The sequence below is a fragment of the Frankia sp. AgB32 genome (genome assembly GCF_023243045.1).
Lineage (GTDB): Bacteria > Actinomycetota > Actinomycetes > Frankiales > Frankiaceae > Frankia.
In genome coordinates this window covers 55,427-96,007 of sequence record NZ_JALKFX010000010.1, presented here as the reverse complement: position 1 = coordinate 96,007, position 40,581 = coordinate 55,427, and the positions used below count along the sequence as shown (strand labels likewise).

30 protein-coding genes (1 of these 30 running past the window's edge) are annotated in these 40,581 nt (G+C 72.5%); 13 read left to right on the top strand and 17 right to left on the bottom strand.

The annotated features are described in order from the left end of the window. Window positions 1-83: 83 nt before the first annotated feature. The 4 genes from MXD60_RS05280 to MXD60_RS28580 all read right to left on the bottom strand — a co-directional run bounded on the left by MXD60_RS05280 (window position 84) and on the right by MXD60_RS28580 (window position 4,424). A complete protein-coding gene (locus MXD60_RS05280; RefSeq protein ID WP_248817823.1) occupies window positions 84-911 on the bottom strand; it encodes a ribonuclease BN in 828 nt (275 codons plus the stop codon). Between the two features lie 46 nt (window positions 912-957). Beyond that, window positions 958-2,364, bottom strand: a complete 1,407-nt coding sequence (locus MXD60_RS05275) for an MFS transporter (protein ID WP_248817822.1) — start codon at window positions 2,362-2,364, stop codon at window positions 958-960. A 1-nt stretch (window position 2,365) separates the two neighbouring features. Beyond that, complete coding sequence (locus MXD60_RS05270; RefSeq protein ID WP_248817821.1) at window positions 2,366-4,225, bottom strand: glycoside hydrolase family 15 protein; 1,860 nt, start codon at window positions 4,223-4,225, stop codon at window positions 2,366-2,368. Window positions 4,226-4,298: 73 nt separating this feature from the next. Then, window positions 4,299-4,424 (bottom strand): hypothetical protein, encoded by a 126-nt coding sequence (locus MXD60_RS28580; protein WP_283097841.1) that lies wholly within the window; start codon window positions 4,422-4,424, stop codon window positions 4,299-4,301. Window position 4,425: 1 nt separating this feature from the next. On the opposite strand from MXD60_RS28580, the gene MXD60_RS28575 reads away from it, so the two are divergent. The 7 genes from MXD60_RS28575 (at window position 4,426) to MXD60_RS05235 (ending at window position 9,273) form a co-directional block, all read left to right on the top strand. Continuing rightward, window positions 4,426-4,689, top strand: coding sequence for an aldo/keto reductase (locus tag MXD60_RS28575; RefSeq protein WP_308222376.1), 264 nt, complete (start codon window positions 4,426-4,428; stop codon window positions 4,687-4,689). Between the two features lie 319 nt (window positions 4,690-5,008). Next, entirely contained in the window at window positions 5,009-5,710 is a 702-nt protein-coding gene (locus MXD60_RS05260) for a hypothetical protein (protein ID WP_248817820.1), read from the top strand. Beyond that, window positions 5,707-6,291, top strand: a complete 585-nt coding sequence (locus MXD60_RS05255) for an NUDIX domain-containing protein (RefSeq protein ID WP_248817819.1) — start codon at window positions 5,707-5,709, stop codon at window positions 6,289-6,291. The genes MXD60_RS05260 and MXD60_RS05255 overlap by 4 nt, the downstream gene beginning before the upstream one ends. A gap of 4 nt (window positions 6,292-6,295) precedes the next feature. After that, window positions 6,296-7,462, top strand: a complete 1,167-nt coding sequence (locus MXD60_RS05250) for a macro domain-containing protein (RefSeq protein WP_248817818.1) — start codon at window positions 6,296-6,298, stop codon at window positions 7,460-7,462. Between the two features lie 4 nt (window positions 7,463-7,466). Next, entirely contained in the window at window positions 7,467-8,162 is a 696-nt protein-coding gene (locus tag MXD60_RS05245) for a hypothetical protein (protein WP_248817817.1), read from the top strand. Next, window positions 8,155-8,868 (top strand): class I SAM-dependent methyltransferase, encoded by a 714-nt coding sequence (locus tag MXD60_RS05240; protein WP_248817816.1) that lies wholly within the window; start codon window positions 8,155-8,157, stop codon window positions 8,866-8,868. Before MXD60_RS05245 ends, MXD60_RS05240 begins: the two co-directional genes overlap by 8 nt. Before the next feature lie 195 nt (window positions 8,869-9,063). After that, on the top strand, window positions 9,064-9,273 hold the full coding sequence (locus MXD60_RS05235) for a hypothetical protein (protein WP_248817815.1): 210 nt from the start codon (window positions 9,064-9,066) through the stop codon (window positions 9,271-9,273). A 370-nt stretch (window positions 9,274-9,643) separates the two neighbouring features. Here the strand turns inward: MXD60_RS05235 and MXD60_RS05230 are convergent, their stop codons facing one another. From MXD60_RS05230 to MXD60_RS05200, 7 genes are all read right to left on the bottom strand, one after another. Then, on the bottom strand, window positions 9,644-10,828 hold the full coding sequence (locus tag MXD60_RS05230; RefSeq protein ID WP_248817814.1) for an ArsB/NhaD family transporter: 1,185 nt from the start codon (window positions 10,826-10,828) through the stop codon (window positions 9,644-9,646). Between the two features lie 18 nt (window positions 10,829-10,846). Then, on the bottom strand, window positions 10,847-16,708 hold the full coding sequence (locus MXD60_RS05225; protein ID WP_248817813.1) for a WD40 domain-containing protein: 5,862 nt from the start codon (window positions 16,706-16,708) through the stop codon (window positions 10,847-10,849). 158 nt (window positions 16,709-16,866) lie between these two features. Continuing rightward, entirely contained in the window at window positions 16,867-17,718 is an 852-nt protein-coding gene (locus tag MXD60_RS05220) for a fumarylacetoacetate hydrolase family protein (protein WP_248817812.1), read from the bottom strand. Window positions 17,719-17,731: 13 nt separating this feature from the next. Further along, window positions 17,732-17,992, bottom strand: a complete 261-nt coding sequence (locus MXD60_RS05215) for an isocitrate lyase/phosphoenolpyruvate mutase family protein (RefSeq protein WP_248817811.1) — start codon at window positions 17,990-17,992, stop codon at window positions 17,732-17,734. Window positions 17,993-18,036: 44 nt separating this feature from the next. Further along, a complete protein-coding gene (gene amaB / locus MXD60_RS05210; RefSeq protein ID WP_248817810.1) occupies window positions 18,037-19,614 on the bottom strand; it encodes an L-piperidine-6-carboxylate dehydrogenase in 1,578 nt (525 codons plus the stop codon). Beyond that, a complete protein-coding gene (gene hglS, locus MXD60_RS05205) occupies window positions 19,611-21,161 on the bottom strand; it encodes a 2-oxoadipate dioxygenase/decarboxylase (RefSeq protein WP_248817809.1) in 1,551 nt (516 codons plus the stop codon). The genes amaB and hglS overlap by 4 nt, the downstream gene beginning before the upstream one ends. Before the next feature lie 129 nt (window positions 21,162-21,290). Then, the gene (locus MXD60_RS05200) at window positions 21,291-21,653 is read right to left on the bottom strand and encodes a PPOX class F420-dependent oxidoreductase (RefSeq protein WP_283097835.1); all 363 of its coding nucleotides are present in this window, start codon (window positions 21,651-21,653) and stop codon (window positions 21,291-21,293) included. A 148-nt stretch (window positions 21,654-21,801) separates the two neighbouring features. Between MXD60_RS05200 and MXD60_RS05195 the strand changes: the two genes are divergently transcribed. The 3 genes from MXD60_RS05195 (at window position 21,802) to MXD60_RS29280 (ending at window position 26,538) form a co-directional block, all read left to right on the top strand. Further along, a complete protein-coding gene (locus tag MXD60_RS05195) occupies window positions 21,802-24,930 on the top strand; it encodes a DEAD/DEAH box helicase (protein WP_248817808.1) in 3,129 nt (1,042 codons plus the stop codon). Beyond that, window positions 24,923-25,846, top strand: a complete 924-nt coding sequence (locus MXD60_RS05190) for an SWIM zinc finger family protein (protein ID WP_248817807.1) — start codon at window positions 24,923-24,925, stop codon at window positions 25,844-25,846. Before MXD60_RS05195 ends, MXD60_RS05190 begins: the two co-directional genes overlap by 8 nt. Window positions 25,847-26,049: 203 nt before the next feature. Next, complete coding sequence (locus MXD60_RS29280) at window positions 26,050-26,538, top strand: Rieske (2Fe-2S) protein (RefSeq protein ID WP_248817806.1); 489 nt, start codon at window positions 26,050-26,052, stop codon at window positions 26,536-26,538. A gap of 135 nt (window positions 26,539-26,673) precedes the next feature. On the opposite strand, the gene MXD60_RS05180 is transcribed toward MXD60_RS29280, so the two are convergent. After that, window positions 26,674-30,981, bottom strand: coding sequence for a molybdopterin-dependent oxidoreductase (locus MXD60_RS05180; RefSeq protein WP_308222375.1), 4,308 nt, complete (start codon window positions 30,979-30,981; stop codon window positions 26,674-26,676). 408 nt (window positions 30,982-31,389) lie between these two features. On the opposite strand from MXD60_RS05180, the gene MXD60_RS05175 reads away from it, so the two are divergent. Further along, on the top strand, window positions 31,390-32,841 hold the full coding sequence (locus MXD60_RS05175) for an MFS transporter (RefSeq protein WP_248817805.1): 1,452 nt from the start codon (window positions 31,390-31,392) through the stop codon (window positions 32,839-32,841). On the opposite strand, the gene MXD60_RS05170 is transcribed toward MXD60_RS05175, so the two are convergent. After that, window positions 32,760-33,401: a hypothetical protein gene (locus MXD60_RS05170; protein WP_248817804.1), complete on the bottom strand. Its 642-nt coding sequence runs from the start codon at window positions 33,399-33,401 to the stop codon at window positions 32,760-32,762. The two genes, MXD60_RS05175 and MXD60_RS05170, sit on opposite strands and share 82 nt — an antisense overlap. Window positions 33,402-33,562: 161 nt before the next feature. Between MXD60_RS05170 and MXD60_RS05165 the strand changes: the two genes are divergently transcribed. Continuing rightward, window positions 33,563-33,961, top strand: a complete 399-nt coding sequence (locus tag MXD60_RS05165) for a hypothetical protein (protein WP_248817803.1) — start codon at window positions 33,563-33,565, stop codon at window positions 33,959-33,961. A 414-nt stretch (window positions 33,962-34,375) separates the two neighbouring features. On the opposite strand, the gene MXD60_RS05160 is transcribed toward MXD60_RS05165, so the two are convergent. From MXD60_RS05160 to MXD60_RS05145, 4 genes are all read right to left on the bottom strand, one after another. After that, a complete protein-coding gene (locus tag MXD60_RS05160) occupies window positions 34,376-35,557 on the bottom strand; it encodes a uroporphyrinogen-III synthase (protein ID WP_248817802.1) in 1,182 nt (393 codons plus the stop codon). Continuing rightward, on the bottom strand, window positions 35,554-35,874 hold the full coding sequence (gene nirD / locus MXD60_RS05155; protein WP_248817801.1) for a nitrite reductase small subunit NirD: 321 nt from the start codon (window positions 35,872-35,874) through the stop codon (window positions 35,554-35,556). The genes MXD60_RS05160 and nirD overlap by 4 nt, the downstream gene beginning before the upstream one ends. 35 nt (window positions 35,875-35,909) lie before the next feature. Then, window positions 35,910-38,525 (bottom strand): nitrite reductase large subunit NirB, encoded by a 2,616-nt coding sequence (nirB, locus tag MXD60_RS05150; protein WP_248817800.1) that lies wholly within the window; start codon window positions 38,523-38,525, stop codon window positions 35,910-35,912. Window positions 38,526-38,885: 360 nt separating this feature from the next. Continuing rightward, window positions 38,886-39,782, bottom strand: coding sequence for a class II glutamine amidotransferase (locus MXD60_RS05145; RefSeq protein ID WP_248817799.1), 897 nt, complete (start codon window positions 39,780-39,782; stop codon window positions 38,886-38,888). A gap of 233 nt (window positions 39,783-40,015) precedes the next feature. On the opposite strand from MXD60_RS05145, the gene MXD60_RS05140 reads away from it, so the two are divergent. After that, window positions 40,016-40,581, top strand: partial view of a histone deacetylase gene (locus tag MXD60_RS05140; RefSeq protein WP_248817798.1) — the 5' portion only. The gene runs 169 nt beyond the window's last position; 566 of the gene's 735 nt are visible here — the first part of the coding sequence; its start codon is at window positions 40,016-40,018; the stop codon falls past the right edge of the window.

Here is a 40,581-nt window from a genome sequence, read left to right as displayed (position 1 = left end):
TCGGATCTTGGTGCGCCGCGGAACACTCGGATCTTGGTGCGCCGCGGAACACTCGGATCTTGGTGCGCCGCGGAACAGGGATATCACGATGGCGCCCGCGTGGACGGGTGGCGCGCGCGGTACCAGACGCCGACGATGGCGCCGCCGGTGAGGACGACGCCGAGGCCGATGAGCCAGGACAGCAGGGTGAACACGACGCCGATCTCGCCGTAGTTGCGTTCGTTGTCGACGATCGACTGGGAGAACAGCAGCCGGCTGCACACGCCGAGGCCGGTCAGGCCGATCGTGGTGAACACCGCGCAGGGCAGCAGCTCCCGCCCGCGGACGCGGCCGCGCAGCAGGATCCAGGTTCCGGCCCAGAGGAACAGGGCGAGCGCGGCGGTGACGATCAGGGCAACGTAGATCTGGCCGGCGACGGTGCCGGTGAGGACCGCGCCGATGGCGGTGGTGCCGGCGAGGAAGACGATGAGGCCGGCGAGCCAGACGAGCTGCGCGGGCACCCCGCGCATTCCCGCGGACGGCAGCCGGTAGGCCCGCTGGTAGATCGCCTGCACCGAGCCGGCGAGGCTCAGCCCGCCGAGGCAGAGCCAGGTCGCGCCGACGACGGTCCAACCGGCCTGGGTGGCGCCGCCACCGCCGTGCGGGGTGAGCAGCCGCTGCACGGCCAGCGCCGCGTCGTGGTCGAGCCCCATCCGCCTGACGATGATCTCCGCGGCGCCGCCGGGGCGCAGCGGGGAGACCGCGGCCAGGGTGATGAGGAACGGAAAGAACATCATCAGGATGAGGGCGGCGAGGACCATCGCGCCGTTGATCAGGTCGCCGGCACGGAGCTGACGGGCGAGGTCCTCCGCCGAGGAGCCCTGCCACCTGCGCTGTGCTTTCGCCCGCAGGTCCTGCGTCCGGCCCCACACGCCTGCGGCGGCGCGGCGGGGCGCGGTCGGCGGGTGCCGCGTGCTGTCAGGGTGTCGTGGATGCATGTTCCGGCCGAGGTAGCAGGGCGGCGCAGGCGAGGCCGGCGACGGCGAGGACCACGAGGGTGACCAGGGCGGCGGCGTAGGCGTGCGTGGTCAGGCCGGCGACGAGGATGGTGCCGGCGATGGCGGTGCCGAGGGACGAGCCGAGGTTCGACACACTGCGGGAAAGCCCGGAGATCTCGCCCTGGCGCTGCTCGGGGAACGCCGACTGCACGACGGTCACCGACGGCGTCAGCATCATGCCGATGCCGATACCGCTGGTCAGCAGCCCGGGCGCGGACGCCCACGGGTTCGAGAACGTGCCGCCGAGGGCGATCAGGATGACCGTGCCGGCAGCGGTCAGCCCGAAACCGGTCATGATCAGCGTCCGCGGGGGGTGCCGCCGGGCGAACCGGGCGGCGGCCAGCGACGTGGCGAGCATGCCGACGGTGGCGGACGTGAAGATCAGCCCCGTCTCGATGGCGTCGTAGCCGCGGACGACCTGCAGGTACGCGGCGACGGTGAACGAGGTGCCCATGAGCACCAGCCACTGCAGGTTTTGGGTGATCATGCCCAGGTTCGCGACGCGGCTGTGGAACAGGCTGATGGACAGCAGCGGTTCCCGGCCGGCCGCCTCCTCAACCCGGGCCCGGTGCAGGAACCAGGCGAGGACGAGCACGCCGGCGACCAGCAGCGCGACGGTGAGTGTCAGGCTGTGGCTGGCGGCGAGCACACCCATGACGACCAGGGTGAGGCCGGCCGCGGACTGGACGGCGCCCACGACGTCGAAGGGGCGCTGCGGGTCCGCCGGCAGCGGGTCGGTCACGGACCGGCTGAGCACGAGGACGAGTGCGACGATCAGGGCCTGGAAGGCGAACGCCGCCCGCCAGCTCCACGCGGAGGTGATCAGGCCGCCGAGCAGCGGACCGGCGGCCGCGCCGACCCCGCCGGCAGCCATGATCATGCCGAAGGCGCGGGCGCGGGCGGCGGTCTCGGTGAACAGCAGGGTGGTGAGGATGTAGACGGACGGGATCAGCAGCGCGGTGCCGACGCCCTCCAGAATCGAGTTGCCGAGGATCAGCACGCCCAGGCTCGGCGCGACGGCGCTGATCACCGCGCCCGCCCCGAAAATCATGAGCCCGGTGCGCAGGCACCACTGGCGGCCGACGATGTCGGTCAGCCGGCCGCCGGGGATCATCAGCGCGGCCATGACCAGCAGGAACAGGGTGATGACGAGCTGCACGCCCTGCACGGTCGTGTTCAGGTCGGCACTGATGTCGTTGATCATCACGTTCATGTTCGACCCGGCGAAGCTGCAGATGAACTGCGCCAGCGCGAGCGGTGCCAGCACGCGGCGGCCCGCGGCCACCGGCCGGGCGGCGACGCGCGGCGCCGCGGTCCGCTCGGCCATCTCAGGCGACCCGCTGCGGCGCCTCGGCGCGGTCGAGCTCCTCGTCGAGGGCGAGGGCGGCGTCGATGAGCGCGAGGTGGGTGAACGCCTGCGGGAAGTTCCCGAGCTGCTCGCCGGAGGGGCCGATCTCCTCGGCGAACAGCCCCACGTGGTTGGCGTAGGTGAGCATCTTGTCGAACGAGTATCGGGCCTGGTCGAGCCGGCCGGCGCGGGCCAGGGCCTGCACGTGCAGGAACGTGCACAGGTTGAAGGTGCCCTCGCTGCCGCGCAGGCCGTCGGGGGAGGCGGCCGGGTCGTAGCGGTAGACCAGGTTGTCGCTGACGAGTTCGTCGTTCATCGCGTCGAGGGTGCTCAGCCAGTCCGGGTCGGTCGGGGTGAGGAAACCGACGCGGGGCATGAGCAGCAGGGAGGCATCGAGGACGTCGGTGTCGTAGTGCTGGATGAACGCGTGGCGCTTCGCGCTCCACCCGCGGTCGAGGATCTGGCGGAACACGGCGTCGCGGGTCGTCTGCCAGCGGCCGAGGTCGGCGGGGCGGGAGTGCCTGCGCGCGAGCCGTTCCGCCCGGTCCAGCGCCACCCAGGTCATCAGTCGGCTGTAGGTGTAGTTCTGCCGGCCGCCGCGGGTCTCCCAGATGCCCTCGTCCGGGCGGTCCCAGTTCTCGGTGAGCCAGTCGATCACGCCGGCGAAGGCGGTCCAACCGCGCACGCCGCCGATGTCCGGGGACTCGGCGAGGGCGTAGGCGGCCTCACCGTAGATGTCGAGCTGGATCTGGTCGGCGGCGGCGTTGCCGGCGCGGACCGGGGCGGAGCGGCGGTAGCCCTCCAGATGGTCGAGGATCTCCTCGGACAGGTGCGGTTCCCCGTCGACGCGGTACATGATCTGCAACGGCTCGCCGGAGACGGTGCCGCCCGCGTCGAGGCGGGCGCGCAGCCAGCGCCGGAAGGCGTCCGCCTCGCGGGTGAAACCGAGGGCGGTCAGCGCGTGGACGGACAGGGAGCCGTCGCGGACCCAGGTGTAGCGGTAGTCCCAGTTGCGCTCGCCCCCGATCTGCTCGGGCAGGCCCATCGTGGCGGCGGCGATCGGCGCCCCGGTGGGAGCGTAGGTGAGCAGCTTCAGGGTGATCGCCGAGCGGGTGACCATGTCGTGCCACCGGCCCCGGTAGCGGGAGGCCCGCAGCCAGGTCAGCCAGAAGGCGCGGCAGGCGTCGAACGCAGCGCTGACCGACTCCGCCGTGACCGGCGGGCGGCCGGCGGCCTCACCGCGGCTTGCCCTGTCACCGGAGTCGGACGTGAGGACGACCGCGGCGACCTCGCCGGCGTCGAGGGTGAAGCGGGCCGAGACGTCGTCGCCGTCCGGATGCAACCTGATCGGGCCGGAGGTCTGCACGTGCAGGTCCGCGTCCGCGCTGTGGAACACCACCGAGCCGTCGTCGAGGTGGCGCAGGCTGTGGTCGGCGCGGCCGTAGTCGAACCGGGGCCGGCACAGCAGCTCGAACGGCAGCCGGCCGCGCACGACCCGGGCGATGCGGATCAACCGGTGGCGCGCGGACGGGGTCGGCGACGGGTCGGGCTCCATGAAGTCGACGACCTCGCCGACCCCGCCCGGCGCCATGAACCGGGTGATGAGCACGGCGGTGTCGGACAGGTAGAGCTGGCGGACGATCGCGCCGTCCGCCTCGCCCACGTCGGCGGCGAGGCGGCAGTGCCCGCCGCGGTCGCTGTCGAGCAGCGACGCGAACACGCTGGGGGAGTCGAACCGCGGGGTGCACCACCAGTCGATGGTTCCGCCGGCCGAGACCAGCGCCGCGGTCTGCAGGTCACCGACGAGACCGTGATCGGCGATCGGTGGGTATTCGGGCATCGCGACGCCTCCGCTTCATCCACGGATTTCCCGGACCGACCCATCGTCCATCTCTCTCCGGGTTGCCGCATCCTCACGATGAGTGACATCGAGCCCGGTCTGGGCGGCGCAGGGCGTCGAGGATCAGGTCGAGAAGCTGGTCGACCTTCTCCCGCGTGTCGATGGCCGTGGTCGAGAGGAACACGCCGAGGAGCATCATCGTGACGGCTTCGGGATCGACGTCCGAGCGCAGCGACCCGGCTGCCGTCCATGCTCCCACCTCGAAGGAGGGCCCATGGCATCCCCTGCCCCCCGCCCAGGTCGGCCTGGCCTGGCTGCTCCACCACGCGCCGAACGTGCTGCTCATCCCCGGCACCGCCGACCCGGAACACCTCATGGCGAACGTAGCTGCCGGATCTGTCTCCCTCGACAGCACCACACTCGCCGCCCTGGATGCCCGTCATTCCGCTGCGCATGGGTCGTGAGGAACCCGGAGAAGCCGTCCATCTACGGTGTTCGGTCAGAAATCAGGTTAATCACTATCGATTATGTGGACGATTCGCGGTAAGGTTCCCGCATGATCGCTGGGCCCCGCCGCAGGGCTCCAGGTGGCGTCTCGCTGCGGAGTGCCGCGGCGCCCGCTCGAACGCCCCGCGCCGCCTTCCGCAAATCAAATCATAAGCCGACCGGGGAGTTTTTCCTCCCAGCTTGTTTCCGCCAGTTGCCATGGCTCCCGTGACGGCTGTGATCGGCTGCCCCCGGCCCGGGTGGGATCGGGACCGTGATGATGCGCGTGACTGGGCCATGCAGGTGGGACGGCAGTGGGCTCGCTGGTTTCGGTGGCTCCGCCTTTCACCCGAGGGAACGGTCATCGAGATCGGGCCCGGATTCTCGGCGAAGATCGGGCTCGGACTCGCCGCGATAGGTTTCCGCGGGAACCTGCTCCTGGTGGAGCCCAACGCGTCGGCCCGGCGGTGGGCCCAGGCCGAATACTGCCGGCTGCTGCCGAACGCGCGGGTACTGACCTCGCCTGTCTCGCTGCCCGCCGCGCGGGGGCTGCCGGCGGAACCCGTGGATCTGCTCGCCGCAAACCACGTCCTCGACGACGTCATTCTCAACGCGTGCCTGCCGGTCGTCGATGCCGAGCGGGTCTTCGGCGCGATGCGGGCGGGGTCGGTCTGTTCCGACGGTGTTGTGCGAACCTGGCGTCACCTCGCGAGCAGTCCTGGCCAGGTCGACGAGGCGGTCGAAAGAATGGTGGCCGACTTCGCGCTTTACCTCGAGCGGTGCCGTCCGGCCCGGTTCGTGGTCAACGAGTACCCGAGCTGGCGGCACAGCAGCCGTGGCCTGCACCTCGTGCATGACGTCGGGCTGCGGGCGATCCGAGAGCTGGCGCTCCGCCTGGAGCCGGACTTCCGGTCCGTTGTGCGTACCTGCCCGGCCTTGTCGTCGATGTCGTGGCTGATCTCGTCCAGACAGGTTGCAACGGGAGGAGCGCAGGCGTGAGGTCCGTCGACATCATGGCGGTGAGGACCGTCTTCGACAGTTACTTTCGCGTGGTCGAGGCGAAGGTCCGCTACCAGCTCCCGAACGGGCAGATGTCCGGCCTGGTGCGGCGGCTGAGCCTGGAACGCGGCGATTCCGCCGCCGCGGTCATCGTCAACACCGTCGAGGGGACGGCGATCGTGGCCCGCCAGTTCCGTTTCCCCACGGCGCGAACCGGCCCGGGCTGGCTGCTGGAACTCGTCGCGGGCGTCATCGAGCAGGGCGAGACGCCGGAGGCGTGTATCCGTCGGGAGATCTTCGAGGAGCTGGGATACGAGGTCTCGCGGGTGGATCCCATCTCGGTCTTCTACACCTCGCCGGGTGGTTCGTCGGAGCGCGTTCACCTCTTCCATGCGGAGGTGATCGCCGAGCTGCGAACCGGCTGTGGCGGGGGACTTCCGGAGGAGGGCGAGGACATCGAGACGCTCGAGATTCCGCTGGCCCACCTCCCGAAGCTGCTGGACAGCGGAGAGATCGTGGACGCGAAGACGCTGATCGGTCTGCGTTGGCTCGCGGACAGGCTGGACCAACCCGGAGGGTAGCCAGATGAATGGCCGGGGAAAGTGCTTTGTCATCTCGCCGTACGGTCAGCGGACGGGGACAGACGGGGGAGTGATCGACTTCGACCGGCTGTATGAGGACGTCTTCGCCGCGGCGGTCGGAACCATGGGATTCAGCGCGGTGCGGTGCGACCGCATACCCCAGGCCGGCCTGATACACCGAGACATGCTTCGCCATATCGCCGTCGATGACCTCGCCGTGGTTGACATCACGACAGCCAACCCGAACGTCTTCTACGAGCTCGGCGTGCGGCACGCACTCAAACCCACCATGACGGTGATCACGAAGATGCGTGGCGCCGACGTGCCCTTCAACATCCGTGACCTGCGGATTATCGAATACCCGGGGCCCGACGGGTCGTTCGAGGAGACGAGGGCGGAGATCTGCCGGTTCATTGCCTTCGGCATACAGTCGAACGAACCCGACAGTCCGATATACAGCCTGGTCCAGGACGCGCAGCGGGACTGGCGGCGCGAGCGCATCACCATCCAGCGCAAGTACGCGTACCAACTTGTCGGCCAACCGGACCGGCGTATAAACCTGATCACCGGTGACATCCGGCACTGGCGTGGTATCGACGTCTGGGTGAACTCGGAGAACACCAACCTCCAGATGGCCCGGTTCTACGATCGGTCGCTCTCCGCCATGATCAGGTATGAGGGTGCCCGCAAGGATGACGACGGGCAGATCATCGAGGACACGGTGGCCAGCGAGCTCGCGGCGGTCCTCGGCACCCGGGCCAGTGTCAACGCCGGCACCGTGCACGCGACGGGCTCGGGTGAACTGGCCCGCGCCCGCGGCGTGAGAAAGATCTTCCATGCCGCCACCGTCCACGGCGCACCGGGCGGTGGGTACCAGGTCGTCAACGAGGTGGAGCGGTGCGTCACCGTCGCGCTCGAGCGGATGGACAGCCCGCGATGGCGCGGGGAGAACCTGCGCACGATCGTCTTTCCGATGATGGGTACCGGCGAGGGCGGCGGCGATGTGAACCTGCTGGCGCCCAGGCTGCTGAGCGCCGCCATCTCGTACTTCATCGCAAATCCCGACACTCTCGTGACGGACGTGTACTTCGCCGCGTGGAACCACCGTGATCTCGACGCCTGTCTGAGCACGCTGGCCCGGACGGCCGAGGTCGAACCGACGGGTAGTTGACGGGATGCGGAGCTTCCCGGCACCGACGCCCGCGTCGGCGCTGCGCGACGAGATCGTCCGGGCGCGGTCCTGGGTCCTCACGCCGCCCTGGCTGCGGCTCGCGCTGAGCAGGGCACGCGCGGGGCAGTCCCGTGTCGTCCTGCATCCGCTCGGCTTTCTGTGCATCCCGGTGCTGCGCACGGCCTGGGGCGGGGTGTGCGTCCACCTCTGGGCCGAGTGGTACGAGGCCGAGAGCCCGACGACCTCGCCCGTTCACTGCCACCGCTGGGACCTGCACAGCACGATCGTGGCTGGCTGGCTGTGCAACCACGTGCTGCGCGTCACCCCGTCAGCATCCGCCACGCACCGCCTTTTCGAAATCCACAGCAGTGCTGGCGAGGACCGGATCGACATGACTCCGACGCTGGTTTCCTGCAGCCGCGTGGCGACGACGACCTACTCCCGCGGACAGAGCTACGAGCTGCCGGCCGGCGAGTTCCACCTGACCGAGATCCGCGAGGCGAACGCGGCGACCATCGTTCTTGCGACCAGGCGCCCGGGCCAGCTGGACCTGTCGGTGGGACCGATCGACGGGCGCAGTCACCGGGTTCGCCGGCAGCTGTGCACGCCTGCTCAGGGGGCGCGCGCGGCTGGCGAGGTTGCCCGGCTGCTCGGCTGTGATCCGGCGGCCTCGACGCGGTCCGCGCGACAGCATGGATGAGATCGTCCGGGCCAACCTGTCCACCTTCGCGGCCGGGGTCGCGGACGGCTACCTGGCGCAGCCCTACCATGCCCGGCGGATCACGGAGGCCGCCGAGCTGTTGCTGCGGGAGGCCCGGCGGCTCAGCGCCGAGCCCAGGCTCGCGGATCTTGGTGCCGGTTCGGACGCGGTGAGCGCGATGCTGAGTCGCCGAGGTGCGCGCGTCACCATGGTTGACCTGGTGGCCGACCCGGCTCGGTCGGACCGCGCGTCGCTACCGTTGGTCAGGGCGGATCTGTCGCGGCCACTGCCGTTCCGCGACGCGGTACTGGATGGCCTGTTCGCCGGCGAGCTCATCGAGCATCTCTTCGATCCGCTCGGCTTCCTGCTCGAATGCCGACGGGCGCTGGTGCCGGGTGGGGTGCTGGTGGTGACCACGCCCAATCTCGCGACGTTGCAGGACCGGGTTCGTTTCCTGTTCGGCCGCAGTCCGCGGCAGGTCGATCCCGGTCACCCCTACCTGCGGCTGCACATCCGCCCGTTCACCTACTCGGCGTTGGTGCGAGCGTTCCGGGACTGCGGCATCACCCCGATCGAGTTCAGATCCAACTACTGCGTGCTCGGAGGTGCTCGTCGGGCCGTGCGCTCGAGGGCTCTCGCCCGGCTGTTCCCATCGCTCGGTGGCTCGCTCATCCTCGCCGGAACCACCAGCCCCGGACGCCTGTGAGCGGGACTCCGGCGAGTCGAGGGCCGCCGGCCGGGAGCCGGACAGCGCAGCCGCGCAGTACCGCACCGTGCAGGTCCCGTACGGGCTCATGCCATACACGGCGACGGTGGACAGCGCGCCGGAGTAGACCCCCGGATCCGGCAGGCCATCCAGCCCGACCCGGGTCGCGGGGTCCTGCGGCCAACACAGGGTCACGTGTGGACGGAAGCGGTCGCTCTCGCTGTCCGTCACCTCGTCATAGCCGTACCGCACGAGCTGGCGGCGCCCGGCTGGATCGGCCGGCACCCTGCCGGCAACGACGTCGGCGAGCCGATCACCTGCCGGCCCGACGTCGCGCAGGCGGCCCCGACGCAGGGGTTCGACCGCGGTGAGCACCTCCTGCTGCAGAGCAACCCACTCTGGTGACGGTAGGTAGTGCAGCTCGGCCGCGCCGAAGGGGTTGTGGCGGTACTCGTGGCCCACCGCGGCCAGTGCTGGCAGGGCTTGCGCGAGTGTCCGGACCGTGTCGACGACCTGTTGCGTCTCGTCCGCCCCGACGGTCAGCATGAACAGGGAGATGTGGGGCTCGCAGACGCCGCGGTCGGGGGCGGCGCCGGGAAACGGTTCGCCGAGCCGAAACCACGACGGGCGCCCGTCGGCCGCCATGCGGTCGGCCAGCAGACGGCTGGAGTGGACAGACTGCTCGCGCATGCCCGCGGGCAGCAGGAGCACGACATCGAGGGTGGTGGAGGGAGTCAGGCTCACCGGAGGTCCGTTTCGTCATCGCCAGGGGTGGTCAGCCTGCGACGGCGCTGGTGGCGAGCAGGGTTCCCAGTCCCGCGAGCAGCGCCGGAAGGCCGATCCGCAGGCCGAATCGGGTGTACTGGGCAGGAGAGATGTGGACGTCGAGGCGGGCCGCGGTGCTCTGCCAGAGCAGACCTGCCAGCGAACCGTGCAGCACCAGCGCCGGGCCGAAGTTGACGCCGAACAGCAGCGCCCACAACTGCCCGTGGGCCGGGTCGGCCAGCGGCAGGCCGATGAGCAGCGCCGGCAGGTTGTTGATGGTGACCGCACCGACGATGGCCGCGCCCGCCACCCGAAGCTCCGCGATCGGCCCGCTGCCGTGGAAGACGGTGCCCAGGCCCAGATGCGGCGCCGCGGCACTCGCGATCACCCCGAGGCTGACGGCGAGTGCCGCGGCGCCGAAGGGAATCTCGGAGATCGAGATCGTCCGCCCGGACCTCCACGTGAGCACGAGCAGCGGCACGTCCGCCACCAGGGCCACCAGCCAGGCCGGGACTGCGAGCGCGTCGCCCAGGGTGAAGCCGAGGATCACGAACAGCACGATCGGTGTGCCGATCCGCAGCGCTCTCGGGTCCACGGCATCGCGGATGCGCTCCGGCGCGGCCTGCTCACTGCCGGCGCGGCGGTAGCCGAACCAGCCGACGGTGACGGCCACCAGAGACGCTGGTCCGAGCCGGACGAGGAAGTCCGCGACCCCCAGGTGGTAGCGGCTCGCGGCGATCAGGTTGGTGAGGTTGGAGATCGGTAACGCCGACGACGCGAGGCTGGCCAGCATCACCGGCTGCAGGGCCAGCATCACCGGGTTCAGGCCGTGGCGGCGGGCGAGGTGGATGTAGAGCGGCGTGAGCAGGACAACCGATGCATCGAGGTTGAGGAAGGTGGTCACCGCGGCCGCGAGGATCCACAGCCCGAGCAGGGGATTGCGGCCCGTGTCGACCAGGGCCGCGACCGAGGAGAAGAACCCCACCCGGTCGAGCATCACCGCCAGCGGCACCGCCAGCAGCAGGAACGCCAGCGGGGTCACCAGCGGGCGCACGCTGTCCACGGCCTCGGCCGGCGTCAGCACACCGACCAGCAGCAACAGCACGGCGCCCGCGACCGGCGGGACCCAGGCGGACATCCGCGGGGGCGGCCGCAGGACGCCGAGCACCGCCAGGGCCAGCACCGAGATGGTCACTAAGGTCACCAGGACGGGTCAGAAACGCGCATCGTCAGGCAGGCGCCGGACCGCGTCGAGATGGTCGTCGAGTTCTCCCAGCTCGAAGCGGCAGGAACCGATGACATGCCACACCTGCCCGGCGATGTCTCCCTCGACCTTGTAGCCGCCGTCCGGAGCGAGTGCCGCCCACCCCGCGTCATGGCCGACGAGTGTGACCGCGACCGTCGCCTCGTCGGGGTGGGAGACGTCCCAGAGTCGAACCGTGCCATCTTCCCCGCAGCTCGCCAGCCTGGTGCCGTCCGGGCTGAAGTCCAGGCCGAGAACGCGGCGGGAATGCCCGGAGAGCGTCCGGCGGAGCCGTCCGGTGGTCGGTTCCCACAACCGGACGACAAGGTCGTCGCCGGCGGTCGCGAGCACCTGACCGTCAGGGCTGACGGCCGCGGCCCAGAGTTTTCCCTCGTGCTCCGTCAACGCCGTGATCAGCTCCCCGCTTCGGACGTCCCACACCCGGGCGGTGCCGTCATTGCTGGCACTGGCCAGCCAGCGCCCGTCGGGACTGAACACCACCGAGTACACCCTGTCCTGGTGACCGGCCAGCACGCGAGCACTGTGGCCTGTCTCGGCGGGCCACAGCCGGACCAGCCGGTCGTCGCAGCCGGTGGCAAGGATGGTGCCGTCCGGGCTGAAGGCCACCGAGCGCACGCGGCCGCGGTGCTCGGCGAGCACCAGGGCCCGTCGACCGGTGGCGCGGTACCACAGCCGCACCGAGTCGTCGTCGTTCGCGGTCGCCAGGACCTCACCGGTCGGGTCGAAGGTGGCCGCCCACACGTGCTCGGTCTCGACGCGGAGCTGGCGCTCATGGCTGGGCGGCCCACTGCTGTCGGCCGATCGCCCGAGAGTCCACAGATGGACCGTTCCGGCGCTGCCGGGGGCGGCGATCCGTTCGCCGGTGGGGGCGAACGCGACCGACAGCAGACGGTCGGCGACCCCGCCGAGCGTCCCCCCGTACAGGCCGGTCCTCGGGTCCCACAACTGCACCTGGCCGTCGGTTCCGCTGGTCGCCAGCAGGTTGCCGTGCGGCGCGAAGCGCACCCCGGTCAGCTTCCGGCCGAGCCCGGTCACGGTGTGCTGGCAGCCCCCCGTGACCGGATTCCACAGCCGCACGCTGCCGTCGTTGCTGCCGGTGGCGATCTGGGCTCCGTCCCGGCGGAACGCGGTGGGCCAGATCGAGCTGCGGTGGCCGACGAGCTCGTGGCGCAGTTCCCCGTCGGGCAGGTGCACCAGCCGGAGCACACTGTCGGTGCCGCAGGTGGCCAGCGTCGACCCGTCCGGGCTGAACCGGACCTGGTAGACGGCGCCCCGGTGCCGGATGACCAGCCGTCCCGGCGAGGCGTCGGTGGGCCGCGCCCCGTCGCCGCGTACCCCGTCCAGGTCCCACATGCGCACGGCGCCGGCCGTGTCGCCGCTGGCCACCTGGCTGCCGTCCGGGCTGAAGGCGAGCGCGTACTGCGGACTGTCGCCGGTCCCGAGTTCGGCGACCGGCTCGCCGTTGGTGGCGTCCCAGAGCCGGACCCGGCCGTCATGACCGGTCGTCGCGAGCAGGACGCCGTCGGGGTCGATCGTCAGCCGGTACACGGGTTGCGCACCGGAGATGGAGTACCGCAGCTCGCCGGAACGGGTGTCCCACCGGCGGACCGTGCCCAGATCGTCGCCGGTGAACAGGGCCGTGCTGTCGGGGTGGAACACCGCGGTCCAGACCCTCGGCGCGTGCCCTGGCAGCGACGACACTGGCAGGCCAGTGGCGGTATGCCACAGCCGGACGGTTCCCGCCGAGTCCCCGACCGCCACGAGCGTGCCGTCCGGGCTTGGCTCGACCGGCCACACCCAGCCCCGGTGGCCCCGCAGCACGTGCTGGCACGTTCCCGTGCGGGGGTCCCACAGCCGCACCGTCTGATCGGCTGCCCCGCTGACCAGCATGGTGCCGACCGACCGCAGGACGTAGGTGCGGTCCCGGTGCCCGTGCAACGTCCGGATCGGCCGGCCGGTGGCGCCGTCCCAGGTGACGATGGCGCCGTCATCGCTCGCCACGGCCAGGATCCCGCTCGCGCCCAGGTAGGCCACCGGATCGGGGATGCGGCCCACCTCGAATCCGAACGACACCCCGACGTCGGTGGGGGCCAGTCCGACGCTCACCTCCTGCCCGGGCGCGACCGCCGCGCCGCGGGCGCGCGCGTCGGCGAGCTGCCCGGGCTCGCCGACCGCCGAGATGATCGCGGCCTGCTCGACCTGGGCGCCGTCGAGAACGGCTCCGGTCAGGTTCACGCCGAGCAGCCGGGCCCTGGTGAGGTCCGCGCCGGTGAGGTCGGCGCCGGAGAGATCGGCCAGGTCGAGGCGGGCGGCGGCGAGCCGGGTACCGTGCAGGACGGCGCCGCTGAGGTTCGTGCCGACCAGGCGGGCGTCGGTCAGGTCCGCGCCGCTGAGGTTCACCCCGCGCATGTTCCGGGACGAGAGATCTTCTCCGCGCAGGGAGACGCCCCGCAGGTCGCTGCTCACCGCGTTGTCCAGGCGGGCGGTCAGCCGCAGCGCGTTCGCTCTCGCCACCTCGCCGTTGTCCGAACCGTCGAGCACGCCCGACGCCCACTCCCGACGGGTCCGCGCGGGCGTGAGGTCCCCCAGGAAGTCGACGATGAGCTGCGACAGCGGCCGGCGGGCCAGCAGCTCCGGCGTCCGGCGGTCCTCGAACGCGCGCGCGATGTCCGCGGCGACCAGCCATTCGGCGACCGAGCTGTGGATGAATCCGAACAGGCCCTCGTCGGTTCGCGTGAGCAGACTGCCCGCGCCCATCGCGTGGGTGGACTGGGGGTTCGACAGCCGGACCTCGGTGAGCCCGCTGAGCGTGTCGGCGATCTCGCTGATCTCGGCGAGCCGCAGGAACGGTTCGCCCGACTCCCACAACCGCAGCGCGAGCAGGGTCACTGCCTGCCACAGGTCGTTGAACGACAGCACCATGGGCGCGCCGGGAACGCCTCGGGTGCGGTCCACCTCCCCCTGAAGCCAGTCGGTCAGGATCTGACGGTAGAGACCGGCGGCCGACATCAGGCCACGGCTGCTGGCCGCAGCGGTCAGGCGCCGGGGGTCCAGGTCGGCGATGAAGCTGAGCATGCGTGGGTTGCTGGCCAGCCCGCGCAGGTCCTGCACCTTCTCGATGAGCGCGAGGCGCTCGTCGGCGGCCGGGGCGTCTCCGTAGCGGTTGACGAGGTAGGCCCGCACCTGGGACGGCGCGAAGTCCTCAATGGTGAGGACCCGTCGCTGGGGAAGCAGCCCCAACCGGTCCCCCAGCGCGGTGAGCACCTGCGCGTTGGTCTGGAAGTGCTGGGTCCGGCTGGCAACGATGATCTTCGCGTCGCCCTGGGCGGCCTGGAGGAGATTGTCGAGATGATCTGCCGCGCGGTCGTAGGTCACCCGCGCGACCAGCTCGTCGAAGCCGTCGAACAGCAGGACGATGCGACCCTGGCGCAGCATGTACCGAAACGCCTTGAGATCAATATGGTCGTGGCCGTGGTTCGCGAGGTGGGCGGCGACCAGTCCGTCGACGGTGTGCGCCTTGTCCAGGTTGCGCAGCTCGACGAACAGGGGCGTCAGCTCCGGACGGCGCTGCGGGAGCCGGCGGGCCACCTCCCGCAGCGCGAAGGTCTTGCCCCGGCCGAAGTCACCCAGCAGCAGCACGAAGCGGCCGCCGTCGCCCTCGCACAGCTGCATCAGCTCGGCGACGAGGTCGTCCCGGACCGATCGGTCCGTCCCGACGAGGTCGCGGAAGCGCTGCGGTACGTAGAGGCTGCTGGGATAGCGGGGGTCCGCCCGCAACCGGGCGGTCTGGTCCGCGACGAAGCCGCTCAGTTCCAGCAGGCCCTGGAACTCGGTGAAGGTGCGCAGGCGCACCCGGCGGCGGTCGGCCTCCTCGCGCAGCGCCGCTGACGGCGGCACCTCTGTGACCAGCTCCGAGGTGAGGTCTGGTTCGGAGGCATGCAGATGCTGGACGAACGCGTCGAGATCGGGCCTGGTCAGCGGACCGAGATGGGCCCCCACCCGCAACTGGCGGGCATAGCCGTGCTCCGAGTAGGTGACCAGCAGGTGCGGCAACGGCTGACCGATCCGCCGCACGGCCGATCCGGGGAACCGGATGGCGCAGACGTCGGCGATCCGGGACAGGTACGTCGTGAGCGGATCAGACGGGGGATCCGCTGGCATCGCCGCGTCGCCGGAGCCACCGGCCGCCGGGGTGCCGCCGATGGTCGGGCCCGGCGCGGCCGCACCGTCGGACCTGACCGTGTTCCTGAACGTCGCGTCGCTCGCGTTCCAGGTGCGGGGCAGCCGCCGCCTGGAGACAGCCTCGTCCGTGCTGGTCCACACCATCGCGCCGCCCGCGTCCAGGGTGAGCATCTGCATGGCCAGCCCGCGGGGCACCGCCAGCACGAGGGGCTCGCCGGCGGGGACCTCGGGTGAGCTCCGCTCCTCGGCCTGGTCGCTCCCGGTGAGCAGGAGGTTCAGCCGCCCGGCGACCATGCTGTCGAAGGTCCCCGTGTCCGCCAGCGCGCCGGTCTGCGCGGGCGGGTGGCTGCCCGGCGCCGCGGTGGCGCGCGCGGGTTGCCCGGCGGTCGAGGCCGGCGGATGGTGGATGACACCGATCCGCAGCCAGCCGGACTCCATCTCCGGCCGCAGGCTGTGCGCGAACGAGGTGGCCTGCGCCCCGCCGAGGAATCCGTGGCGGTCCTCCGGCAGGTGGCTCAGCGCGATCGTCGAGTTGAGCCCGGCGACCATGACCTGCAGATCGGGCATCCGGTACATCGACCATGGCTGGTCCTCGCGGAACGTCGGGCCGGCCGAGCCCGCGTAGAAGTCCTCGAAGAATCGGGCGAAGTGCCGCCATTTCTGCCAGTAGGGCGGTTCCGGATCGACGTCATCCGCCACGCAGTTCTCGAAGTAGGCGCGGCAGGCGGCCTGGTTGACATCACCCGGGCCGGGCACCACGACGACCCGGTGCGGCTCGAGACCGAGCAGTACCCGCAGGCCGGCGAGGAACTCCAGGCCGGCGTCGAACTCCCGGGGATGCCCGGACGCGGTGAGTTCTCCGGACAGCACGAGTATCTCCGGCCGGGGTGCGCCGGAGTCCTGGAGCCGGGTCACCTGGCTCCAGACTTTTTCCTGCCATGCGCTCGCGGAAACGCGCAGCTCGTTGTCGCGCTGGGAGAACCTGGGCGCCGCCAGCTGCAGGACGGTGAGATCCGTTCGCGGGCCGGTCGGCGAGGTGCTCGGCGGGAACAGGGGGGCGACCTGCGGGCGCCGGCGGTTCCGGCGTGAGGCGAGCGGCGTCTGCGACGGGGCCGCCGCGGTGATCGTTCCCGGCAGCGGCCCGTCCGGTGGGAAGCCTGGTTGCAGCGCGGGCTTTCCTCGGCCCCGTAAGGCTTCGCCGACCTGCGCGAGCAGCTTCTCCCGGGCCAGCCGGGGGTTCGCCACGTTCACCAGGTCGACGAAGGTGATCAGCGCCAGCATGCCGGCGAGCGGGTAGTCCTCGATACGCACCGTGACGAGCTTGCGGCTCGACTCGTCGGGATCGGCGCGCAGGGCGATCTGCCATTCCAGCCGGCCCCAGCGGGACTTCTCGTAGTTGCTGGAGAGCACGGCGATGACCAGGGTGGCCTCTCGGACGCCGAGGTCAATGTAGTCGAGGAAGTTGCTGCCGGGCACAAAATCCCAGGCCTGGATCATTGTCTGGTAGCCGGCGCTCTCCAGCTCCCAGGCGATCCAGGTCGCCCACCGTTCGTCTGCCGGGGTGTAACTAATAAAAATGTCTAGCGGGCGAGCAAACTGTGCCGCTGGCAACCCCGAGGTCGACTCCACCACGAAATCAGTATGGCCCAGCCAGGTCGCCCGAGATAGCAGACACGGTGCGTTGAGCTATGCCGGTCTGGTCGGCGCAACGGCGTCGTCGATGGCCCGTGGCTGGCCGGGAATGTGATATCGACATTGCTTTGGCGCTGGTAGCTGCGCCGGGTGGCTCAGGGCCGGACGGAGGACTCGACGATCGGGTTGCGCAGGTAACCCACCTTGTCGATGCTGACGGTGACGACGTCGCCGGGGGTCAGATAGCGGGGCGGGGTGCGGGTGTAGCCGACGCCGGCGGGGGTGCCGGTGATCAGGACGTCGCCGGGGTGCAGGGTCAGGGTGCGGCTGACGAAGGACAGGATCTGGCCGATCGAGAAGATCATGTCGGATGTGTTGCCGTCCTGGACGATCTCGTTGTTGACGCGGGTGACCAGGCGCAGGCCCGCGGCCGGGTCGCCGACCTCGTCGGCGGTCACCACCGGGCCCATCGGGCCGCTGCGGTCGGCGTTCTTGCCGAGCGTCCACTGCGCGGACGCGCCCTGGGCCCGGCGGGCGCTGAGGTCGTTGAACACGGCGTAGCCGAACACGCCGGCCGCCGCGGTGGCCTCGTCGACGTCGGTCAGCCGGGTTCCGACCACTGCGGCGAGTTCGCCCTCCCAGTCGAGGCCGCGCTCGCCGGGCGGGACGGGCACCGGCGTGCCGTCGACGGACAGCGACGCGGTCCACCGGCCGAACAGCGGCGGCTTTCTCGGTAGCGCCTGGCCTGTCTCGGCGGCGTGCGCGTGGTAGTTCAGCCCCATGCCGAGCACCCGGGCGCCGGGCGGAACGGGTGGGGCCTGCACGACGTCGGCGAGCGCGTGCCCGCCGGTGGTGATCTGTCGGGCCCGGGCGGTCCAGCCGGGCAGGTCGGCGTAGAACTCGTCGACCTCGGCGAGCGGAACCACCATGGGCCCGTCACCCTCGGTCGGGTCGAGCAGCAGGCCGACCTGGACACGACGGCCGTCCCGCAGTCCGGTGAACCGCATCGCCTGCCTCCTCCTACCCGGGAAGCGTGGTGGCGGCGGCGATGACGTGGATGTTCGCGAGGGTGTCCGCGCGGCCGAGGAGGTTCGCGGCGTCGGTGGTGCCGTGGCTGTAGGCCAGGCCGGCGCTGGTGGTGCCGAGGGCGGCGAACCCGGACGCGGTGAGCAGGCGGGCTGATCCGGCGTCCCAGGCGTTCGCCAGGATGAAGAAGCCATCCTGTTCGTGCAGGTCGCGGAAGACCTCCGCCTTGCGGTGCTGCGCCCGCTTCGCGTCCATGGGGTCAGATTCTCCTGTCGGTAACCGTTCAGAAGGCGAGCCGGTCAGCCGAAGTTCACGCCCTGGGCGAGGGGGAGGTCGGGGGAGTAGTTGATGGTGTTCGTCGTGCGGCGCATGTAGGCGCGCCAGGCGTCGGAGCCGGCCTCGCGGCCGCCGCCGGTGGACTTCTCGCCGCCGAACGCGCCGCCGATCTCGGCGCCGGAGGTGCCGATGTTGACGTTCGCGAGGCCGCAGTCGGAGCCGTCGGCGGCGAGGAACCGCTCGGCGTCGCGCTGGTCGGTCGTGAAGATCGACGAGGACAGGCCCTGGGGGACGTCGTTGTGCAGGGCGACGGCGTCGGTGAACTCGCGGTAGGTCAGTAGGTAGAGGATCGGGGCGAACGTCTCGGTGCGGACGAGGTCGGTCTGCGCCGACATGCGGACCAGCGCCGGTTCGGCGTAGTACGAGCCGGCGTTGCTCGGCCGGCGCTGACCGCCGGCGAGGATCTCGCCGCCGTCGGTGACCGCCTGTTCCAGCGCGTGGGCCATCGCCTCGTAGGCCGAGCCGTTGATCAGCGGGCCGACGAGCGTGCCCTCGGCGAAGGGGTCGCCGATCGGCAGGTTCGTGTACGCCGCGGCGATCCGTGCGGCGAGCTCGTCCGCGATCGACTCGTGCGCGATGACGCGGCGCATCGTCGTGCAGCGCTGCCCGGCGGTGCCCGCGGCGGCGAACACGATCGCACGGGTGGCGAGCTCCAGGTCCGCGGACGCGGTGACGACCGCCGCGTTGTTCCCGCCGAGTTCCAGGATCGCCCGGCCGAAACGGGCGGCCACCCGCGGCGCGACCTGCGCGCCCATCCGCTCCGACCCGGTGGCGCTCACCAGCGGGACCCGCCGGCTGTCCAGCAGCACGCCGGTGTCCTGCGGTGACGCGGGGACGAGCACGTTGAGGTTCGCCGGCGCGCCGACGTCGGCTGCGGCGCGGGCGAACAGCGCCGAGCAGGCGGCGGCGGTGAGCACCGCGGCCGGTGCCGGTTTCCACACCACCGCGTCGCCGCAGATGATCGCCAGCGCCAGGTTCCACGACCACACCGCCGCCGGGAAGTTGAACGCCGAGATCACCCCGACCACACCGAGCGGATGCCAGGTCTCCATCAGCCGGTGTCCCGGACGCTCCGAGGGCATCGTGCGACCGTCGAGCTGCCGGGACAGGCCGACGGCGAGATCGCAGATGTCGATCATCTCCCGGACCTCGCCGAGCGCCTCGGACCGGATCTTGCCGACCTCGATGCCGATCAGGTCCGCGACGTCGTCAGCGTGCGCGGCCACGAGCTCGCCGAACCGCTTGACCAGCGCGCCGCGCACCGGCGCGGGCACGATCCGCCAGCGCAGGAACGCCTCGTGCGCCGCGTCCACGGCCGCCGCCACCCCGGCGGCGTCGACGGTCGGCTGGTCGAACAACCACTCCCCGGTGATCGGTGTGTACACGGCGATGGTGCCGGGCGCCGCGCCGTTCGCGCCGGTGCCGGGTCCGCCCGCGCCGGCGGGGGTGTCGGCGCCGCAGCGGCGCAGCGCGGCCAGCGCGCGTGCGCGTAGATCGGCGGTGCGCGGCAGCACGACGGATCCGGCGACGGCGGTGCTCATGCGGGCGCTCCTGACGGCGACTCGGATGAGGGGGAGTCGGATGAGGGGGAGTCGGATGAGGGGAATGCCTCGGGGGGACCGGCGAGCCCCAGCTCCTCCGCGAGCCGGTCCAGGGATGCCCGGCGCAGGTCGCTGTACAGCGCGTACGGATCATGGAGGGTGCGGTCCAGGACACCGGCGAGCCAGCCGGCGTCGAGCGCGGCACCCGACTGGCCCGCGTCGCGGCGACCCGCGCCGTCCAGGTTGGACTGGAAGATCCCGGCGGCGGAACGGGGGAGGAAGTCCTCGTAGACGATCGGATCCTGGCGGACCCAGCCCCGCTCGACCAGGTCGCGCAGACTGGTCGGCAGCGGTCCGGCAGGCCGGCGGTCGGTCGCGGTACAGGTGAAGTAGGCCAGATCATGCCGGGCCAGCTCGCACTCGCTGCCCGGAACATGCCGGTTCCAGAGGCTGGCCGCGATGTCGGCCCGGTGGGCCGCGACCACCGGCGCACCCCGCGCGGCCTCGGCGGCCAGGCGGTCGGCGTCGGTGGACAGCCGCTCGTACAGCTCCCGCCCCCGCGGCGTGGCGGCGATCCCACGGGCCTCGACCTCGCCGAACCGCACCCGCAGCGTCCCGGCGGTGATCGCGCCGTCCGGGTCACGGAACCGGCGGGGCTCGGCGAGCGCCCGGAACGAGGTCTGCCGCAGCAGCAGGTCCGGCCCGGCCCAGCGCGGCGGGCCCTGGATCGCGTCGATCATCTCCACGCCCCGTTCGCCCATCCGCCGGTACAGCTCGTCGATGTCGAGCACGCGGGGAGTGAGGTGGTTGAGATGGGTGCCGCGCACCCCGCCGATGTCCGCGGCGACTGACGATACCTGCTCCAGCTCGGCGTACCAGGCACGGTCGACGGGCTCATGGGACAGTCGCAGCGCGTCCGCCGCCAGCGTCAGGAACTCCTCCGCCTCGCCCGCGCCGAGCCCGTTCCCGGCGATCGCCCGGTCGGCGAGCTCCAGCAGGCGCGGCCGAAACAGCGTCCTGGCCGCGAGAAACGCCGCCAGCCGGCGCCGCAGATCCTCGGTGAAGAAGCGGCGGTCGCCGGGGACGAGCAGCGAGGTGAACATCCGGAACGGGTTGCGGGCAAGCTCGCCCGGGTCGACGGGGCGGAACGCCGTCGACACCACCGGCACCGCGCTGGCGGCGGCATCGCGCAGGTCGTAGAACCCGACGGGATGCATTCCCATCGCGGCGAACAGCCGTCCGACCTGGTTCAACTCCCGCGGTGTGCCGACCCGGATCGCGCCATGCCGCTCGGCGCCCACCCGTCCGACGGCCCCCAGCCGCTGCGCGTCCGCACCGCGCGATTCCAGCACCTCGGCATTGACCTCCTGGGACACCGCGAGCAACGTCGCATAGGCCGGAACCTCCCGTCCGTAGAGCTCCGAGAGCCGCCGGGAGAACTCCGCGCGCAGCTCCCACGGCTCCCACCTGCGCGACGCCGGCATGCGACGGACCCCGGCCCGCAGGTCGGACGAGCCCGCGCCCGGCACGGTCGGATCGTGTTGCATGCCGGCATCATGGCCGGCAGCCGCAGTTTCTGCTGCCAGGCGGCTCCGAGCGGCGAGCAGGGGAGAGCGGCCAAGCGGGCCGCGGAACACAGGATCGGCGTTGCGGGCGGCGAGGGCGCAGCCCGGCGGTCAGCCGATCTGCTGGCCGTAGACGTGGTCAACGGTGAGGGTGAGCAGCACCCGGCGGTCGCGGACCATCGCCGCGCGGTAGTAGTCGACCAGCGCCGCGACCTCGGGGCTGTGCGCATCGGCGCCGGGGCCGACGAGGGCCACCGTGCCCTCGGCGGTGGCCCAGGACCGGCCGTCAGCGCCGGTGACCTCCAGCGCCGCGCGAGCGTCACGGCGCAGGTTCGCCGTCTTGGCCAGGCCCTCGCGCGTCGAGATCAGAACGACGCCGGCCCGCTCGTCGAAGAAGGGCAGCACGGGAGAGAGCTGCGGGCGGCCGTCCGCCCGCAGCGTCGCGAGAACCCCGAGGCGGCTGTCGGCGAGCAGGCGGCGCGGGCCCCGGATGCCGCCGGTGTCCGGAATCGCCCCGGTCCATCATGTGTCGCCGCCCGCTCGCGGTGCCAACAGCGGCGGCGCTGTGACCTCGGGTAGGGCTTCGACGCGGGCACGTCGAGGCCGTCGGGCGGGTCGTATCGTGGCGGTGGTGGCCGCGGCGGGAACGGATCAGACGCTGGTCCTGCACGCCCTCGTCGGCCCCGACGGCCCGCTGCTGTGGGCGGAGGACGCGACGCGCCTGCCGTCAGCGCCGGCCGGCGCCCAGCATCCCTTCGCCGCCTCGGCCGCCGTGCTGCGTCAACGTGTCGTCGGGCTCGGCGATGCGGCCGACGACGACACGGCCGAGGTGGTCCTGCCCAGCGGAGCTGCCGGGCCACTGCGGTCACCGGAGCTCGCGGCACTGGTCGCCGGCGATGAGCGGTGGGCGGGTCCTGGCGCGGGCGGCGGCCCTGCGGTGTTGCGACGCTGGCAGGTGCCGGTGGTGCGCCCGCGGCCGTCCGCCGGGTTCGCGGCGCTGGCGCGCGGCGGGTCCGGTCCGCGGCCCGGGGCGACGCTGCGGTACCTGGCTGTCGTCGGCGACGTCGCGGCCGACCTCGTCACCCGCGGGCGGCTGCTGCCCGACGTCCACCTCACGGCGGACGGCCCGCGCGCCCGGTGGACACCGGTCCTGACCGGCCCGGACGTCACCCTTCTCGACACTCTGCGGGACGCCATGCCCCCGGCGTTCCGCGCCACCCCGGGCGCCGCCCGGACGGCGATGACCGCCATGATCGGTATGGGTGCGGACGAGGCGTTGCGCGGGACGCTCGCGGCGATGGTCGACGCGGTCGCCCGCGACCGGCTCGGAGCCGCCGGCCGCCCGTTGCGCCCCCCGTCCTCGGCCAGGAAAAGCGTTGCCGGCCGATGGGTCATCGCGCTCGGTGGCGAGGCGGGTTTCACCGGGCCGGGTGCGGCGACGCGGGACCTCGCCGACCGAGTCGGGCACTGGCGCGCCCGCGCGGCTGCTGCGGCGCCGGTGCGGGCCTGCTTCCGCCTGCACGAGCCCGCGGACGCCGCCGACCCGCTGGCGCGCTGGCGGGTCGAGTTCCTGCTGCGGCCCGGCGCCGACCAGAGCCTGCTCGTCGGCGCGGACCGGATCTGGGACGGCCGGGCCGACCGGCTGCCCGTCTGGCCCGAACATCCGCAGGACATCCTGCTCACCGCGCTCGGCCGGGCCGGCGCGATCTGGCCCGGGGTGCGCCGCGCGCTGGGCCGGGCCCAGCCGACCGGCGTCGACCTCGACGTGACCGAGGCGCACGAGTTCCTCCAGGTGGCGGGCGAGTTGGAGCGGGCCGGTTTCGTCGTGCTGGTGCCGGCCTGGTGGCGCCGGCGCGTGCCGGTGCGCCTGGCGCTGTCGGCGCGGGTCGCGAACCCGGTCGTGCCGACCGTGCGGGACACCGCGATGAGCCTCGACGAGCTGGTCGACTTCCGCTGGGACGTGTCCCTCGGCGGCCAGCGCCTGAGCCGCGCGGAGCTCACCGACCTGGCCGCCGCGAAGGTGCCGCTGGTGCAGGTGCGCGGCCGCTGGACGCTGGTCGACCCGGCGGTGCTCGCCGCCGGCCTCGCGCGCACCGCCGAGGCCGGGCGGATGACGGTCCGCGCGGCCCTCGCCCACGCCGGCCTGGCCGCCCAGCCCGCCGGCCACGAGCCGCCAGCCCAGCGGGGGCCGTCCGACCTGGAGGTCGAGGTCAGCGCCGACGGCTGGCTCGGCGGCCTGCTCGCCGGCCCCGGCGGTGACCAGGATCCCGACGCGGCGGACGACCTGATCGAGTTCGTCGAGCCGCCGGCGGGCCTGGGCGTTGCGCTGCGGCCGTACCAGCGGCGCGGGCTCGCCTGGCTGGTGTTCCTCGACCGCGTCGGCGTGGGCGCGCTGCTCGCCGACGACATGGGTCTCGGCAAGACCGTGCAGGTGCTGGCCCTGGAGCTGGTCACCCGGGAGTCCGGGCCGCGCCCGCCGACGCTGGTCGTGTGCCCGATGTCGGTCGTCGGCCACTGGGCGGACGAGGCCGCCCGCGCCGCGCCCGACCTGCGCGTCCACGTCCACCATGGGGCCGACCGTCCCGGCGGCGCCGCGTTCGCCGCCCTCGCCGCCGACCACGACCTGATCGTCACCACCTACGCGCTCGTCCGCCGCGACGCCGCGGAACTCGGCGGGCTGGTCTGGGACCGGATCGTGCTCGACGAGGCCCAGCAGATCAAGAACAGCGGCACCCAGCTCGCGCGGGCCGTGCGCGCGCTGCCGGCCCGCCACCGCGTCGCGCTGACCGGCACACCGGTGGAGAACCGACTCGCCGACCTGTGGTCGATCATGCATTTTCTCAACCCTGGGCTGCTCGGCGGCTCGGCGCGGTTCCGCGCCCGCTATGCCGTGCCGATCGAGCGCTACGACGACACCGATGCCGTCGACCGGCTGCGCCGCCGGATCCGGCCCGTGGTGCTGCGCCGCGTCAAGACGAACCCGGCGGTGCTCGCCGACCTCCCACCGAAGATCGAACGGCGCGACCTGTGCCCGCTCACGCCCGAGCAGGCGTCGCTCTACCAGGCGGTGCTCGACGACATGCTCGAGCGCCTCGCCGACTACTCGCCGGTGCGCCGCCGCGGCGCCGTGCTCGCCGCGATGACGAAACTCAAGCAGGTCTGCAACCATCCCGCCCACCTGCTCGGCGACGCCTCCAGCCTGCCCGGCCGCTCCGGCAAGCTCGCCCGGGTCGAGGAGGTCCTCGACCAGATCGTGGCCGACGGCGAGCGGGCGTTGTGCTTCACCCAGTTCGCCCGCTTCGGCGCCATGCTCGAGCCGTACCTGCGGGAGCGGTTCGGCGTCGAGGTCACCTTCCTGCACGGCGGCACACCGCGGCGCGAACGCGACGCGATGGTCGAGCGGTTCCAGCGTGGCCGCGGCCCCGGGATCTTCCTGCTGTCGCTGCGGGCCGGCGGCACCGGCCTGAACCTCACCGCGGCCAGCCACGTGCTGCACCTGGACCGCTGGTGGAACCCGGCCGCGGAGGCGCAGGCCACCGACCGGGCCTACCGGATCGGCCAGCGCCGCGGCGTGCAGGTCCGCACGTTCGTCTGCATGGGCACCCTCGAGGAACGGGTGGACCGCATGCTCGCCGACAAGACGCTGCTGGCCCGTACGATGATCGGCGACGGCGAGTCCTGGCTCGCCGCGCTGTCCACCGACGAGCTGCGCGACCTGTGCGCGCTGAGTCCGGGGACCGTCGATGTCTGAGTCGCCGCCGGCGGTGGCGGGTGGGCGCGGTGCCGAGCCCGCCCGGGTGTCCTCCGTCTGGTCGCGGCGGTTCCTGACGCTGATCGACGACCTGGGGATGGCCGCGCCGCTGCGTGACGGGCGCCGGCTGGCGCGCACCGGCGCGGTGCTCGGCCTGCGCCGCAGCGCCAACCTGGTCGTCGCGCGGGTCCGCCACCCGGACGAGGAGATCCACAAGGCCCGGCTGGCGGTGCAGACGTTCAGCGGTGGCGACTGGGCGCGGATCGAACGGGCGCTGGCCGCCCGTGCCGGCTACGCGGCGTCGCTGCTCGCCGGCTCGGTGCCCGCGGAGATCGACCGGGTCTTCGCGGTGCTCGGCCTGTCGCCGCTGCCGACGGGCGCCGGCGACCTGGCGATGGACTGCTCCTGCACCGACTGGCAGCGGCCCTGCGCGCATCTCGCCGCCGCCTGCCACGACCTCGCCCGCCATCTCGACCACGACCCGTTCGAGGTCCTGGCGCTGCGCGGCCGGGAACGCGACGTCCTGCTCGACGGCCTGCGGACCTACCGATCCGTCCCCGTCCCGCTGCCCGACGCCGCCGCTGGCCCGGCCGAGGCCGAGGTCGAGGTCGAGGCCGAGGTTCCCGGACAGGCGGCACCGGACGCGGCGCTGCCGCCGGACCCCGAGGCGTTCTGGTCGTCCCCGGCCGACCTGCGCCGCGGCGGCGCCGGAGCGGTCAACCCCGACGGCGCCGACGTTGCGAGCAATTCCGGCGGCGGCGGCGATTCCGTCCTGGACCGGTGCGGACCGCTGGTCGTGGACGCTGCCGGCGACCTGTGTGAGCTGCTGCGACCCGCCTATGCGGCATTCGCAACAGGCGAACGCCGATCTCCCGGTCAGGGCGCCTCATCCCCGGTAGCCTGCGCTCGCGGTTGAGGCGGGCGTGATCCGACTGCCTGTCAGCCACCGTCGCGCGGCCTGGCCCGGACCGGGCGTGCTGGCAGCGGACCCTGTCGTCACGAGAAGGCCCCAAAAGTCACCAGAATTGTGATCATTCGGGATGAACCGGTCGGGGCTTTCGTCCGTGTCACTCGACGAGCGAATCCTCGCTCGCTGGGCGACGTACGAGGAGTGATTGCGTGACCACACTCAATGACATCCCGGCTTCACGGCGGGGCGTGCTCTCCGCCGCCGCGGTCGTCGGAACCGGCGCCGGCCTCGTCCTCGCCGGCTGCTCCAGCTCGGGCAGCTCGGATGCCTCCACCCCGGCGTCGACCCCGTCGGACGCCAGCAGCGCGCCGGCCAGCGCGGGTGCCACCACCGCGGGTGGGGCGGGCGGGACGGTGCTCGGCACGACCAGCCAGGTCCCCGTCGGCGGCGGCATGATCTTCTCGGCCGAGAAGGTGGTCGTCACCCAGCCGACCGCGGGGACGTTCAAGGCGTTCAGCAGCACCTGCACCCACAAGGGCTGCCAGGTCAACGCGGTCGCCGACGGCCAGATCAAGTGCCCCTGCCACGGCAGCCGGTTCAGCACCACCGACGGCTCGGTCGTCGGCGGCCCGGCTCCCAGCCCGCTGTCCGCGGCGAACGTCTCCGTCCAGGGCACCAACCTCGTCCTCGGCACCTGACCGCGAGCAGGTGACGACCGCGGCTCCGCCATCTCCTGCACGGGAACCATGGGAACGTTGCGCTTGACCGGAGCCGCTGGTGCGGGAGGTCGGGCAGAGGTCGGGCGGCTGCGACGGCGAGCGCGGCCGGCCGGGTCAGTACACGTCGCGGACGTAGCGCTTGTCGGCGGTGAGCTGGCGGACGTAGGCGGCGGCCTCGTCCGTATCCAGGTTGCCGCAGGTCATGGCGATGTCGCGCAGTGCCTCGTCGACGTCGCGGGCCATCCTGGTCGCGTCGCCGCAGACGTAGAGGTGGGCGCCGTCGGCGAGCCACGACCACAGCGTGGCGGCGTGTTCGCGCATCCGGTCCTGGACGTAGACGCGGTGCCGCTGGTCGCGGGAGAACGCCAGGTCGAGGCGGGTGAGGGCGCCGGCGGCGGCGAGGTCGGCGAGTTCGTCGGCGTAGTAGAAGTCGGTCGCGCGGTGCTGTTCGCCGAAGAACAGCCAGCTCGGCCCGCGGGCCCGCCGGGCGCGGCGTTCCTCCAGGAAACCGAGGAACGGCGCGACGCCGGTACCCGGCCCGATCATGATCATCGGGGTGGAGTCGTCGGCCGGCGGGCGGAAATGCGGCGAACGCTGCACGTACACCGGGACCGGCTGGCCCGCCTCGGCGTCGGCCAGGTAGGTCGAGCACACGCCCTTGCGGGGCCGGCCGTGGCTGCCGGTGAACCGCACGACGGACACGGTCAGGCTGACCAGGCGCGGGTCCACCAGCGGCGTGGAGGAGATCGAGTACAGTCGGGGCCGCAGTCGGCCCAGCACACCCAGCCAGTCGGCCACCTCGGCGTGGACCGGATACTCGGCGAGGACGTCGGCGGCCTGCCGACCCCACGTCCACTTCGCCAGTTCCAGTTTGTTGTCCGGCCGCAGCAGGGTGCGCAGCCGGGTGTCGTGCGTGCGGTCGGCGACGAACCGCAGCAGCCCCGGGCTCACCGAGGTGACGTCCAGACGGTGGCGCAGCGCCTCGACCAGCGGCAGCCGCCCGCCGACGTCGACCGTCGCGGCCGGGTCCAGCCCCGTCGCGGCCAGCCACTCGTCGACCAGCTCGGCACAGTTGACCGGCCAGACGCCGAGGGCGTCACCGGCGGTGTAGCCCAGCTCGGCGCCGCCCAGATCGAAGGTGAGTCGGCGCACCTCCTTGGCCGAGCCGTCCCGGCTCAGCAACTGGTTGCCGACCAGCGGCGCGACCCGCGGATCGTCCCGGGTACCGGTCCCGCCGGTCGTGCCTTCGGCTGACCTCCGCGGCCGGGGCAGCGGCCCCGCCGTGACCCGCGTCGGGGTGGGAGTGGGCACCGGTTCCGACGAAGGCGCCGCCGGCTCGGCCGGTGGGTGGCGGAGATGGTGGTCGTCGTCCCCGGCGCAATCCTCGGCGGCGTCTGCGGCGAGGGCGGAGACGGCCTGGTCCAGCCAGGTGGCCAGCGCGTCCTGGTAGTCGGGTTCGCAGTCGACGCGGGGCACGAGGCGCACCCCGCCGAGATCGGCGAGGCGCTGGTCGAGGGCACGGCCGTGGCCGCAGAACTCGGCGTAGCTGGAGTCGCCGAGGGCCACCACGGCGAACCTGCGGCCGTCCAGGCGGGGAGCGTCCTCGGCGCTCAGGGTGTCCCAGAAGGCCGCGCCGTTGTCCGGGGCGTCGCCGTCACCGAACGTGCTGGTCACCACGAGCAGGTCGCCGGGTTCGCCGAGCACGTCCGCGGCCGGTGCGTCCATCGGGCGCAGCCGCGGCGACCAGCCGGCGTCGGCCAGTCGGCCGCGCACCGCGCCGGCGGCCTCCTGCGCGTTGCCGGTCTGCGACGCCCAGAGCACCTGCACCACCCGCGTCGCCGGGTCCGCCGGTCCGGACCCGCCGTCACCGTCGCCGCCGGCCCCGGGGGAGCGGTCGGGGGAGGAGCCGGGGGAGTGGTGCGCGGGTGCGGCGGCGCCGGCCAGGAAGCCGTTGACCCACCAGCCGGCGGCCGGCTCGAACGGCGCGTCGTCGGGCAGCCGTGGAGTGGGCGTCCCGGTGGTGGCCGGCGGTGCGGCGGCGAGCGCGGTGAGGAAACCGGCCAGGTAGCGGCGTTGCGGATCGGTGAGCGGCGGCGGGGTCAGGTCGAGCCCGAGCAGGTCGCCGAGGGCCCCGGCCGCGTTCGGCATCCTCGCGCTCGGCACCTCCTGACCCCGCGCGGACGGCGCACCGGCCGGGGCGGGCACCGACCCGGGCGCCGGGTGGGTCCTGGGCAGCGTGGGCGCTGCGGCCTCGGCGGGGGTGTCCACCCTGGTGAGGGCGACGGCGGCGACCTTCAGTTCGGGCTGGAAGGAGATCGGGTCGACGGCGTCGTTGGTGACGGCGTTGACGGCAAGGTCGGCGCCGAACAGGTCGTTCCAGTGGAACGGAGCGAAGCAGCAGCCGGGCAGGACCCGGTCGGTCACCACCGCCGGAAGCACCGCCCGGCCGCGCCGGGAGGCGATCTCCACCCGGTCGCCGTCGGAGATGCCGAGCGGCTCGGCATCGGCCGGGTGGATCTCGACGAACGGACCGGAGTCGAGCCGGTTGAGCCGGGCGACCCGGCCGGTCTTGGTCAGGGTGTGCCACTGGTGCGGCAGCCGGCCGGTGTTCAGCACGTACGGATGGTCGTCGTCGGGCAGTTCGGCGGGTGGCAGGTGCGGGCGGGGGTGGAAGACGGCGCGTCCGCTCGGCGTGGGGAACACCAGGGCGGGCCGGGTGCCGTCCGCGCGGGTCAGCAGGGTCTGGCTCACCCCGTCGTTGCGGTAGCGGATGGGGTTGCGCGGCCCGCAGTCGGGCGGCGCCGGCCACTGCACCGGGCCCTCGCGCAGCCGGTCGTAGCTGACGCCGCGCAGGTCGTAGCCGGTCTGCGGGTTGTGGAAACCGCGGATCTCGGCGAAGACGTCCTCGGCGCTGGCATAGTCGAACGCCTCGCCGTAACCCATCGCGGCGGCGACGCGGGCGATGAGCACCCAGTCGGGCAGCGCGTCGCCCGGCGGGTCGACGACCTGGCGGGTCAGCGTCAGGTTCCGCTCCGAGTTGATCATGATGCCATCGGTCTCGGCCCACATCGCGGCCGGCAGCAGCACGTCGGCGTGCACGTTCGTCTCGGTGTCGGCGTAGGCGTCCTGGGCGACGACGAGGTCGGCGGCGGCGAGACCGGCGAGCACCGTTGCCCGGTTGCCGACGGACGCGACCGGGTTGGTGCAGATGATCCAGCAGGCGCGGATGTCGCCGTCGGCCATCCGCTGGAACATTTCCACGGTGCCCTTGCCGACGTCGGTGCGCAGCCGGCCCGGCGGCAGGCCCCAGCGCTGTTCGACGAAGGCACGGTCGGCGTCGACGAGCACCGAGCGCTGCCCGGGCAGGCCGGGGCCCATGTAGCCCATCTCCCGGCCGCCCATCGCGTTGGGCTGGCCGGTGAGCGAGAACGGCCCGCTGCCCGGCCGGCAGATCGCGCCGGTGGCCAGGTGCAGGTTGACCAGGGCGTTGGTGTTCCAGGTGCCGTGGGTGGACTGGTTGAGGCCCATCGTCCAGCAGCTCGTCCAGGTGTTCGCGGTGCCGATCCACTCGGCGGCGCGGCGCAGGTCGTCCTCGGCGATGCCGGTCAGCTCGGCCACGGTGGCCGGCGGGTAGTCGGCGAGCAGGGGCGCCATCGTCGCCCAGCCTTCGGTGTGCTCGGCGATGAACTCCTCGTCGAGGTGGCCGGCGTCGGCCAGCAGGTGCAGCAGTCCGTTGAGCAGGGCGAGGTCGGTACCCGGGCGGACCTGGAGGAACAGGTCGGCCTTCGCCGCGGTGGCGGTCCGGCGCGGGTCGACGACGATCAGCTTCGCGCCGGCGCGGACCCGTTCCATCATCCGCAGGAACAGGATGGGATGGCAGTCCGCCATGTTCGCGCCGATGACCAGGAAGACGTCGGCGTGGTCGAGGTCGTCGTAGGAGCCGGGCGGGCCGTCCGCGCCGAGGGAGAGCTTGTAGCCACTGCCCGCGCTGGCCATGCACAGCCGGGAGTTCGACTCGATCTGGTTCGTGCCGATGAAGCCCTTCGCGAGCTTGTTCGCCAGGTACTGCGCCTCCAGCGTCATCTGACCCGACACGTAGAGGGCGACGGCGTCCGGGCCGTGTTCGTCGATGATCGCTCGCAGGCGCTGGCCGACCGAGGCGATCGCGTCGTCGAGGGCGACGTCGACGGGCTCGCCGCCGCGTTCGTCGCGGATGCGGGCGGTGCCCAGTCGGCCGGGCGCGGCCAGCATCTCGGCACTGGTCGAGCCCTTCGTGCACAGCCGCCCGCCGTTGGCCGGATGCGCCCTGTCGCCGGTGACCTTGCGCAGCCGGCCGCGACCGTCCGGGCCGGACTCGACGTCGAGGACCATCCCGCAGCCGACGCCGCAGTACGAGCAGACCGATCTGACCTGCCCCGTCACGATGGGTCGGGAGCCTGCGTCGGAGCTGGGCTGAGACGCCGACATCACTTCCTCCGGATAGGCTGCGTGCCGGCGGACGCGGCCGGCCGCTGTGCCCACCGTAAAATCGCCGCGTTTCCTGGAGGTCACATCGGCGCCGGACGTCCATGACGGGACGCGCACGGTCGGAAGCCGATCACGGTGCTACGCGTGAAACAACGCCGTGACATGTCCGGGTACCCCGCGGGACGTGTCCCAAGGGTAATGTCCGGAGGCGGCCGGCGGGGCAGCTCACAACGCCGACCAGCGGCTGGAGAGAAGTGTTTTCCGTTGCCGTAATCGCCGGGCTGGCGGCGGCGAAACACCTGATCCCTAACGTCTGCGGCTAGTTCCCCCGACGTATGCAGGGCTGGCCCGAGGAGCCATATCATGAGTACTCCCGCCGCGGACGACGCGCACTCCCGCCGGCGCGTCCACCGATCAGGCCGGTGGATCGACGAATGGAATCCCGAGGACGCGGGATTCTGGCAGAGCCGCGGCCGGAGCATAGCCCGCCGTAATCTCTTCTGGTCCGTGATCGCGGAGCATTTCGGGTTCTCCGTGTGGGTCATGTGGAGCATCCTGGTCGTCAAGATGGGCGCGAACTCCCACGGCGGCCCCGGGCCCGCCGGGTTCTCGCTCACCACCGACCAGCAGCTCTGGCTCGTCGCCGTGCCCTCCGGCGTGGGCGCCTTTCTGCGCCTGCCCTACACCTTCGCCGTGCCGACGTTCGGCGGGCGGAACTGGACGATCTTCTCCGCGCTGCTGCTGGTCGTCCCGTGCGGGCTGATGATGTGGGCGGTCCGCCATCCCGAGCTGTCCTTCGGCTCGCTGCTGGTCATCGCCGCGGTCGCCGGCGTGGGCGGTGGGAACTTCGCCTCGTCGATGACGAACATCTCCTTCTTCTTCCCGGAACGCGAGAAGGGTTGGGCGCTCGGGCTGAACGCGGCCGGCGGCAACCTCGGCGTCGCCGTGATCCAGAAACTCGGCGCCACCATGATCGCCGCGGGCACCGGCGCGGCGCTCGGCCGGATCGGCCTGATCTACATTCCGCTGGCCATCATCGCCGCCGTCGGCGCGCTGCTGTTCATGGACAACCTCAGCGAAGCCCGTGCCGACTACGGCGCGACCGCGTCCGCGGCGAAGCGCGGCCACACCTGGGTCATGTCCTTTCTCTATATCGGCACGTTCGGCTCGTTCATCGGGTATTCCACGGCGTTTCCCGCGCTGCTGAAAAACCCGGCGCTGTTTGACCGGGCGGACGTGGCGCTCAGCTACGGATTCGTCGGCGCGTTCGTCGGTTCGCTGGCCCGCCCGTTCGGCGGCTGGCTCGGCGACCGCATCGGCGGCGCCCGGGTGACCGTCGCCGCGTTCGCAGCGATGACCCTCGGCGGTCTCGGTGCGGTGGCGTCGATCGGCCCGAAGGGAAAGATCCTCGACCATCCGAACTTCGGGTTGTTCTTCGCGTCGTTCATGCTGCTGTTCCTCGCCAGCGGCATCGGCAACGGCTCGACCTACCGGATGATCCCGGCGATCTTCGCCCGGCGCGGCCGGGAACTCGGTGGCGACGAGACGACGATGCGCCGTGCCCGCAAGGAGGCCGCGGGCGCGCTCGGCATCTGCTCCGCGGTCGGCGCGTTCGGCGGATTCCTGGTGCCGATCATCTACGCCCAGTCGAACAAGGCGTACAGGACGATCGCCCCCGCGCTGTGGACCTACATCGGCCTGTTCATCCTCATGGCCGTCGTGACCTGGTGGTTCTACCTGCGCCGCGGCGGCCTGGAGGCCGCCGGAGAGCCGGCGCCGGCGCCCGCCCGGGAACTCGTGACCACCACGGGCTGACCCGACACGCGCGGCCAGCCGGTCACAGGCCGCCGTTGAGAGCCCGGGCCAGTGCCGGTGCCGGGTCGGCGGCGACGGACACGTTCGCCGCGCAGTGGATGACCAGCAGGACGGCCAGCAGCACCGTCAGCGCGCCGGTCGGCGCTGGCGGTGGCCGCGAACCTCCGCCACAGCAGCACGGCCACCCCGACGGCGACGACGGCGAGGAAGCCGGAGATGACGGCCATCACCACGTGGTAGCGGGCGAACTCGTCGGTCATCGCGTCGATGGCCGACGAAGTCCGCGCACCGGGGCCCGCCGGGTCCGCGAGCTGCTGGCGGGCCTCGGTGAGCGCGGCGGCGAACGGCGGGTCGCCGCCGTCTTCGGTCAGCATGGGGAACAGCGAGGCGAACGGTGTCACCGTGCCCTGGATGTTGGCCATCACCGCCGCCAGCGAGACCAGCGCGGATGCCACCGAGAGGACGCCGGCCGAGCCCAGAACGCCCCGGGTCGACGCCTTTCCCGCCCGCAGGAACCCGCGCCACAGCAGAACGGTCAGCGCGAGGAACACGGCCAGCATCAGCGCGGCGATCGCACCCTTCGCGATGTGGTAGCGGCACCAGCGGCAGCACCACCAGCAACAGCAGCCCCAGGACGGTGCCGAAGGCCATCCGCTCGGTCGGCGACGTCAGGCCCAGGCTCACATCGATGTGGGACTGCGCGCCCCCCGCGCTCAGAGTCATGGGCGACATCACCGTGGCTGGCTCACCCCAGTTGCGCACAGCCGTCGTCGCGGCACCGACGCCGACGACCCACCACAGCACCGTCGCCGTCGCCGTGACCAGCGCGACCGGCAGCAGCACCAGCGCGTGCGCCAGCCCGAGCCACAACCCCGGATCCGCAGCATCGGTGGCCCCGACCGGCCTCGACCGCTGCCCGCCGGACCCGTCACCGGCAGCCGCCGAGCGGACCCGTCCGATCCGCCGCCACTCCACTCTGGCCGCCCACCGCACTGGCGCCGCGACCCCAGCCACGACCCGCGACCGGCCCGGCACCAGCAGACCAGCCGCCGCGACGCACAGCCCGCCAAGAACCAGCAGCAGTCCCGCCGCGGCACTCACCGGGGCGGTGATCAGATAGAGGGACTCCACCAGCGCGCCACGCCCCACCCGGCCGAGGAAGCTGGCACCCGGCGCGGCCCGCCTCCTGACCGCGTAGGCAAACGTCCCGGCCACAGCCCCAGCCTAACGGCGGCCACCCGCAGTCACGCCCCCTCTGCCGGGCTTCGGCGGAGCAGTAGATCCCGACGTTGGCTGACGGCGCTGGCCGCTGGCCGTTCGGCGCTCGCCCTGGGATCACCGGGCATCCCGCTCGTTCTCGATGGACCGCGCGTCGTCGTGGCGGCCCAGTATTCGGAGGGTGTCTGCCAGGTTGGTGAGCCATGCGACGAGGTCGGGGCGGTGGACGTCGGGCTGCTCGGCGGCGAGCTGACGGCGAAGGGCGACGGCCTCCTGGGCTGGCCCGTTCCGTCCGCCGCGCTCACTCCGGCCGGGGTCAGTAGCGCCAGTCGGCCGGGTCGACGGCGCTGCGTTCGGGGTCGAAGGCGAGGCGGTAGCCGCGCTTGGCGACGGTCTGGATGAGGCGCGGGTCGCCGAGGGCGCTGCGCAGGCGGCCGACGGCGACCTCGACGGCGTGCTCGTCGCCGCCGCCGGGGGGCAGCAGCTCGCGGCGGGTGACGACGTGGCCGGGCTGGACGGCGAGGCGGCGCAGCAGCGCCATCGCGGTGCGGCTGAGCGGCACGACCCGTTCGTGGTCGACGACCACGGCCTGGCCGCGGATGTCCAGCCAGCCGTCGGCGACGGGCAGGATCCGGCCGCGGCGGCGGGGGATCTGCTCGACGATCTCGCGGACCAGCGAGCCGAGACGGGCCCGCGGTGGCTGGATCACGGGCAGGCCCTGGGCGAGCAGCGGGCCGGCGGTCACCGGCCCGACACAGGCGATGACGACCGGGCCGAGCAGTGCCTCGCGGACGGCGTCGCGCAGGCCCTGCTCGTCCGCGGCGCGCAGGAAGCTGATCGCCGCCGGCGCGCTGGTGAACGCGACCGCGTCGAGTTCGGTGGTGGCGACGGCGTCGATGAGGCGCCGCAGCGGGACCAGGTCGTCCGGCGCGGTCCACCGGTACACAGGCACCTCGATGACGTCCGCGCCGGCGAGGCGCAGCGTCTCGACGAGGTCGGGCAGCGGCTCGCCGTGCAGTTGGACGGCGATGCGCCGCCCGGTGAGGTCGTACTTCTCGATGAGGTGCTCCAGCACCTCGTTCGACGACTCCGACGCCGGTGACCAGGTCTCGCGCAGCCCGCAGGCGCGGATCGCGCCCCGCACCTTCGGACCGCGGGCGAGCAGGACCGCGCCGTCCATCGCCTTGCTCAGCGGTTCGGCGAGGTCCCAGGCATCGGCGGCGTCCATCCAGCCGCGGAAACCGATCCCGGTGGTGGCGACGACGATGTCCAGCGGCGCGGTCAGGCACCGCTCGGTCGCCTCGCGCAGCTGGCTGTCATCGGCGAGCGGCACGATCCGGATCGCCGGGCCGTAGCGCACGCAGGCGCCACGGCGTTCCAGCGCGGCGCCGAACTCCTCGCGCCGGCGCGCCGCCGTGATCCCGACCGTGTACCCGGCCAGGGGTTCGACCCCGGTCGACCCGCGCGGGCCGCCGGGGCCGGTGTCGGCGGGACTCACGGTGCCTTCACCTCGACCGAGCCGGCCCGGGTCCGGACCTCGTAGACCGGCACCGCGACGCCCTCGACGTCCAGGCATCGGCCGGTACGCAGGTCGAACACCTGCTTGTGCAGCGGGGACGCGACCGTCGGCAACTCCGCCCTCGTCCCGACGATGCCGCGGGAGAGCACCCACGCGCCGGTGAACGGATCCTGGTTACCGAGGGCGAACAGGCTGCCGTCATGCGCGCGGAAAAGCGCGATCTGGACGCCGTCGATCAGCGCGGCCACCCCTCGCTCTGGCACCAGGTCGTCGTAGCGGCACACGGCGGTCCACATCGAGTCAGGATCCTTCCACGTCCGGGCCGAGGACGTCACTGCGCAGTGTCCAAGGCCGCATCGGCGAGTTCCGGGGCGAGTTCCGGGGCGACGGCCGGACGCGGTATCGGCATCGGCAGTAGTACCGGCCGTGGCTGGTCGCGTTCGGTGACGAACGAGATGCTCGGGTCGGGGGTGTCCGGCGCGTTGACGAACGAGACGAACCGGGCGAGGCGCGCCGGGTCGTCGAGCACCGCCGCCCACTCGTCCTCGTAGCCGGCGACGTGCCGCTCGATCGCCACGTCGAGATCACCGGCGATGCCCAGCACGTCGTCGACGAGCACCGACCGCAGGTAGGCCAGGCCGTCGACGCCACCGGCGGACAGCGACTCGACCCACGCCGAGGTGCGTTGCAGCCGGTCGGCGGTGCGGACGTAGAAGAGCAGGAAGCGGTCGATCGTGCGGATGAGGGTCTCGGTGTCGACGTCGGTGAGCAGCAGGTCGGCGTGGCGGGGGCGGAACCCGCCGTTGCCGCCGACGTAGAGGTTCCAGCCGTTGTCGGTGGCGATCGCGCCGACGTCCTTGCTCCGGGCCTCGGCGCACTCCCGGGCGCAGCCGGACACCCCGGCCTTGATCTTGTGGGGGGCGCGCAGGCCACGGTAGCGCAGCTCGAGGTGGATGGCGAGGGCCACCGAGTCCCCGACGCCGAAGCGGCACCACGTCGACCCGACGCAGGACTTCACCGTGCGCAGCGCCTTGCCGTAGGCGTGCCCGGACTCGAAACCGGCGTCGACGAGGCGCCGCCAGATCGCCGGCAGCTGCTCGACCCGGGCGCCGAGCAGGTCGATGCGCTGCCCGCCGGTGATCTTCGTGTAGAGCTCGAAATCCCGGGCGACCTCACCGATCGCGATGAGCCGCGCCGGCGTTATCTCCCCGCCAGGAACGCGCGGCACCACCGAATAGGTCCCGTTGCGCTGGATGTTCGCCAGGAACGCGTCGTTGGTGTCCTGAAGGGCCGCGCGTTCGCCGTCCAGAATGTGCCCGCCGATGAAACTCGCGAGAATCGACGCCACCGCCGGTTTGCACACGTCACATCCCCGGCCCTGCCCGTACCGCGCGATCAGCTCGCTGAACGTGGTGATGTTCTCGACCCGGACGAGGTCGGCGAGCTCCACCCGGGAATACTCGAAATGCTCGCACAGCGCCCGGCTGAGCGTGACGCCGCGCTCGGCGAGCAGCGTGGACAGCATCGGCACGCACGAACCGCAGCCGGTGCCCGCCTTCGTGCACGCCTTCACCTCGGCGACGGTCGTCAGCTCCGACTCGTCGATCGCGGTGTCGATCGCCCCCCGGGTCAGCGCGTGGCAGGAGCAGACCATCGCGTCGGCGGGCAGCGCCGCCGCCCCGACCGCGCCACCGGCCGGCGCGAGCATCGCCAGTGGGTCGGCGGGCAGCGCGCGCCCGACCAGCGGGCGCAGCGCCGCGTACTTCGACGCGTCCCCGACGAGCACCCCGCCGAGCAGCGTCGAGGCGTCGTCGGACAGGACGAGTTTGGCGTAGCTGCCGGTGACCGGGTCGTTCACGGTCACCTCCAGGGCGCCGTCGGCGGTGGCGAGCGCGTCGCCGAAGCTCGCGACGTCGACGCCGAGCAGCTTCAGCTTCGTCGCCGTGTCGGCCGCGCCGATCTCGCCGTCCCCGCCGAGGAGCCGCTCGGCGACCACCGTCGCCATCGCATATCCCGGCGCGACCAGCCCGTACACCCGGCCCTCGACGCACGCGCACTCGCCGATCGCGTACACGTCGGGATCCTCCGTGCGGCAGCCGGCGTCGACGGCCACCCCGCCGCGGGCGCCCACCGCCAGCCCTGCGTCCCGGGCGAGCTGGTCGCGCGGGCGCACCCCGGCGGCGAAGACCACCAGGTCAGCGGCCAGCTCCGTGCCATCGCCCAACGTCGCGCCCATCGGCCCGCCCGCCTTGCCCGCGGCCGCGGTGAGGCCGCCGGCGAACGTGCCCAGGTGCAGGGTCACGCCGAGCTCCTCGACGAGCCGGCGCAGCAGCGCCCCGCCGCCCTCGTCGACCTGCAACGGCATCAGCCGCTGCGCCATCTCCACCACATGCACCGACAGGCCGAGCAGCCGCAGCGCGCGGGCCGCCTCCAGGCCGAGCAGCCCGCCGCCGACGACGAGGCCCACCGGCGCGGCGCCGCCGTCGGGACGCTCCCGGGCCGTCGCCCGCAGCGCCGCGGCGCGGATGGCGTCGAGGTCGTCGAGGGTCCGGTAGACGAAGCAGCCGGGCAGGTCGGCGCCGGTCACCGGCGGGACGAACGGCGCCGAGCCCGTCGCCAGCACGAGCGCGTCGTAGCCGAGGGTCCGCCCGCGGCCGGTGGTCACGGTGCGGGCCACCCGGTCGATGGCGCTGACGCTCTCGTCGAGATGCAGGACGTAGTCACGGCCGTCGTAACAGCCGTCCGCGACCAGGTCCAGCGCGGCCGCGTCGACGCCGTCGAAGTAGGACGACAGCGCCACCCGGTCGTAGGCGCGGCGTGGTTCCTCGCCGAGCACGGTGACCTGCCAGCGGCGCTCGACGTCGCGTTCCCGCAGCGCCTCGACGAACCGCTGGCCGACCATGCCGTTGCCGACGACGACCAGCCGACCACCGGAATCCGACCGCATCACCGACACCTCTTTCACCCGGATCCGATCTGGTCCGACCACGTTCACCATGGTGTCGGCGGCCTGTAAATCCGGGCCGTTCGCGGGCGTTAACGCGGCGAAAAACAGTTCTCACCGCCGCGACCGAAGCCCTGTGCGGTTGTTCCCGCCATACGCGGCCGGGTGCGCCGGCGGCCGTGTGAGTCGCCTCACCTGACGGGCCGCCCGCTGCCCGACGGGGAGTTCGCCGTTGTCGGAGAATAACCGATCTGCCGGTGCGGAAAAAATAGCACGGGCGGGGCCGCGGGCCTGGTGTGGGTGTTTCTCACGGCCGTCGCCGCATTACCCGGGCGCTCGCCCACCGGTATTGCCGCCGCCGGCTTACGGCGCCTGCTTCTCCGGCGGGGTCGGGCCGGCGTGCTGCGAGGCGGCGGCCTGCGGGCGCAGGTCGGCGAGGGTGAGCGGGTGGGCCGGCGGGTCGGGCAGGGCGAGCACGGAGTGCACCGTGCCGCCCGGCGCGACGTGGATGAGCTCGCCGGCGGCCAACGGCCGCCAGTCGGGGTGCTCGTCCATCGGCTCGCTGGCGACGACGACCGCCGGCGCGCTTGCGAGGCCCGGCACGTGCACCCGGGTCGCGCCGGCGGCGTCGGCGTGGTGCAGCGGCCGCCCGCCGTGCCGGCCGCCGGCGGGGCGGCGCAGCAGGTGCAGCTCGTTGGTGTCCGGGTAGCGCAGCGCCCACAGGTCCGACGGCGTGATCAGCAGCAGGTTGATGCTGTAGACCGGCAGGTTCGCGGCCACCCAGCGGGCCGCCGCGGTGATGCCCCGTCCGACATCGCCGCCGGCGGCGTCGATCTCCCGGGAGACCAGCGCGAACAGCCGCTCGGAGTCCGTGTCGCCCGCGACCAGCGACATCGCGTCGCCGAGGTGACGCTCCAGCTCGTCGAGGCCCTCGAGGACCCCGTTGTGCGCGAACAGCCGGCCATCGTGCAGGAACGGATGGGTGTTGCGCGGGGAGATCTCGCCGGTGGAGGCATGCCGGACGTGGGCGACGAACGTCCGCGACGACGCCTGGCGGGCCTCGGCGGCGAACTGGCGGTCCGCCCAGGCAGCGATCGGCTCCCGGAACAGTTCGGCGCGGCCGTCGGCGTCGAAGAAGCCGAGGCCGGTGCCGTCCGGGTTGCGACGGCTCTGCACGTCGAGGCTGTCCGGCGCGTCGAGCAGCCAGAAGGTGGCCTGGGTGGTGCGCGGGGCACTGGTGAGCCCGAACAGCCGGCACATCGGCCGCGAACCTCCTCCCGAGGCGGCCCCGGACACCGGGCCCGCCCGCGCCGACCTGCGCTCGCGGTCCGCCACCTCGGGCGTTACGGCCGGCGGCGTCACCGTACCCCGAAGACATGTCTGTTCACCGTCCGTGATTTTCTGTCCCGCGGGTGGCCAGAAGGTGACAGTGAGCCCAAATCGGGTTTCGAAAACTGCGGAAACGGGGATGGTGCCCGCCGCATACTGGGCCGGTGCTTGACGCCCTCAGCGTGCCCCGGCAGGCCGCAGGTGGTGCCCCGGCCAGCCCGGTGGCCTCAACCGGGCCGGAGCTGGTCTGGTATGCCAGCTACGGCTCGAACATGCGGCTGGCCCGCCTCACGTACTACCTGTCCGGCGGCTGCCCGCCGGGCAGCACCCACCACCATCCCGGCTGCCGCGACCAGCGCCCCCCGCGCCTCGCGGAGCCGGTCATGCTCCCCGGCGGCATGTACTTCTCCGGTGAGTCACAGATCTGGACGGGCGGCGTCGCCTTCTACGACCCGTCCGCGCCCGGCGAGGTCGCCGGCCGCGCCTACCTGCTGACCGCCGGCCAGTTCGCCGACGTCGCCGCCCAGGAGATGCACCGTCCGCCGGACCTGGACCTCGACCTGGCCACCGTGCTGCGCACCGGCCGCGCCCAGGTCGGCCCGGGCCGCTACGAGACGCTGGTCCTCGTCGGCCACCACACCGAGGTCCCCGTGCTGACCTTCACCGCGCCGTGGACCATGGCCGACGTGGAGCTCTCCGCCCCCTCGGGCGGCTACCTCGCGATGCTCGC

Coding starts and splice junctions, on each gene's coding strand:
- MXD60_RS05215 (WP_248817811.1), bottom strand. CDS start 17,992: ATGGACGCGAAGCGGGCGCAGCACCGCAAGGCGGAGGTCTTCCGCGAC.
- MXD60_RS05175 (WP_248817805.1), top strand. CDS start 31,390: ATGAGTACTCCCGCCGCGGACGACGCGCACTCCCGCCGGCGCGTCCAC.
- MXD60_RS05270 (WP_248817821.1), bottom strand. CDS start 4,225: ATGCCCGAATACCCACCGATCGCCGATCACGGTCTCGTCGGTGACCTG.
- MXD60_RS05170 (WP_248817804.1), bottom strand. CDS start 33,401: ATGCTGGCCGTGTTCCTCGCGCTGACCGTTCTGCTGTGGCGCGGGTTC.
- MXD60_RS05240 (WP_248817816.1), top strand. CDS start 8,155: ATGGATGAGATCGTCCGGGCCAACCTGTCCACCTTCGCGGCCGGGGTC.
- MXD60_RS05260 (WP_248817820.1), top strand. CDS start 5,009: ATGCAGGTGGGACGGCAGTGGGCTCGCTGGTTTCGGTGGCTCCGCCTT.
- MXD60_RS05145 (WP_248817799.1), bottom strand. CDS start 39,782: ATGTGCCGGCTGTTCGGGCTCACCAGTGCCCCGCGCACCACCCAGGCC.
- nirB (WP_248817800.1), bottom strand. CDS start 38,525: ATGCGGTCGGATTCCGGTGGTCGGCTGGTCGTCGTCGGCAACGGCATG.
- amaB (WP_248817810.1), bottom strand. CDS start 19,614: ATGAGCACCGCCGTCGCCGGATCCGTCGTGCTGCCGCGCACCGCCGAT.
- MXD60_RS05275 (WP_248817822.1), bottom strand. CDS start 2,364: ATGGCCGAGCGGACCGCGGCGCCGCGCGTCGCCGCCCGGCCGGTGGCC.
- hglS (WP_248817809.1), bottom strand. CDS start 21,161: ATGCAACACGATCCGACCGTGCCGGGCGCGGGCTCGTCCGACCTGCGG.
- nirD (WP_248817801.1), bottom strand. CDS start 35,874: ATGTGGACCGCCGTGTGCCGCTACGACGACCTGGTGCCAGAGCGAGGG.
- MXD60_RS05250 (WP_248817818.1), top strand. CDS start 6,296: ATGAATGGCCGGGGAAAGTGCTTTGTCATCTCGCCGTACGGTCAGCGG.
- MXD60_RS28580 (WP_283097841.1), bottom strand. CDS start 4,424: ATGATGCTCCTCGGCGTGTTCCTCTCGACCACGGCCATCGACACGCGG.
- MXD60_RS05245 (WP_248817817.1), top strand. CDS start 7,467: ATGCGGAGCTTCCCGGCACCGACGCCCGCGTCGGCGCTGCGCGACGAG.
- MXD60_RS05220 (WP_248817812.1), bottom strand. CDS start 17,718: ATGCGGTTCACCGGACTGCGGGACGGCCGTCGTGTCCAGGTCGGCCTG.
- MXD60_RS05190 (WP_248817807.1), top strand. CDS start 24,923: ATGTCTGAGTCGCCGCCGGCGGTGGCGGGTGGGCGCGGTGCCGAGCCC.
- MXD60_RS05165 (WP_248817803.1), top strand. CDS start 33,563: ATGGGCGACATCACCGTGGCTGGCTCACCCCAGTTGCGCACAGCCGTC.